This is a genomic window from Alloprevotella sp., assembly GCF_057240785.1.
In genome coordinates this window covers 1-52804 of record NZ_DBHHRH010000011.1, presented here as the reverse complement: position 1 = coordinate 52804, position 52804 = coordinate 1, and the positions used below count along the sequence as shown (strand labels likewise).

Annotated in this window: 34 protein-coding genes and 2 pseudogenes; 24 read left to right on the top strand and 12 right to left on the bottom strand. The window is 45.2% G+C overall.

Annotation, left to right across the window (positions count from 1 at the left end; genetic code table 11):
• The first annotated feature begins 247 nt into the window (after positions 1-247).
• Positions 248-1798, top strand: a complete 1551-nt coding sequence (locus ACO4R2_RS03105; RefSeq protein ID WP_484769122.1) for a peptide MFS transporter — start codon at positions 248-250, stop codon at positions 1796-1798.
• 447 nt (positions 1799-2245) lie between these two features.
• Here the strand turns inward: ACO4R2_RS03105 and ACO4R2_RS03100 are convergent, their stop codons facing one another.
• From ACO4R2_RS03100 to hisS, 5 genes are all read right to left on the bottom strand, one after another.
• The gene (locus tag ACO4R2_RS03100) at positions 2246-2398 is read right to left on the bottom strand and encodes a hypothetical protein (RefSeq protein WP_311490743.1); all 153 of its coding nucleotides are present in this window, start codon (positions 2396-2398) and stop codon (positions 2246-2248) included.
• A gap of 31 nt (positions 2399-2429) precedes the next feature.
• The gene (locus tag ACO4R2_RS03095; RefSeq protein ID WP_484769121.1) at positions 2430-3584 is read right to left on the bottom strand and encodes a hypothetical protein; all 1155 of its coding nucleotides are present in this window, start codon (positions 3582-3584) and stop codon (positions 2430-2432) included.
• Between the two features lie 308 nt (positions 3585-3892).
• Positions 3893-8314 (bottom strand): LamG-like jellyroll fold domain-containing protein, encoded by a 4422-nt coding sequence (locus ACO4R2_RS03090; RefSeq protein WP_484769120.1) that lies wholly within the window; start codon positions 8312-8314, stop codon positions 3893-3895.
• Between the two features lie 536 nt (positions 8315-8850).
• On the bottom strand, positions 8851-12297 hold the full coding sequence (locus ACO4R2_RS03085) for a hypothetical protein (protein ID WP_484769119.1): 3447 nt from the start codon (positions 12295-12297) through the stop codon (positions 8851-8853).
• Positions 12298-12826: 529 nt separating this feature from the next.
• Entirely contained in the window at positions 12827-14179 is a 1353-nt protein-coding gene (gene hisS / locus ACO4R2_RS03080; RefSeq protein ID WP_484769118.1) for a histidine--tRNA ligase, read from the bottom strand.
• Positions 14180-14816: 637 nt separating this feature from the next.
• On the opposite strand from hisS, the gene ACO4R2_RS03075 reads away from it, so the two are divergent.
• Positions 14817-16058: a CobW family GTP-binding protein gene (locus ACO4R2_RS03075; protein WP_484769117.1), complete on the top strand. Its 1242-nt coding sequence runs from the start codon at positions 14817-14819 to the stop codon at positions 16056-16058.
• Between the two features lie 90 nt (positions 16059-16148).
• Here the strand turns inward: ACO4R2_RS03075 and ACO4R2_RS03070 are convergent, their stop codons facing one another.
• The gene (locus ACO4R2_RS03070) at positions 16149-19511 is read right to left on the bottom strand and encodes a discoidin domain-containing protein (RefSeq protein ID WP_484769116.1); all 3363 of its coding nucleotides are present in this window, start codon (positions 19509-19511) and stop codon (positions 16149-16151) included.
• A gap of 244 nt (positions 19512-19755) precedes the next feature.
• Between ACO4R2_RS03070 and sufC the strand changes: the two genes are divergently transcribed.
• From sufC to ACO4R2_RS03035, 7 genes are all read left to right on the top strand, one after another.
• Positions 19756-20511, top strand: a complete 756-nt coding sequence (gene sufC, locus ACO4R2_RS03065) for a Fe-S cluster assembly ATPase SufC (protein ID WP_484769115.1) — start codon at positions 19756-19758, stop codon at positions 20509-20511.
• Entirely contained in the window at positions 20508-21812 is a 1305-nt protein-coding gene (gene sufD, locus ACO4R2_RS03060; protein WP_484769114.1) for a Fe-S cluster assembly protein SufD, read from the top strand. The genes sufC and sufD overlap by 4 nt, the downstream gene beginning before the upstream one ends.
• 210 nt (positions 21813-22022) lie before the next feature.
• Positions 22023-23243, top strand: coding sequence for an aminotransferase class V-fold PLP-dependent enzyme (locus tag ACO4R2_RS03055; protein WP_484769113.1), 1221 nt, complete (start codon positions 22023-22025; stop codon positions 23241-23243).
• 33 nt (positions 23244-23276) lie between these two features.
• Positions 23277-23597 carry a YbjQ family protein gene (locus tag ACO4R2_RS03050; protein ID WP_311490760.1) on the top strand — a complete coding sequence of 107 codons (321 nt, stop codon included), beginning with the start codon at positions 23277-23279 and terminating at the stop codon, positions 23595-23597.
• A 92-nt stretch (positions 23598-23689) separates the two neighbouring features.
• Positions 23690-24289: a ribonuclease HII gene (locus ACO4R2_RS03045; protein ID WP_484769112.1), complete on the top strand. Its 600-nt coding sequence runs from the start codon at positions 23690-23692 to the stop codon at positions 24287-24289.
• A 541-nt stretch (positions 24290-24830) separates the two neighbouring features.
• A complete protein-coding gene (locus ACO4R2_RS03040; RefSeq protein ID WP_484769111.1) occupies positions 24831-25457 on the top strand; it encodes a type IV toxin-antitoxin system AbiEi family antitoxin domain-containing protein in 627 nt (208 codons plus the stop codon).
• The gene (locus ACO4R2_RS03035; protein WP_484769110.1) at positions 25454-26278 is read left to right on the top strand and encodes a nucleotidyl transferase AbiEii/AbiGii toxin family protein; all 825 of its coding nucleotides are present in this window, start codon (positions 25454-25456) and stop codon (positions 26276-26278) included. Before ACO4R2_RS03040 ends, ACO4R2_RS03035 begins: the two co-directional genes overlap by 4 nt.
• A gap of 120 nt (positions 26279-26398) precedes the next feature.
• Here ACO4R2_RS03035 and ACO4R2_RS03030 read toward each other — a convergent pair whose 3' ends face one another.
• From ACO4R2_RS03030 to ACO4R2_RS03010, 5 genes are all read right to left on the bottom strand, one after another.
• Complete coding sequence (locus ACO4R2_RS03030; RefSeq protein ID WP_484769109.1) at positions 26399-27751, bottom strand: TIGR00341 family protein; 1353 nt, start codon at positions 27749-27751, stop codon at positions 26399-26401.
• Between the two features lie 162 nt (positions 27752-27913).
• The gene (speA, locus tag ACO4R2_RS03025) at positions 27914-29806 is read right to left on the bottom strand and encodes a biosynthetic arginine decarboxylase (RefSeq protein ID WP_311490764.1); all 1893 of its coding nucleotides are present in this window, start codon (positions 29804-29806) and stop codon (positions 27914-27916) included.
• A gap of 30 nt (positions 29807-29836) precedes the next feature.
• On the bottom strand, positions 29837-30361 hold the full coding sequence (locus ACO4R2_RS03020) for a shikimate kinase (protein ID WP_347719427.1): 525 nt from the start codon (positions 30359-30361) through the stop codon (positions 29837-29839).
• Positions 30358-32688 (bottom strand): type I DNA topoisomerase, encoded by a 2331-nt coding sequence (gene topA / locus ACO4R2_RS03015; protein WP_484769108.1) that lies wholly within the window; start codon positions 32686-32688, stop codon positions 30358-30360. Before topA ends, ACO4R2_RS03020 begins: the two co-directional genes overlap by 4 nt.
• An 831-nt stretch (positions 32689-33519) precedes the next feature.
• The gene (locus tag ACO4R2_RS03010) at positions 33520-35691 is read right to left on the bottom strand and encodes a M6 family metalloprotease domain-containing protein (RefSeq protein ID WP_484769107.1); all 2172 of its coding nucleotides are present in this window, start codon (positions 35689-35691) and stop codon (positions 33520-33522) included.
• 196 nt (positions 35692-35887) lie between these two features.
• Between ACO4R2_RS03010 and ung the strand changes: the two genes are divergently transcribed.
• The 15 genes and pseudogenes from ung (at position 35888) to ACO4R2_RS02935 (ending at position 51527) form a co-directional block, all read left to right on the top strand.
• Positions 35888-36550 (top strand): uracil-DNA glycosylase, encoded by a 663-nt coding sequence (gene ung / locus ACO4R2_RS03005; RefSeq protein ID WP_311490768.1) that lies wholly within the window; start codon positions 35888-35890, stop codon positions 36548-36550.
• 2 nt (positions 36551-36552) lie between these two features.
• On the top strand, positions 36553-37143 hold the full coding sequence (locus tag ACO4R2_RS03000; protein ID WP_311490769.1) for a DUF3109 family protein: 591 nt from the start codon (positions 36553-36555) through the stop codon (positions 37141-37143).
• A 551-nt stretch (positions 37144-37694) separates the two neighbouring features.
• Positions 37695-38804, top strand: coding sequence for an undecaprenyldiphospho-muramoylpentapeptide beta-N-acetylglucosaminyltransferase (gene murG, locus ACO4R2_RS02995; RefSeq protein WP_484769106.1), 1110 nt, complete (start codon positions 37695-37697; stop codon positions 38802-38804).
• Between the two features lie 42 nt (positions 38805-38846).
• Positions 38847-40226 carry a UDP-N-acetylmuramate--L-alanine ligase gene (murC, locus tag ACO4R2_RS02990; RefSeq protein ID WP_484769105.1) on the top strand — a complete coding sequence of 460 codons (1380 nt, stop codon included), beginning with the start codon at positions 38847-38849 and terminating at the stop codon, positions 40224-40226.
• 97 nt (positions 40227-40323) lie between these two features.
• Complete coding sequence (locus ACO4R2_RS02985) at positions 40324-41064, top strand: cell division protein (RefSeq protein WP_315090584.1); 741 nt, start codon at positions 40324-40326, stop codon at positions 41062-41064.
• Between the two features lie 46 nt (positions 41065-41110).
• A complete protein-coding gene (gene ftsA, locus ACO4R2_RS02980; RefSeq protein ID WP_347719421.1) occupies positions 41111-42544 on the top strand; it encodes a cell division protein FtsA in 1434 nt (477 codons plus the stop codon).
• Positions 42545-42569: 25 nt separating this feature from the next.
• Positions 42570-43892: a cell division protein FtsZ gene (gene ftsZ / locus ACO4R2_RS02975; protein WP_311490773.1), complete on the top strand. Its 1323-nt coding sequence runs from the start codon at positions 42570-42572 to the stop codon at positions 43890-43892.
• Positions 43893-44019: 127 nt separating this feature from the next.
• Positions 44020-45375 carry a cell division protein FtsZ gene (gene ftsZ / locus ACO4R2_RS02970; RefSeq protein ID WP_484769104.1) on the top strand — a complete coding sequence of 452 codons (1356 nt, stop codon included), beginning with the start codon at positions 44020-44022 and terminating at the stop codon, positions 45373-45375.
• Between the two features lie 18 nt (positions 45376-45393).
• Entirely contained in the window at positions 45394-45843 is a 450-nt protein-coding gene (locus ACO4R2_RS02965) for a GatB/YqeY domain-containing protein (protein WP_484769133.1), read from the top strand.
• Positions 45844-46060: 217 nt separating this feature from the next.
• A complete protein-coding gene (locus ACO4R2_RS02960; protein WP_484769103.1) occupies positions 46061-46429 on the top strand; it encodes a hypothetical protein in 369 nt (122 codons plus the stop codon).
• Positions 46430-47142: 713 nt separating this feature from the next.
• Positions 47143-48544: pseudogene (locus tag ACO4R2_RS02955) on the top strand (RHS repeat domain-containing protein); the annotation flags it as partial.
• 6 nt (positions 48545-48550) lie between these two features.
• On the top strand, positions 48551-49093 hold the full coding sequence (locus ACO4R2_RS02950; protein ID WP_004364710.1) for a hypothetical protein: 543 nt from the start codon (positions 48551-48553) through the stop codon (positions 49091-49093).
• A 34-nt stretch (positions 49094-49127) separates the two neighbouring features.
• Positions 49128-50681, top strand: a pseudogene (locus ACO4R2_RS02945) (RHS repeat-associated core domain-containing protein); the annotation flags it as partial.
• Between the two features lie 5 nt (positions 50682-50686).
• A complete protein-coding gene (locus ACO4R2_RS02940) occupies positions 50687-51418 on the top strand; it encodes a hypothetical protein (RefSeq protein ID WP_484769102.1) in 732 nt (243 codons plus the stop codon).
• Entirely contained in the window at positions 51399-51527 is a 129-nt protein-coding gene (locus tag ACO4R2_RS02935) for a hypothetical protein (RefSeq protein ID WP_484769134.1), read from the top strand. Before ACO4R2_RS02940 ends, ACO4R2_RS02935 begins: the two co-directional genes overlap by 20 nt.
• Before the next feature lie 492 nt (positions 51528-52019).
• Here ACO4R2_RS02935 and ACO4R2_RS02930 read toward each other — a convergent pair.
• A partial coding sequence (locus ACO4R2_RS02930; RefSeq protein ID WP_484769101.1) for an IS982 family transposase occupies positions 52020-52804 on the bottom strand: 785 nt, incomplete at its 5' end.

The following is a 52804-nucleotide window of genomic DNA, read 5'->3' as shown; positions in this document are numbered from 1 at the left end:
GAAAATATTTATAATAAAATAAATTCGCTCCATTCGCCTAATTCGTAAAATTCGTATTCCCTTACCATTTCAGCAACTAAAATCAATTCAAAATAAATACGTCACTTTTTACAACTTTAGAAAGAATGAAAATATTTATAATAAAATAAATTCGCTCCATTCGCCTAATTCGTAAAATTCGTGTTCCCTTACCATTTCAGCAACTAAAATCAATTCAAAATAATTTCTAACCACAACAAAACAAAGTATGTTTGAAAATCAACCAAAAGGATTGTATGCGTTGGCTTTGGCCAACACAGGCGAGCGCTTCGGCTATTACACGATGCTTGCCATCTTCGCGCTTTTCATGCAGGCCAAGTTTGGATGGACAGAGTCAGAAGCAGGACAAGTCTACGCCATCTTCCTCGCTGTAGTGTATTTTGCTCCACTCCTCGGAGGTATGCTGGCCGACAAGATTGGTTACGGCAAGTGTGTCACCCTCGGTTTCGCCACTATGTTCCTTGGTTATCTCGGACTGGCTATCCCAACAGGCGCCGATGAAATGGGCAAAATTGCCATGTTTGCAGGTCTCGCTTGCGTATCGCTGGGTACGGGTCTTTTCAAAGGCAATCTGCAAGTACTGGTAGGTAATCTTTACGACAGCCCGCAGTACGCATCCAGCCGCGATTCAGCTTTTAGCCTCTTCTATATGGCTATCAATCTCGGCTCTATGTTTGCCCCCTCAATGGCCAAATGGATTACGAATCTCTATTTAGGTCAGTATGGCTTCGTTTATGATGCAGCGAACCAAGATCCGGCTTATCTCAAGGCTTTATATGGTGCCTACGGTCTTTGCTTCGGTGTGGCTTGTATTTCGCTGATTTTCTCCGCCGTTGTGTACTTTGCCTTCCGCGGCTGGTTCAAACATGCTGACATCACTGCTAAACAGGCTAAGGAATCTAAGCAGGAAATGGAAGAACTCACTCCGAAACAAACCAGAGATCGCATTGTTGCCCTCCTGCTCGTCTTCGGCGTGGTTATCTTCTTCTGGATGGCATTCCACCAGAACGGTTCTGCACTGACTTTCTTTGCTAAGAAATACACCAATCTCTCCGTATCTGGTTCGATGCGTATCTGGTTCAATATCTTCAGCTTGGCCTTGATTGCTCTTTCTGTGTACACAGGTATCGGCACTTTCCAAGCGAAGACGGGAAAGAATAAGGTGCTTTGCAGTGTTGTCACACTTCTGGCATGGGCTGGAGCTATCGCTCTCTTCATGAACATGGAAGATCCCACCATGTCGCAGCCGTCCGACTTCCAACAGTTCAACCCCTTCTTCGTCGTTGCACTGACACCGTTTAGCATGCTCTTCTTCGGCTACTTGGCAAAGAAGGGACATGAGGTGAGCGCTCCCGCACGTATTGCTTTGGGTATGTTCGTAGCAGCAGTGGGCTTTGCTGTCATCACATTGGCATCTACCAACTTGATTTCTCCGATGGACTTGGGCGACAAGACACAAAGCATCCTTTCACCAAGCTGGCTGATCTCCACCTATTTCACCCTCACGCTGGCTGAGTTGCTACTTTCGCCCATGGGTATCTCCTTTGTGAGCAAGGTGGCTCCTCCCAAATACAAGGGGTTGATGATGGGCGGCTGGTTTGTGGCAACAGCCATTGGTAACTACCTAAGCTCTATCCCCTCAATGCTTTGGAACCGCATCCCACTGATGTACAACTGGGGCATTCTGATTGCTCTCTGCCTTGTCAGTGCCCTCGTGATGTTCGCACTCTTGAAGAAACTCAACAAAATGACGGCTTAATGAATCTATTAGAGAATGCTGCCCACAAAGCAGCATCTCTTTCCGTCGTGCTTCTGTCGTGAATCGCACGGAAGCATAAACTTATCTGTCCGCAAAGTCTGAATATAGGCTTTGCGGACATTTTTTATAGAACACTTGACCAAATGGAGCTGTGGTGAAACATACGCTGGAGGGAAACAGAAAGAATACAGAAAGCGGTAAATACCCTTATTGCTTTTGAGAACACAATAAGGGCGTGAGCTGACATCCTTATTGTGTTTTCAAACGCAATAAGGAAAACAATAAGAAGATACGATCCTCACTAGTATTACTCATCCCACTTGATTGCTCGTTCAGGGAGCTACTATCATGCAAAAAGGAGGCGCATCAATGATGCGCCTCCTTTCTTAGAATGTATTTGTAAATACCATCTCTACAAGCTAATGCTGTAGAGGGAGATAGGTATTTTTAGTTTTCTTCTTCGTTCCAGTCTTCGCTGTTCCATGAACCATGCTGACGAGTGAGCTGGGGACCACCTACTTCATTATTCGCAGAGAGCATCAGACTTGTTTCTACGAAAATACTGTATTCAACAGATGCTGGTTTGATATATACCTTCATATTCTTTATAAGATTTAGCTATTTATACTTCTTACTTAACGAGAACCTTCTTACCATTGATGATATAGAGGCCCTTCTGTGCGCTCTGAACGCGGCGACCTTGGAGGTCGTAAACCTGAGAAGCAGCGTTGTTAGCTGTTGCGTTCTGGATGCCTGTAGTAGTATTTCCATTGAAGAGGAAAGCGCGCACACCACTTGCTGCGGGGAGGGCGAGATAAGCCTTATGAGCACCATTGGTGAAAGCAGCACCATCAGCAGCACCATAATAGAAACCTACAGAATTAGCGTCACCAGCCTTGTTCAGAGAGAGCTTATAGTAAACAGCACCACCAGTTGTCAGTGCAGCTTCGTCAGAACCCTTGAGAAGGTTGTCTGCATCTACATCGCCAGCGTTCTGAGAAGCGGCAAAAGTATATTCGCCAGGAGCAGCCTTGAGCACTACGCCTGTAGCAGCAGGAATTGTTTCACCAGCATTGTAAAGATAGCTTTCGTCCAACTTGCCGTTTGTAACTTTATAAGTGTATGCATATACATTTTCAGGAACAACGAGCGCACGATCGCTATAATAGAGAGTTGCATAACCTGTTGCACCGATGTTCACCTTAACATCATGACTCTCTGCTGAAGCAGCTGCATAGTAAACAATCTTTGAGATTTGAACATAGCCATTTTTCTTACTCTTCTTATTAGAAGGTTTCTTGCAATTAAAAACAAGTCGATAGTAAGCATTAGCTCGGGGCGCGGAAATAGCGAATACCAAATCTCCTGCCTTCAGATCTGAAATAGGAGCAGTAATGGTAGTTGGACTACTAAATGCGGTATCATTAGAAATCTGCAACTGAATATTTTTAACTAAATTCGTAGTGATCTTATCAATAGTTACAACAACTTTAGTTAATGCTTTTTCATAGGCAGTACCAGTAGTAATGGTTGCTGTACTTTCTTCCTTGTGTGAACCACATTTAACATATTTCCATACATTACTATAATTACTGAAAGCATTCATTACCCAAGTATCATCACTAAATGTAGCCGTCCACTTTTGATCGTACTGATCACAAGATTCCATTTCTGCCTGCGCAAAATCAAGCGTTTTGTACGCTACCTCCTGCGCATTAACACTCACTCCAACGAGGCTCAAAAGAGCTACGAGGAGCATCATCTTCAAGTTGTAAAACTTCTTCATAATTGGTTTTATTTATTAGGTTTGAATAGTTTCCTTTTATTCCAACTAAACGAGTTATCTGAAAAATATTATAGCATTATCTGAATGCAAAAGTAAGCAATTATTTCAGACAAGCACAACATTTTTTAAGAGTTTACAGTTTATGTCCTTACTTTCATAGCTTTAGGAGAACATTTTGATATTTTCCGCTCACTACACACGCCTTCTTTAGTACTAAAAGGAGGAATAAAAAAGTAGCCACAAACGCTACACTTTCTCAGGTGTAATGTGTTTGTGGCTACAAATAGCCTTAAGGAGTTATTGGGTCTTTACTTTACAAAGACTTTCTTACCGTTCACGATATACAAACCTTGCTGTACTTTCTCCACGCGGCGACCTTGGAGGTCGTAAACAACGGGAGCTTCAGTTTCAGCAGGAGTGATTTCCGGAGTATCAACGCTCGTGTAAGTCCAGTTATCGTTAGAACCCTTACGATTCAGATAGAAGCGATTCACGTTGAACATTGTGTAACCACTCGTGTTGCAGAGCAAACCGAGAGAAACTTCTGTTTCTTCTGGCAAACGGAAGTTGACTTCCATATTGTGCAAACCTGTAGAGGCGATAGCCTTCTGCAACTGCTTAGCATCGGGCAGACTTGCGCCCTTGTTAACAACGAGGTAAGAACCATTAACGCCAGTGAAGTCGTGAGGAATCATACCGAACGTGTAGTAGCCAGCCGGCAGCGTGATGGTTTGATAGAGTTTCAGATTCTTTGCTGAGTCGGCGAAAGCAAGTGCACCTGTCATGAGAGAGAGGAGATCATTCTGCTCACGGTCAACAAAGAAGCTCATCTTAACATCGCCCACAGTAGCAACATTTTCTTGTTGCCAGCCAGAACGCTGCGTACCAATTTCAAGACCTGCAAAGCGTGAGCCGTAAGCCTTATTGATTGTTTCGCTCGTATAGAAGAACGGACGCTTGTAGTTAGTGAGATACTTTTCAGTGATTTCTTGAACGCCGTTCTTAGAGAGGCAGAAAGCACCGATAGAATTGCTCCAAGCATCGCCATCAGGGCCGAAGCCTACGCGCTTACCTGTGTGAGCACCGCTAGCGGCATCTTCCACATCGCCACCACTCTGGTTGAACTGATAGTAGAGCACCAGGTTGTGGTCACGCTCTGCATCAGCCACCTTCTTAATACTCTGATTAGAGAGTGCGTGCAACTGTTCCTTCGTGAGAGCAGAGTTCCAAATACGGAATTCATCGAGAATACCCTTCATAGGAGCTTCTGCGCTACCAAGGCGGAACTTAGCGGGGAGGTTCTGACGGAGATTAACGTTGCCAATCTTGATCTGCTCGATGAGCTGACAGTCGCGATAGAGGTTGCAGTATTCTCCGCTGAAGACAAAGGCATAGTGGTGCCATTCGCCTACACGATAGAAGTTAGCGCAAGAGGTGTAGTGCTTGTCACCGATGGTGAGGAGCACACTACCATTATAGAGTGCGCGCGTGTAGAAATTCTGGTCGCCCACCTGGTTGTTGTAAGTTGAAACAGGTTGTGCGTTAAACCAGTAATCGATAGTGATATCGTTGTTGCCAGTCGTTGGTAACGGATTATCGAAGCTAACATATTCAGAAGCAACCCCCTTGAAGTTGAGACCCGTCTTAGGATCTTCGTTGCTCACTTCCACTGCATTGCGGAGTGTGTAAGTGCCCCAACCGCAATCGTTACCAGCGTCGAGACGGATGTCGTAGCGACCAGGTTCGGTGAAGCGATAGCCGCGGAGCGTTCCTTCATGAACGATCACAGTGTCGGCAGAAGAGATTTCCCAGTGCCATTGCGTTGGATCGTGCTGTGAACGGTCGGTCAGACGCACATAAGTGTTACGACGAACAGCACCCTTCTCTACTTCAAAGTTTACAATCGGATGGAGGTTCAGAACATTGATTCTATGAACACATTCCGTAGAACCTGCACCATTCGTAACGGTCAGTTTCACGTCATAAACGCCAGGAGTCTTATAAGTAGTGGAGAAGTGCTGAGAGGTTGACGCATTCTTGTCAGCTCCCTCTGTTGTCCACGCATACTTAACGCCTTCGAGAGGAGAAGACTGGTTGACAAAAGTCACAGGCGTATTGATGTAAACCTCCTCAGGACCGAAGAAGTTAGCTTTCGGAAGATTCTGAGAAACAACGGTTACATTCTTAGTGAGAGAGTCGGCTTTACCTGTAGCGTCCTCAACGCGGAGAGAAACCGTCTTCTCACCAGCAGTTTGGAAGATTACTGAAGGCTCGGGAGTATTGTAGTTAGTGGTCTTACTACCGTCTTTCACTGTCCAGTTGAATTTCACAGCGTTACCTGCTGATTCATTGACGAGCTGTACAGCAGCATTGCTATATACAGTGCCTTGAGGGAAGGAGAAATCGGCTTTGAGTGTACGCTTATCTTTGCAATTGGTATTGAGCAAACGTAATGGTGTCTTGCCAATCAGCTCAATCACGTGGTTGTTTGCCTTATCGGTGAGCGCTTGATCAGCTGGTTCGTCCATTGTTACTTCAGCCAAGAGTCCTGGTTCGGTTGCGGGGTTCGCTATCTGCGTGTACATATACTGCTGAATCTGTGTTTGTGAACGAGCGGTGCTCCAAACGCGAACTTCATTGAGCTCACCGCGGATACCTTCATTACCATCACGACCTACAACAAAGTCGCCGAATCCTCCAAGACCTTCTTTAGGTCCTGCCACCTCGCCTTGCTTAACGCCATTGATATAAGCTGTAGCCTTCTTGCCGTCGATAACAATGGCGATGTGCTTCCAACCATTGGGCAGAAGCGTGCTACGACGCGTTGTTGCCTTGTTGTTATTGTCCCAACCAAAGACTACTTGACCCTGAGCATTGCCACAGATGAGGAAGTCGCCCCATCCTGGACCCACTTGCTGACCATTTTCTACACAGTCGATAGGTCTGAGCCAGTATTCAATAGTTGCTTGTTTGTATGTCTTCTTGAAGAGATCTTTGATGCGGATGCCACCTCCGAAGAACTTACGCGTGAAGTCGGCAGTAGCCGTAGTGCCATGGAAGTCAGTAGGCGTAGCATCCACGCGAGCGGAAGCCATTGCCACACCTTCGTTGTCATAGATAGCTTCTACAGCATAGTTGCCACTTGCTGCTGCTGAAGCTGTGTGAACATCCTTGCCCACTGTTGACATCAGCACGCCATCTTTGTAAATCTTATAGCCTGTGAGCGCATAAGTACATGTTTCGGGGTCGTCCCAAGTGAGTTGGTTGTTAGCGTAAACCACATTGCGCGGTTTAGCTATAAACTCGCCAGGCACAGAGAAAGAGATGATAGTGCGTTCGCCCTGTGTTTTGATATCCACGCCGTTGCCGAGGGGGAATGGGATTTCGATACCGGGTTCGCCATGGGTATAATCCATCAGTGAAACGGCTTCTACTTTACCCACACCATTAGCCGTGCTCTTGGAATCGATAACAAAGAAGTATTTAGCGGGTTTAGAGGGGTCGAGCACACCGGAGAGGTCTGTTATGTCATAGCCAAACTCCATTGCTTCTTTGTGGACACCATCTGCCCAACGGCCCAACATCGGAGTTTCTGCATCTACTCCGTCGCCATCGCCATCACCAGCATAGTTGAAATGCTCCATCTGGATTTCCTGTTCAGGCACAGTGGCTGAGGTGTCGGCTGCGATACCGGCTTTCAAGCTCAACTCACTACGCTTGGAGTAAGCCATACGGATTTTGAGAGTCTTGAGCGGGCGATAGTTCTTACGAACGTAATAAATCTCGGGCTTATAGTAGCCTCCGCTTGTCCCAACAGGAACAGCGTGCTTATAAGGGCAGTAGATGAAACCGTTGTTAGCCCACCAAGGACTCCAACTGTTGACGATAATCCATGCGCCAACTTCGTCCTTGTCCTTTTCGCCCGCTATACCGTTGCCGTCGAGGTCGAACTCAATGCGGTCGTCGTAGCCCACAATGGTAAGAGCGTGGTCCACTTGCTTACCCCAACTCTTGACAAACTGCTTACCAGCAACACCGATACTTTTGTTTTTTTCTGTGTACGGAATAGGTTTCCAGTCGCCACCGCTGGCCACACCGATACCGCAGATACCACCACGTCCCTCAAAGTCGGGGTCGCCATTGTGGTTCCAGAGCCAGTTTTTCACAGCCTCACGACCTTCTTCTGTTTCAACAGAGAGAGGGAAATTGGCTGAGCGGCTAATGCGGTTGTGCATGGCTTCAAACCATTTGTCGTAGCCTTGCATCCAACCGAAATCATTGCTTTCGCAAACTTGATTACCAAAAAGGCGAGAATAGGTATTACCACCATAAGTCACAGAATTGGGGATACCATTGGCGCGTGCCATTCCTTCCTTACCGGAATTGGAATTGGTAAGCAGCCAAGTGAAGTGGGTGGGATACTGGTTCTCGGGCTTTTTGCCGTCTGCATTCCTATAAGCGTTGATCTCATAGGTGAACATGTAATAAATACGAGAGGCCGAACCACATGAACCGCCGTCCTGATTGACAACGGGAGGGAAACAACGAGATTCCCCGTTATTCACATGATCGGGTCGCTGAGTAGGTCCTCTACGCGCGCGCAAAGTAGGGTCAGCTTTCGTTACGGCAGTGTAGTCTGGATACTTCGTATAGTCCACATCTTGTGCAACTGCCGAAAGTGAAAGACTTGCTCCTGCCAGCACTAATAAGTGCTTGGAGATTTGTTTCATAGGTAATTATTTGTGTAGTATTGCTTTCTCGGGGTGCTAAAATACAGATTATAGGCAGAAAAAACAAGCAATAATAAGCTTTTTCGAATATATACAAAGAGTTAGCCCCTTAACTTCTAAAAAAAATAAAATGTTCATAAAAGCAGTGAGGGCTTCGCAACGGCTTCCAAGTGGCTGCAAGCCATAATTATAGTTATGTAGAAGCAAACTAAAAATACAATAAGGATATCAGCTGACAGCCTTATTCTGTCAGCCGACGCCCTTATTGTATTCTCAAACGCAATAAGGATATTTACGATGGTGCATATTGTAGTACTGCGCCTCTGTTAGATCTTTTTTTTCAGAAACTCCAAGGAAAGATTCTTTGTAAGGTTGTTCTTTGATTTTAACAGACGACTGTGCTCGAGCATTAACAAACGCTCGAGTGGGAGAAAATGTGCTAAACATTTTCCGAGAGAGGAGGCTTCACAGAAAGGAAACAAAAAAGGCCGCCCACATTGGGGCGACCTTCTGAAAAGTTATAGAGATGTCTCGAATTACTTAACGAGAACCTTCTTGCCGTTGATGATGTAGAGACCCTTCTGAGCCTTCTGAACTTCACGACCCTGGAGATCATAGATCTTACCAGACTTCACAACGTTGAGCACTGCGCTATTGATACCAGTTACGAGATCTGGGTCAATGTTTACAGAGTAGTCACCGTTTCCAGTGAACTCACCGAGGTTAGTGAAGTAACCATCGTTAGCGCGGCTAGTTGCGTCCTTCTCAGCCTTGAGGAAGGTAGTACCCTGTGCGTTGAGAACAACAGCCGTTGCAGGAAGAGCAACAGGAGCCAAAGTACCAGCGAATGCAGCACCAGTCGTAGCATTCGTATAAGTAACCGGAGTCAGCGTGTAGTTGATAGCCTCGAGAGAAGCAGCAGAGAGAGAAATCTCAACGCCTTCTTCACCTGCGTTAGGAACAACTAAGAGCGGAGTTCCAGCAGGAACAGAAGCAGAAACTTCAGCAAATTCCATTGTACCCTTTGTCTTGTTCAGACCGAGAGGCAAGTAGATCTTACCACCTTCAGGAGCGTCGAGAACGTCGAACGGAAGAGTAACGATAGCAGGAGAGGTCATATCCAGGTAGTATGCGCGGTTCCAGTCAGTAGCCTCTTCGAAGAAGAAAGCAGAGTTGTCTGTACCAGAAGCAGAGTTCCAAGTAACAACAGTCTTAGTACCTGGTTTAGCATTAGCAAATACATTGTCAGCCTGAACGAAGTTGAACAAACCACCAACCTTAGCAGAACGCAGGTTCATAGCAGATGAATCTGCATCGAGGCGCATGAACATACCCATGTTGTTAGTTGGCTGAGTTGCCATATAAGTACCTGTTGCAGCATTCATGAAGCTATATGAGCTAGGACCATTCTTAACAGCCTTCCAGATGAAGTTCAGACGAGCACCATCAGAGAGGTGAGCATCCTTACCCTTAGAAGCATCGAAACCACCCCAGCGGATCTGAGCCTTGCCATTATCAGTAGTGTAAACGTAGTTGTTAGCAGCTTCACCAGAAGTAGCACACTTGATGTAGTAGTACTTACCATTTTCAGGCATGTGCAACTTAGCGTTGAAAGCAGCAACAGCAGTATTGAGTTGTTCAGTGAGAGACTGGATCTGAGCAGCAGTCATCACGTCGTCAGATACCTGGTTAGCAACAGCTTCTGCAGCAGCAGTGAGTTGTGCACCAGCACCTACTTCGAAGAAACCGAGACCTTCGCCTTCAGCAGCAGCAGCAGCCTGAGCCTTTGCTTCAGCAATAGCGCTGGTCAACTTAGACTTGTTAGGAACAGCAGCAACATAAGCATCGTAAGCAGCCTTGAGGGCATCATACTGAGCCTGAGTAACAGCAGTGCCTGCATTGATGAGAGCCAAAGCAGCAGTCATCTGATTGTTCAGATTGTTCTTAGCAGTAGCGTCGAGAACACTATTGATTGACTTAGCAGCATCTACAGTTGCGCCGTCATAGATACGGAGCTCACCGATATGGAAGAAGTCATAACCATTCAAAGACTGAGAACCAGTGGACTCAAGACAAACGATGCGGAAGAACTTGTAAGCAGCAGAGAGGTTTGCACCTACGAGTGCTACAGCGTTCTTTACAGTATCGTTACCTACTACACCTGTACGGTTGTAGTTAACACCGAATACGCCAGCATCAGTCCAACCTGCAGTAGTATCGTTAGAAACTTCGAGACGGAAGCTTCTCAAGTGGTTGTAGCTAGCATTGGTACGCTTAGCGAACTGGAAGAGCGGATTCTGGATTGCAGAAGGCAACTCAACCTGCAAGTAGTGAGGTTCAGCAATAGTACCCTTCCAAGCTGTGTGGAAGTACCAGTTGTTATTGCCCTGGCTAGAAGTAGCTGTAGCAATACCGTCGATGAGACCTTCAAAAGTACCTTCGCTTGCTTCCTTAGCATTAGAAGAGAACTGAGAAGCATCTGTTGCGCTACCTGGGTCGTCGAACATGATAGTAGAACCATCAGCAGAGAGGTTCTGACCAGAAGTGAGCTTGTAGAAGTTGTTGTCAGTGTAAGCAGCAGCTGCATTGTTGTAAAGCTTCTTGAAGTTAATGTTCAGCTGAGCCTGAGCAACGCTGTCGTTATAAGCCTTAACTTGAGATTCGAGAGCTGTGATGACAGCATCAGCAACGGGGATGATTGTCCAAGCAGAAGGTTCGGAAGCAGCTTCCCAACCTACGATACGACCCTTACCAGAACCGCCCTCTTCGTGGAGGAAACCATAATTACCAGTCTTAACAGGACCGATAGCAAACTTAGAAGCGTCGAGCGCGCTAGAAACGAACTTGTAAGCAGGTGCGTTTTCAGCAACAGTTTGAACCAATGTAGAAGTTTGTACATTAGAAGCATAGTTCTTTGACAAGAAGTTCTGAACACGATAAGTGTCTTTGTCTTCAGCAGCAGAAACCTTCCAGATGTAAGCAGCATCAGCAATGGTATACGTTGTAGGAACTTCCCAGTTCATCCAGTAGAGAGCCTTGTCCTTTTCGTAGATACCAGCAGAAGCACCACGGCCTGTGCTAGTGAATACGTAGTAACCAGCCTTCATCGGAATACGAGCAGCGATATAAGCTTCGTAAGCGGTCTTGAGTTCAGCAGCTTTCTGCTCGCAAGCAGTAGCATCGGTTGCACCGTTGTTGAGCTGGTTAACAGCAGCATCGTAAGCAGCCTTCATAGCATTCTGCTGTGCTTCAGAAACACAACCTACATTTTCACCCGTAGGATAGAGCTCGCTAGTACCACTTGGGAAGAGGTCAGTGATTACAGCCTCGAGGAGAGCACTACCAGCCTTAGCCGTTACAGTGTAAACGTACCAAGTGTTAGTATCCTGGTAACCCCAGAATGCAGCAGTCTTAGCATCTGACCACCAAGGAGAGAAGTAAACCTTATTATCAGCATTGATAGGCTTGTTAGCGTAGTCAACGTTGGTGAAGATGTAAGCACCTTCAGGCTTTACTTTGTTGTAGTGAGCTGAGTCATAAACAGCTGTAGTTGTTACATCAGCGTCAGAAGGAACTGTCTCGCCTTTGTAATAGAAGTTCTCGGGATGCTTAGCATAGAAGCGGAAAGCTTTGGCAGTAGAAGAAACATACTCAACGCCACTAGCGTACTGAGGATCTTCCAGATACTTGCCTGTGTTAACCTGCTTCAGGTAGTAAGTCATCACGCCTTTAGAGTCAGCACCTGCCTCTTCGAATGCGTAAACAGCATTCTCGCCAGCAGTTGCAGACTTCACCGAACCACTGAGGTAGTTAGGTGTACCCGCACTAGCAGTATGAAGCACTACTTGCTGTCCCGGAGTGATTTCGGTCACGAACTCGCGGTTCTCAAAACCTGGGACGTCGTAATACTTCTGCGCCTGTGCGCTCACGGCACCAACAGCAAACAGCACTGCAGATGCCAGAAAAGTATAGACTTTTCTCATAAGTTTGTAATTAAAGTTAGATTAGATATGAATAGTAAATAATGTCCTTTTTAGTTGTCATGCTTTACACTTTTCGCGACAAAAATAAATAATAAGATTAGTAAAAACAAACTTTTTCTTTATTATTTGCAAAGTCGACACAACAATGCTCAGCTTACGTTTAACAATTATTGAAATAGAAATGTGGCTCAAAACCATAGATTCTCGCACAACGGCGCTCCACCAGAGCCTTACTGACCTTATTTTCTGCGCTTTTCAGAAATCAATCACTTTGAAGTGGGTATGCCTTTCAATATTTTAGACAAACAGAGGTGTAGGATATACAACTACTTCATTATATATATAAGGAATAGCTATAGGGGCTGTTGATAGGAAACAGGAAGAAATCCACGAGAAGCTCTATTCTGCTCTCGGATGTGTCCTCACAATAAACATTCCCCATACGCGAGTGCGGCGACACAACGTAGGGGGAATGAAATATGTGTATGAGATGGCGGACTCAACAGAGCCTTGCGCCATCGAGTGGAACTTATCGGATTTTCTCGATGAGCTCTTCAACGGTGAGCGAAGTCTGTTCGCCCGTGAGCATATTCTTCAGCGCCACTTTCTTCTCCTGCATTTCCGTTTCGCCACAAAGGGCCACAAACGGGATTTGCTGGGCGTTGGCGTAGCTCATCTGCTTCTTCATTTTCACACTGTCGGGGTAAACTTCCGTAGAAATACCGGCAGCGCGCGTTTGACGGGCAAGACTCATGCAATATGCCGCTTCCTTTTCGCCAAAATTGATAAACAAGAGTTGCGCTCCTTGTGCCGTATCCTCGGGATAGAGTTCGAGCTGATTGAGTACGTCATAGATGCGGTCGGCACCAAAGCTGATGCCCACGCCACTAAGGCCAGGCATACCGAAGATACCCGTGAGGTTGTCGTAGCGACCTCCGCCTGTGATTGAACCTATTTCCACGTCGAGCGCCTTCACTTCGAAGATGCAGCCGGTGTAGTAGTTCAAACCGCGCGCCAAAGTGAGGTCGAGGTCAATCTGATTGACCAGTTCGCCCAGATTATTGAGCACAAACTCCACTTCTGCAACACCTTTGAGTCCGACCTCTGAACTTGCCAACACCTCACGCATCGTTGCTATTTTCTCCGCATTTGTTCCGCTGAGACTGATGATGGGTTGCAGTTTCTCAACGGCCTCTTGTGTCAGACCATTGGCGAGCAATTCGGCATTCACATTGTCGAGACCAATCTTATCGAGCTTGTCGATGGCCACGGTGATATCCACAATTTTCTCGGCTTCGCCAATCACTTCGGCTATACCGGAAAGAATCTTGCGGTTATTGATTTTAATGGCCACACGTATGCCAAAGCGGTGGAACACCTCGTCTATGATCTGCATCAGCTCCACTTCGTTGAGCAGGCTGTCGGAGCCAACCACGTCGGCATCACACTGATAGAACTCTCTGTATCTACCTTTCTGCGGACGGTCGGCACGCCACACGGGCTGAATCTGATAGCGCTTAAAAGGCATCTGCAATTCCTCGCGGTGCTGCACCACAAAGCGAGCAAAAGGTACTGTCAGATCGTAGCGAAGTCCTTTCTCGCAGAACTTAGCAGCCAGGTGTCCAACGTTGTGTTCCTCCAATTCAGCCGGAGTCGTTTTGCTCATGAAATCGCCCGAATTGAGAATTTTGAAGAGAAGTTTGTCCCCCTCTTCACCATATTTGCCCATCAGCGTGGAAAGGTTCTCCATGGCTGGCGTCTCAATCTGACGGAAGCCATACAGCGCATACACATCGCGAATCGTATTAAAGATATAGTTGCGCTTGGCCATCTCAATGGGAGAGAAGTCGCGCGTACCTTTAGGAATGCTTGGTTTTGCCATAAATCTAAGTTGTTTTATGGTGCAAAAATAGTGTAAAATCAGAGAATTAGAACTACGACAGATAGAAAAAGCATTCCCCCACTCATTTGGTCTGCACGAATACTTCTCCAAACACTGATTTATTCACAAGAAAAGATTTGTCAACAAAAGTCTTATTTTTCAATAGCGAGAATCGCACGAAATCGAGAAAGAACACGTACGATTGCCGCAAAGACTTTTAGAAAACATGGTTTTTATAGGGCTGTTCGTGGATAGAATAAGGCTATCGGCTGACTTCCTTATCCTGTCAGCTGACACAATAAGGATATTCTCCAGCACAATAAGGAAACCTACGGGCAAATCCCAACTTGTGGAGCAAAAAACAGTGGTTTTCTTCCCCAAAAAAGCGTTTTCACTCTATTTTTTCTGAAAAATCGTCAGGTTTTTCCCTCCCATTTTTCGGCAACTATGGATTTCCGAGAATTTTCGACTGTATCGACCATTTTTCCGCTCAAAGAGTGTTGTCAACAAAAGGACACTTTTTCGCTTACGTTTCCACACCTCTTCATTCATAAAGTTTGCATTGATTTTAGGCACACTTTATGCTTTTAGCCGTTTTCTGCATAACTTTGCAGAAAGAACAAACAAGACTAAAAACATGATAGAACAAACTCCCGTTCTGCTGCTGACAGGCTACCTGGGCAGCGGAAAAACCACACTCGTCAACCGCATTCTGACGAACAGCAACGGCATCAAATTTGCCGTAATAGTAAACGATATCGGCGAAGTAAACATCGATGCCAGCCTCATTGAGAAAGGCGGCATCGTGGGCAAGAAGGACGACAGCCTTGTGGCTCTTCAGAATGGTTGCATCTGCTGCACGCTGAAGACGGACCTGATGGAACAAGTTCACGACATTACGAGCCTGAAGAAATTCGACTACATAGTGATTGAGGCCAGCGGCGTTTGTGAGCCGGCTCCTATCGCGCAAACACTTTGCAGTATTCCCACCATGTATCCAGCCATGGTCAAAGACGGTATTGCTCGTCTGGATTGCATTGCTACCGTTGTGGATGCGCTTCGCCTGCGCGATGAGTTCAACAGCGGAGAGGACTTGCAGCGCAAAAACATCGATGAGGAAGATATCACCAATCTCGTGATTCAGCAAGTGGAATTCTGCAATATAATTCTTCTCAACAAAGCCTCGGAAGTGAAGCCGGAGGAATTGGCAAAAATCAAGGAGATTCTGCGTGCATTACAACCGAAAGCAGAAATCATTGAGTGCGACTACGGCAATGTTGACCTCAACAAACTGCTCAATACTCAGCTCTTCAACTTCAAAACAGTGGCTTCATCTGCCACTTGGTTGGCCGAACTGGAGAAGCCGCAAGAGGAGCACCACGAGGGAGAAGAGGAGCACGAACACCATCACCACGAAGAGGAGCACCATCATGAGGAGCACGAACACCATCATGATCATTGCCACCACCATCATCACCACCACGACCACGAAGGTGGTGAAACGGAAGAATACGGCATTGGCACATACGTCTACTATCGTCGTCAGCCGTTCGAGTTGTCGCTCTTCGACGACTTTGTGGCGCGCCATTGGCCCAAGGGTATCATCCGCGCCAAGGGTATTTGCTGGTTCCGCGACGAACGCAATATTTGCTATGTGTTTGAACAAGCGGGCAAGCAAGTAGGGTTGAGCAGCATCGGACAATGGTATGCCACGATGCCCGAGGACGAGTTGCGCGACATGATGGATCGCGAGCCGGGTCTGCGCCGCGACTGGGACGAGAAGTATGGCGACCGTATGCAAAAAATTGTCTTTATCGGTCAACACCTCGACCGCGAGGAAATTGACCGCTTATTGGATAAATGCCTCGTGAAGGAATAAACACACGGACGAGTATAGAAATATCCCCGAAAGTTGAGCAGTTGCCAACTTTCGGGGATATATTTATAAGTAGGATGATTCTATCTTAAACTACTTCACCACAACTTTCTTGCCATTGATGATGTAGAGACCCTTCTGTGCCTTCAGCACGCGACGGCCTTGGAGATCATAGATGGCAGCATTCTGCTGAGGAACAACAGTCTGCGTAATGCCTGTAACGGTGAAGCCCTCAACTGGAACAGAATACTCAGCCTTGGCAGTCAGCATAGGAACTGTGAAGTCCAGATAAGCGGAATTAGCACCCAGAACGTCTTCGCTCGTTGCAACAATAATCTTGCCTTTGCTAAACAGGCCATATCCAGCCTTCATCGGCGTTCTGTCGAGCGTACCACAAAGACCATTCACGGAATGACCTTCATAGCTATAGTTGAAGTCCTTGAGAGAAGTAGCCGTTGGGAAGAAGTTGGCACCATACAAGTTTTCGTTGATCACTACGATAAACGGAGTGCCCGCTGGGATTCTATCCGTAGCAGCATACGCCGTAAGCTCGAGCGTTGTTGTCTCACCTTCTTTGAAGAGACCTGCCACCTTGTAGAGCGTACCTTCATCGCCGATAGAAGCTTCAACCTCATAAGGTAATGTGCAAGGCGTTGGGCGTTGTGCCGTAAAGCCTAAGAAAGAACTTTCACCCCATGCAGTGGCTTTTTCGATAGTGAAATAAGAGTCAGCACTTGAACCGTTGTCTGAGAAAACTATATCGCCACGAGTGTAGAAGCGGAGATATGTTCCAACACCTAAGTTCATCTGGAAGCTGGAAGCCTTTGGCGCACCTTCCAACAAGAGGTTGATAGGAGTTTCTGAACCAGGGGCAGCCAAACGAAGGTCGTTTTCTTTAGAAGAAGCCTTGGTGGTGCGACCTGCCATATAGAGACCTGTACCGATGTTCTTGAAAGAATAAGAGCCGTCAGCATTAGCTGTTACCAGCCACATATAGTTGAGACGATTGTTCAGGTTGGCATCTTCGCCATCTTCAGCAGAGTAGCCGCCCCAACGCAATGTTGACTGCGTACTGTTGCTTCCTGCATAAACAAACTGCTTGTTGACAGAAGCCGTAGTAGAGTTGGCGCGGAAGAATACAATATCGCCCGTTGCTGGTTTGTGGAGCGCTGCATCAAAAGCCTTAGCGGCCTCAGCAAGTTGAGACTTAGCATTCTCGAGGAGTGCCATTGTTTTATAGTCGTCAACGTGGTTTGCAACAGCATCTAAAGCAGCTTGGAAAGTATCCTTAGCTCCAGCAGTGTATTCACCAAAGTTGTCGCCTTCTACAGCTGCATTAGCAAGAGTCTTCAACTTAGCAATCTCTGCCTTCAATGCTGCGGGATCTGGATAAACGGCCTTATAGGCTTCAAAAGCAGCCTTGAGAGCATCAACACCTGCCTGTGTTGCTGTGCCAGAAGCTATAGCTGTGGCAGCAGCAGTGAGCTGGTCTACAAAATTCTTACGAACAGTTTGATCTACATTTTCAGCCAATGAGTGGTCTTTATCATACGCAGCTTCATAGATACGAAGTTCACCGAGATAGAAATAGAGATTGCCTTTTGCACGAGCACTACCGAGATTACTCTCCACCTGCAAACGAACATAGCGATACTTCTCTCCATCTTTAAAGGCTACGGATGTACGGCCAATATAGTTGGCAATTTTTGTATTATCAATAGTGGCAGAATCTGTAAAGGAGAAAGAAACCAAAGATTGTTCTACCCAATTGATCGAATCGTTAGAAGCGAAAACACGAACCTTTAAGGGCAAACCGCCTGGATTGGCATTGTAACGCTTAGCATACTTCAGTGTGATTGCACCAACAGCTTTTTCGAGATCAGCTGTCAGACAGGCGTATTTAACATCGGGTAGCGCAACGCTCCAAGCCGTATGGAAGAATGTTTTTAAGTCGCCATCAACGAGACCTGCAATAGGACCTTCGCTCGGCTCTTGCGCGTTAGTAGATAGTTGAGCAGCCTTTGTCACTAAACCATCCACCGTGGTAGGATAATCACCAACAGTGGCGGCGGAGCTATAAGTTAAACCTTTCTGATAGTATCCAGAAGCTTGTTCGTAGAGTTCTGTCAGATGCTTCTTAGCTTGTTCTTGCTCGAGAGCTGCCTGAAGGGCATCAACGTCTTCTTGAGAGATACGGAAAAGCTGCCAAGCTGAATTCTTATGAGAAGAATCCCAGAATACAACAGTATTGGCACCACTCGTATTTGCATGAATTAGCATTTCAGAGCCTTGTGCCTGAAGTGCGAAGTAGCCCTTTTGACCTGGGAAATTAAAGATCTCATAGATTTGTTTTTTCTCAGTGACCGTCGGAATAACGGTTGAAAAAGCATTGATAAAACCTGTATAATTACCTGTCAGGTAATTCTGGAGATAGAAATTATTGGGAGTACTATTAGCTGGAACAAGCTTCCATATATAGGCCATATCATTTGCTGTAGGATGCTCGGGACGTGTCCAAGATGCCTTATTAAAGTGCATCTCATTATTAGTTTCAAACATACCAGCAGCATCTCCGCTATTGTTCACAATGAAATAGTAGCCTTCAGTAAATGGGATAATGCTTGCGCGGGCTGCCTTGTAAGCTTTTTCTATGTCAACACAAGCTTTGTTACAAGCTTCCACGTTGGTGCTTGACTCGTTGATGAGTTGTTGTGCACGTTCGAAAACTTCCTGCAAAGCGTCAAACTTATCTTGCGGGATATTACCGGGTTCAGAACCTGCCACAAACTCATCGTTAGTACCAGCAGGAAAGTATTGGTTAAAGACAGCTGAAAGTTTATCAAGTCCCTTCACCTCTTCAACAGCATAGGCATACCAGCAATTGGATTGACTCTGATTGGTGAAGCCAGTAGCTTTCCCAGGAGCGGCAAACATCTGATAGTGGACAGATTTCGTTGGAGCCCCCCAATCAGAGAACGTAAAAATAAGAGCACCTGGATAAGAATCAAAAGTAACTGCTCCCCAATCTGCATCGGCAGGAACTGCGGCAGCATTAGCATAGTTTTCAGAAGTTCTCACATAGAAGGCTTCCGCATTACGCTGTGAAGCTTTCATAGTGAAGAATGCGTAACCATCTTCATTCGTGCCGAGACCTAAATACTTGCCACTGGCAGGATTGAAGAGATAGTACTGGTTTGTAGCCTCATTGGCAACTTGAAATTCCCACACACCATTATCGGTAATTGCAGTCTTCAAATTCTCCGTAAGGGCTGTATCCAGCACGCAAGTAGATGAAGCACGGGCCGCCTGCAAGCAGACCTTCTGACCAGGGGTTATCGTCTTGAGATAATTACCCTCGCCAAACCCTACAGCCGAATAAACGGTCTGAGCACTAGCTACAATGCAGGCAAAAAACATTGCCAGCAGCATTGCAGTCCTCGAATAGAAATGTTTCATAGGGATAAGTGTTAGATATTGTTAGTAGTGTTTTGTTAGAGACTCTCTATTCTTAAATAGTCCCGTGGCAAATATAAAGATAGTTTTTTCATTATGCAACTATTCTTCACATTCTTCGCATTTTTTTATTTGTTTTCTTTGCCATATTACTTTCTAATTACAGCAGAGCCTTTTGGCGCGTATTTTGTCGTACAGTTTTTTATCTCTATTTTTGCATATAATATACATCTATATAAAATAAGTCATGCTCGAAATAAAAAATCTCCATGCAGAAGTGGAGGGAAAAGCTATTCTTAAAGGAGTAAACTTAACCATCAATGATGGTGAAGTCCACGTCCTTATGGGCCCGAATGGTTCTGGCAAGTCTACCTTGTCGAACGTACTGGTGGGCAACCCTAAATACGAAGTCACAGAAGGCAGCATCAGCTTCAATGGTAAGGACCTTTTAGCTATGAAGCCAGAAGACCGCGCCCATGAGGGTATATTTATGTCGTTCCAAGCTCCCACAGAGATTCCGGGAGTTTCTATGACCAACTTCATGCGTGCCGCCGTCAATGCAAAACGTACCTATTTCGGTCAAGATCCTATGAGCGCGAGCGATTTTCTTAAACTCTTGCGTGAGAAACGCAAACTCGTTGGACTCGATGCTCACTTCATGGGGCGTGGTGTGAACGAGGGCTTCAGTGGCGGTGAGCGCAAGCGCAACGAGATATTCCAAATGGCAGTACTCGAGCCCACTTTCAGTATTCTCGACGAGACTGATTCTGGACTCGATGTGGATGCATTGCGCATCGTGGCGGAGGGTTTTAATCAACTCCGCACGGAGAAGACGAGCGCCATGGTCATCACCCACTACCAGCGTATGCTCGACTATCTCAAGCCCGATTTCGTTCACGTCCTCGTCAACGGACGAGTTGTGCGTAGCGGCAGTGCCCAACTGGGTTACGACATCGAGGAGAAAGGTTTCGAATGGATTATTGAAGAAGCAGAAAAACAATGAGTGCCATCCAACAATATCTGGACTTATTCGCTTCGCAGCGTACTGTGATTGAGGAAGGTTCCTGCCCGGTAATGAATGCAGAACGACAAACTGCTTTCGACAACTTGCAGCAGCACGGACTTCCTACACAGAAAGTGGAGCGTTATAAATACACCGACTTAGAAAAGGTTTTAGCACCCGACTATGGCTTGAATCTCAAACGGATTCCGCTAAGTGTTGATCCCTACGAAGTTTATCGTTGCAGCATTCCTAAGATGAGTGCCGATGTGGCTTACGTGGTCAACGACACTGTGGTTCCTGCAAAACTTTCTTTCCATGAGAATGCTGAGTTCATCAAACCCTACTACAATCGCTTGGCCACCCAGCAACGCGACGCTGTATCGGAGCTAAACACGATGCTGGCACAAGATGGGATTTTGATTCATATCCCTGCTGGTAAGAAACTGGAACGCCCGCTGCAAATTGTCAATGTCAGTGCGGCCACTATTGATTTCATGTCGAATCGCCGTGTTCTCATCGTGGCAGAAGAGGGAGCAGAAGGTACGATACTCTTCTGCGACGAAAGCCCCACAGAGCAACGCAGCCTCACAACACAAGTCGTTGAAATCTTTGCAGGGAAAAATTCAAAACTGCATCTCTATTCGTTAGAAGAAACGGCAGACACACATACGCACCTCAGCAATATGTACATAGAGCAGCAGGAGCGGAGCGAAGTAACTTTCAACGGCATGACTCTCCATAACGGCACAACGCGCAACTTAATGGACGTTCACCTCGTTGGACGCCACGCTGCCATCAATGCTTATGGCGCAGTCGTTGCAAACGCACAAGAACACGTGGACAATAATATCCTCATCGATCACAACGCCGAAGAATGCACCAGCGACTTACTCTACAAATACGTGCTCGATGACAAAAGCGTAGGTGCTTTTGCAGGAAAAGTTCTCGTTCAAGCAGGCGCACAAAAAACGGCTTCTCAGGAAACAAACTCCAACCTTTGTGTCAGTCCGGACGCCCGTGCTTACGCTCAACCCATGCTCGAAATCTATGCAGATGATGTGAAGTGCAATCACGGATCTACGGTTGGAAAGCTCGATGAAAACGCACTTTTCTATATGCGTCAGCGAGGTATTCCCGAACAGGAAGCCCGCCTATTGCTCCAGCACGCTTTCATTAACGATGTTCTCCAACACGTCACGCTCGAACCTTTGCGGGAACGCCTATCCCATTTGGTTGAACTCCGTTTTCGCGGAGAGTTGCGTCATTGCGACGGCTGCAAGATGCAAGACATCTGTAATTAAACTTTTATGTTTTAATGCTAATATAATGTGCTAATGTGCTAATGAGAAAATGTGCTAATGACCCTACGGGCTACAGCATTAGCACATTAGCACATTCCCATATTTGCACATTCCTCACATTAGCACATTTCCACTTTTCTCACATTAGCACATTCCTCACATTAGCACATTAGCACATTTCCACATTCCCCACATTAGCACATTAAAGAAATGAATACATATCTTGATTCGAAAGTTCGGGCCGACTTTCCTATTCTCTCCCGAATGGTCTATAATCGCCCACTTATTTATCTGGACAATGCGGCCACTACGCAAAAGCCTCAGTGTGTCATTGATGCTATTTCAGAGGAATATCAGAGCGTGAACGCCAATGTTCACCGCGGCGTACACTACCTTTCCCAGAAAGCAACCGAACTTCACGAAAACGCTCGTGAGCGCGTTCGTCAATTCATCAACGCCCGCTCCACGTCAGAAATCCTCTTCACGCGCGGCACAACTGAAAGCCTCAACCTCATGGCCAGTTCCTACGGCGAGGCATTTTTGAAAGAAGGTGACGAAATCCTCATCAGCGAAATGGAACACCACTCCAATATCGTGCCGTGGCAAATGCTGTGTGAGCGTAAAGGCTGTCGAATCAAAGTTATCCCTTTCAACGAGAAAGGCGAGATTGAGATGGAGAACTATGAAAAACTCTTCACCGAAGACACGCGCCTCGTTTGCGTGGCTCATGTTAGCAACACGCTCGGAACGGTCAATCCTGTTAAAGAGATGGGGCGCATCGCTCATGCACACGGGGCACATATCCTCGTAGATGGCGCACAGAGTGTTCCCCATTTCAATGTAGATGTTCAAGATCTCGATTGCGATTTCCTCGCCTTCAGTGGTCACAAAGTTTACGGCCCTACCGGCATTGGCGTTCTCTACGGTCGCGAATCGCTATTGGAGCAGATGCCGCCCTATCAAGGCGGTGGAGAAATGATTAGCCGCGTAACGTTCGAACACACCACTTACGAGAAACTCCCTTACAAATTTGAAGCGGGTACGCCCGACTATGTAGGCTCGCACGCCTTGGCTGTTGCGCTCGACTATGTCGACTCTATCGGCATGGACAAGATTCATGCCCACGAACAAGCTCTCACGCGCTATGCTATGCAGCAAATGAGCCAGATTGACGGTATTCGCCTCTACGGCACCAGCGAGGGGAAAGATGCCGTTGTGGCGTTCAACGTGGGCGACATTCACCCGCTCGACATCGGTACCCTACTCGACCGCCTCGGCATCGCTATCCGCACAGGGCATCACTGTGCACAACCCGTTATGGAGCATTATGGCGTGGAAGGAATGTGCCGCGCCAGTTTCGCCCTCTATAGCACACAGTCCGAAGTGGATACACTCATAGCGGGCATCGAAAGAGTAAGAAAAATGTTTTAACCGCAGCACTGCTGCACAATACCTCATACAATCATGTTACTCACTACAACTCCAACAATTGAGGGACACACTATCCAGCAATATTTAGGCATCGTGACCTCAGAAACCATTATCGGCGCAAATGTTGTGCGCGATTTCTTCGCTGGTTTACGCGATTTCTTCGGTGGCCGCGCAGGTTCTTATGAAGAGGTACTCAAAGAGGGCAAAGAAACAGCCCTACAAGAAATCCGCGAACGCGCTGCCGCAATGGGAGCTAATGCCGTTGTAGGCATCGACCTCGACTACGAAACCGTAGGAGCTAAAGGTTCTATGCTGATGGTGGTATGCTCTGGCACTGCCGTACGCGTAGAATAATTTTCATTTCTTATCCACAGATCTTCCGCGACCAATAGGTACAATTCTTTCGTACCCTATTGGTTCGCGGTTTCTTTTGAAAAACAAAATTCATGCTTGCTTCTCATTTCAGCACATATTCTCTCGAGGCAGGTTGCGACGAAGCTGGTCGCGGCTGTCTGGCGGGTAGTGTTTATGCTGCGGCAGTGATTCTCCCCGAGGACTATCACAATGAAGGACTCAACGATTCTAAGCAGCTCTCCGCCCACAAGCGCTACCGATTGCGTGAAGAAATAGAGCGCGACGCAATAGCTTGGGCCATTGGCATTGTCACACCGCAGGAAATCGACCGTATCAACATCCTCCAGGCCTCTATTCTGGCTATGCACCGCGCCTTGAATCAACTAAAGGTACGTCCCGAATTTATCATCGTCGACGGCAACAAATTTTTCCCCTACGGCACTACGCCACACCAAACCATCGTCAAAGGCGATGGGAAATACGAGTCGATAGCAGCCGCCTCTATCTTGGCCAAAACTTATCGCGACGACTACATGCAGAAACTCCACGAAGAGTATCCCTTCTATGGTTGGGACCACAATGCCGGCTACCCCACAGCTCAGCATCGCGAGGGAATTCGCCGCCATGGCTGCTCTCCCTACCACCGCCGAAGCTACAAACTACTACCCGAAGACGAACCCACGCTCTTCTAACTTCTGCATGCACGAAACCAATACTTCTATTTCACCCCCTATAAAAAACGTTATTTCATTGTCACGTTGTCACAGATACCGGAAACTACCTGACAACTAAACACTTAAAGGCGTGACAACAACTTTTCTTTCTCATTTTTATTGTCACACTGTTATCACATATATAATGCAAATATTTTCAACACTTTAACCATCGAGTGTGACAACGTGACGACGTGACAACACAAAATCAAACTACAGGAGAAGTACACCTCCACACCATTTCCTCCTTCCTTCCGCCTACCTGCAAATACAATAAGGCTGTCGACTGACAGAATAAGGCTGTCAGCTGGTTTCCTTATTGCGTCAGCTGACACCCTTATTGTATTTACGCTGCCACTAATCTTGCTCTTCTGAACTCCTTTCTCCCTACTTTTTCATACTCTCCCACTGATTGAAACATCCATCATCGTGCATAGCTTCTCAAAGAAAACAGTCAAATTTAGAACAGAAAAACAACAAACAATTAGTTTACTGTTCAAAATTTGACTACTTTTGCACTATGATTACGAACATAGAACAAATTGGCAATATCCCTGTAAGCACTGCCACGATCGCTTCAATGTTTTCAGAGGTGAAGGCAGGAAATCAGAAAGTACGCAATCTTGAGTTAGGAGGTAAAATCATCCGACTCAAGAAAGGGCTCTATGTTGTTGCCCCAGCCGAATCGCGGGTGGCACTTTCAACAGAATTGATTGCTAATCATCTCTATTCGCCATCTTATGTTTCGATGTCTTCCGCATTAAGATATTATGGGTTGATACCAGAGGAAGTTTACACGACACAGTCAATGACTATCAAGCACTCTCGAACATTCGACACTCCGATTGGGCGTTTTGATTACTTCGCGATGAGTCGTGACGCTTTCCACATTGGAGTAACCTCCATCAATAAGCAAAACTATGCTTTCAAAATGGCCACTCCCGAAAAGGCTCTCTGCGACCTGATCGCACATTCGCCACTGGTAAATCTGAGATACTTCAAGGATGTTGAAACATACATAGAAGAAGACATACGAATGGATATGGAAGATTTCCGCAATATGGACAGAAGCATTTTTGAAAGATATGTAGAAGTCGGGAAAAAGGCCAAGTCAGTCCAAACACTTATAAATTACTTGAAGCGATGAACGATATTTACAATCAGATGCTAACGGCTTACGACCAGTCGACAGAACAGCAAAAGCGCAATGCCGTGTTTGAAGTGAATCAACAAATCATTCTCGCAGGTTTATACCACGGAGGATTCTTTGATGTGGCAGCTTTCTATGGCGGCACCTGTCTCCGCATTTTCCACGGCTTACAGCGTTTTTCGGAAGATATGGACTTCTCCCTCCTTGCTCCAAAAGCCGATTTCAATTTCTTACAATACTTCCAACCTATCATTGACGAATTTGCAATGGTGGGCAGAGATGTTGAAATAAAGAAGAAAGATAAAAAGCACTTTGGAAAGGTAGAGTCTGCTTTTTTAAAAGATAATACGGACGTTTACGACATCACTTTTCAGACAGAAAAGTCGGTCAAGATAAAAATTGAAGTAGACATTCAACCGCCTTTGAAGTTTCGCACAGAACAAAAACTGCTCCTTCTGCCTGAATCTTTTTTGGCGCGTTGCTTTACTCTTCCAGACTTGTTTGCGGGGAAGATGCACGCCTTGGTTTATCGCGTTTGGAAGAACCGCGTTAAAGGGCGTGACTGGTACGACTTCGAATGGTATGTTCGCCACAATGTTCCTCTTAATTTCACACATTTGCAAGAACGTGTACTTCAGTTTAATCAGAAAGCAATCAGTAGAGAATCCTTTCTTGAACAGCTAAAAGAACGCCTATCTACAGCCGATATAAACCAAGTCAAAAGCGATGTTCTACCTTTTGTTCGTCAACCGAGTGAGCTAAATATCTGGTCAAATGATTATTTTCTTCAGTTGAGCAATATGATTATTTTTGAGTAGATTATCAGTATAAAGCAAGTTCTTTTGCCCTCTTAGCAGGAGTCACGAACATACCAAAAGAAAGAGCTTCCCTCGTTCATTCACAGAGGGAAGCTCTTTTAGGATTTAGCAACGCAAAAACTAAAAAGAGGTTACGATGACGCGCAAACTATCCGATTTTGTTCGCGCTTTTAGCCATTCTTGCAATCGCTGGCGATCTGGATTGCTGAGAGCACGAGAACAATTTACTACGGCCATAACATATTCTTGACTGGCAGCGGTATCGGTCTTCGCTTCCGTTACACGAGAAATGCTGATACTCTTTGCCGAGGGGCACATAGCTTTGAGTTCGGTGCGAACCTCTTTGGTGAGTGTAGCATATTGTTGGTAGGCGTTGAGTTGTTGCTCTAGCTCTCCAAGTTGTGCAACTTGCTCTATGAGTTTTTGCTGACTGGCTTGCGTATTACCTGAAGAATAACTATATTGCTGATTTGCAAGAAGCAAACTATCTGATTGCAAACCTTGAATGATATGCAGCTTATAGTCTTCGAGATTATAGGATTCCAGCATCTTTTCTGCTTTAGCTATTTCCTCTTTTGAAATAATTTTACCTACCGCAACAATGTTTAGTGTCTTGTGTTTAGTATCAAACTGTTGAGAGATAATCTGTGTACCTTTGAAAGCGAGTTCGTTGCGAACAAAACGGTTACTATTGTTTTCCAACACGCTTTGTCGGATAATCTGTACAGTCATATAAGTTGCGGGAAGCATTGTGATCACCACGATTCCGATGATGTAGCGCTTCACGGTAGCCAGACGTGCTACATCAATGAATTGTTTTTGCTTGAAACGCAACATACGCACGCCAACAAAAGTGGCTAAGGTGATGAAAACAGTGTTGATAAAGAAGAGATAGAACGCCCCGAAGAAGAAACTCGGTTCGCCCATAGCAAGTCCGTAACCTGCTGTGCAGAGAGGTGGCATAAGGGCTGTTGCAATTGCCACGCCTGGAATGACATTTCCGCTGCCGCGCGTTGAGAGCGCTAAGATACCTGCTGCACCACCACAAAGAGCTATCAGTACATCATAGAGCGTTGGCGATGTGCGCGCCAAGAGTTCCGACTGCGCTTCGGTGAGTGGTGTTATAAGAAAATAGAGTGTGGCGGTCAATACGCTAATGCCCGTTGCCACAAGATAATTCTTGATTGACCGCTTCAGCAGAGCCAAATCACTAATACCGATTCCTAATCCCATTCCAACAATGGGACCCATCAGGGGAGAGATAAGCATCGCACCAATGATTACTGCGGTGGAGTTCACATTCAGTCCTAAAGAAGCTATGAAGACGGCAAAGACCAATACCCAAAGATTGGCGCCATGAAAGGTAACTCCACTACTGATTTGCTCTATCGTTTTGGCTTCTTCCGCCTTATCGGGCAGTGCGTTAAAGTATCCTTTCACTACCTGCCACAATGTTTTTTCATTATTTCCCATTTTTGTTGCGTATTATGTGTTTGCAAAAGAGAATGGGCGCAAAGATAATATATTTATCAATAATGAAATTAAAGTGTGATTCCTTTGTTAGAACAAAGAAAAGCGGCGAACAGAATTCTTTGCTTACTCTGTTCGCCGATATGAGTATAAAGATGAAAGAAATTATTCCAAATAGGTGTAGCCATAGAGGCCTGCACGATAGTTGGAGATAAACTCTTTGCCTTCTTCCGTAGTGATTTTTTCTTCAGCAACAGCCTTGCTCACCCAGCTCTCCAAGCGGCGAACGAGACGCTTGGGGTCGTATTGTACATACTCCAGCACATCGGCCACTGTTTCTCCGTCAATGGTTTTATCAATGGTATAACTGTCATCATTAACACTGATATGGACGGCATTGGTGTCTCCGAAGAGATTGTGCATATTACCCAAAATCTCCTGATAAGCTCCCACAAGGAAAACGCCTATATAATAGTGCTCACCATTGCGGATAGCGTGGAGCGGCAGATAGGTCTTCTGATGGCCGTTGTTAACGTAAGTGCCCACTTTTCCGTCTGAGTCGCAGGTGATGTCCTGAAGGGTGGCGTTGCGCGAGGGACGCTCATCGAGGCGATCAATGGGCATAATGGGGAAGATTTGATCCAGCGCCCAACTGTCGGGCATCGATTGGAAGAGAGAGAAGTTGCAGAAATATTTGTCTGCAATGCGCTTATCAATATCGCGAAGCTCATCGGGAACATGCTTCTGATGGTGGACGAGTTCGGCCACCTCATTGGTGATACTCCAATAGATGCTCTCAATCTGCGCGCGTGTCTTGAGATCTATCATACCCATTCGGAAGAGGTCAAGAGCTTCTTCGCGGATGTCCTCCGCATCGTGCCAGTCTTCCAGCATGGAGCGAGGCGACAGCTTTTCCCAAATCTCATTTAAATCCTTAACGAGCTGATGATCCGATTCAGAAATTTCAAAATCATCAGACATCATCGTTGGGTGTACGCTTTCGAGCACATCGAGAATGAGCACACTGTGGTGCGCCGTCAAGCTGCGTCCACCTTCTGTAATAAGATTGGGATGAGGGATATTATTCTTATTGGCAGCATCCACAAAGGTGTAGACGCAGTCATTAACATATTCTTGAATGGAATAGTTCACCGAACTCTCAGAGTTGGACGAGCGCGTCCCGTCATAGTCGACACCGAGACCGCCACCGCAATCCACAAACTGGATATCGAACCCCAAATTGCGCAACTGTACGTAGAATTGAGAAGCTTCACGCAAAGCTGTAGAGATGCGGCGTATCTTCGTAATCTGACTACCGATGTGGAAATGGATAAGTTTCAAGCAGTCGCGCATCTCCATCTTATCGAGCAATTCGAGTGCTTCGAGCAATTCAGCAGAGGAGAGGCCGAACTTAGAAGCATCGCCCCCACTTTCTTCCCACTTACCCGCACCGCTGGAAGCCAACTTGATGCGGATACCGATATTGGGGCGAACGCCCAACTTCTGGGCTGTTTTAGCGATAATTTCCAATTCGGGCAACTTCTCAATAACGAGAAATATACGCTTCCCCATCTTTTGAGCCAACAGAGCCAGCTCAATATAGTTTTGATCCTTATGGCCGTTGCAAATAATGAGGCTGTCGGAATCCATATTAGTGGCTACTACAGCGTGAAGTTCTGGCTTTGAACCTGCCTCCAATCCGAGGTTGTACTTCTTGCCGTGGCTGATAATCTCCTCCACAACAGGGCGCATCTGATTCACCTTAATGGGGAAAATGATAAAGTGTTCAGCTTGGAAGTTGTATTCCTTTGCAGCGATATTAAAGCATTCGGACGTTTTCTCAATACGATTATCCAAAATGTCAGGAAAACGCAAGAGAACAGGAGCTGTAATATCGCGCTCATTCAAATCGTCGACCACTTCCTTTAAGTCGATTTTCACATCGTTCTTACGTGGTGAAACATAGGCGTGACCTTTATCGTTGATTCCGAAGTAACTCACTCCCCAGCCTTTGATGCCGTAGAGCTCTTCCGAGTCTTCAATTCTCCATTTCTTCATTCTTTCGGTAGAGTATAGTATGTTTTGTTCTTATTTGATTTCTGTTTCTATGAGTTCCACCAAGCGGTTGATCTTTTCGGCCGAGTCGAGCACATCTACATCAACCACGTGGCGAGCACGGAGGTAGAAATCCTCACGTGCCTGTATTTGATCTGTCACAAACGTTTGCAGCTCCTCGGGACTCATTCCTTCCAGTAAGGGTCGCTTCCCTTTGCTGATTTTTAGATGGGAAAGGATGGTTTCGGGAGAGGCTTTGAGATAGATCACCTCTGCTGCTTGGTTCATGTAGTCGATGTTATCGAAGAAACAAGGTGTTCCGCCTCCACAACTCACTACGACGTTCTCAAATTCGGCCACTTCGTGGAGCATATTGCGCTCTTTCTTGCGGAACGCTTCCTCACCCTCTTCAGCGAAAATCTGGGGAACACGTTTGCGGAAGCGTTCTTCGATATACCAATCAAGGTCGTAGAACATCTGCCCACGGCGTTTGGCTAATTCTTTGCCTATTGTGGTCTTCCCGACACACATATAGCCAATGAGAATGATGGCTTTCATCGACGCGTACGGCGAGAGGTGGTTTTTGCAGGCTTGCTGCTTTCGGCTTCGATGATTTTCTTACAATCTTCCAGCGTTAGTTTAGCAGCTGTTTCGTGTTGCGCCTTGGGGATTTTATAGTTCTTACCCTCATACTTGATAAAAGGACCGAACCGCCCGTTCAAGACCTCGATGCCTTCTGCTTCAAACGTCAAGATGTGGCGTTTTGCTTCGTCTGCGCGCTTCTCTTGTATGATTTCGATGGCGCGCTCCAGGGTGACATTGAGAGGATCTTCTCCCGCGGGAATGGAAGAGAATTTTTTATTATGAAGCACATAAGGTCCGAAGCGACCCGTATTCACAACGACGGGACTATCCTCAAACTCGCCCAAAGTGCGCGGAAGCTTGAAGAGGTCCAGTGCCTCTTCGAGCGTAATTGTCTCTATGCTTTGATCGGCATGGAGAGAAGCAAAGAGAGGCTTCTCGCTTTCGTCTGCTGTGCCCAACTGAACCATCGGGCCGAAACGACCAATTTTCACGCTGATTGTTTTTCCCGTTGTGGGATCAATGCCGAGTTCTCGTTCGCCCACTTTATGCTCTGTTTTCTCATTGAGAATCTTCTCCACTTGCGGTTCAAAGCTGGCGTAGAAGTTGCGCATCAGTTCATGCCAGTTCTCCTTTCCTTCAGCCACATGGTCGAAATCTTTTTCCACTTTGGCTGTAAAGTTATAATCCATAATTTCGGGGAAGAACTCTGTAAGAAAATCGTTCACAACAAGACCCATATCTGTTGGAATGAGCTTCTTCTTTTCAGAGCCGAACGTTTCTTGCGGATTCGATTCGCTGATGCGATTATCTTTCAGCTTGAGCACATTCACTTTTCGCTTTTCGCCTGCCTTATCGCCTCTGGCAACATATTCGCGTTGCTGTATGGTGGAAATCGTCGGAGCATAGGTAGAGGGACGTCCAATACCCAGTTCTTCGAGTTTGTGTACGAGGGATGCTTCATTATAGCGAAGCGGAGCAGAAGTGAAACGCTCTTGCGCAACAATTTCTTGGCGTTTCAGCACGTCACCTTCACTCATTTTCGGGAGCAGATGTCCCTCTTCTTCATTATTTTCTTCGTCGTGGCTCTCACGATAAACGCGGAGGAAACCATCAAACTTCACAACCTCTCCTGTCGAAACAAAACGTTCGTCAGCATTGGTGCTGATACTGATTTCAACCGTTGTTTTCTCCAGTTCGGCATCGGCCATTTGGCACGCAATAGTACGTTTCCAAATAAGGCTATAGAGACGCTTCTCTTGAGCAGTACCCGTGATTTCCTCGTTGTCCATGTGTGTAGGACGAATTGCCTCATGGGCTTCCTGCGCTCCCTTAGCACTGGTATGATAAGTGCGGCGTTTGTGGTACTCTTTCCCCGCCATCTTCTCAATCACTGGACCGCAAGTATTCAAACACAAGTCGCTCAGATTCATAGAGTCGGTACGCATATAGGTGATAAGACCGCGTTCGTAGAGACCTTGTGCCACGCGCATCGTTTGCGCAACGGGGAACCCAAGTTTGCGCGCTGCCTCCTGTTGCAACGTTGAAGTAGTGAAAGGAGGAGCCGGTGTGCGCTTTGTGGGGCGGGTGGTGACGCTGTCAATATGGAATTCGGCTGTTTTGCAGCTCTCCAAGAAAGCGCGCGCCTCTTCTTTTGTCGTGAAATGACTGCGAAGCGTTGCTTTCAGTGCTGCTCCATTGGGCAGCTCAAACAAAGCACTAACAGCATAACTGGCGTGACTCTCAAAATTTTGTATCTCACGCTCGCGCTCCACAATTAGGCGAACGGCCACACTCTGCACACGACCTGCAGAAAGATTCGGACGCACTTTTCGCCAAAGGACGGGAGAAAGTTTGAAACCTACCAAGCGGTCGAGCACGCGGCGCGCTTGCTGAGCATCAACAAGGTTGAGATCAACGTGGCGCGGATGTTCGAGAGCATTGAGTATGGCAGACTTGGTGATTTCGTGGAATACAATTCGATTTGCACTCTTAGGGTCAAGTTTCAGAATCTCTGCCAAGTGCCAACTGATGGCCTCTCCTTCGCGGTCCTCATCGGATGCAAGCCAGATGGTTTCGGCTTTTTTAGCTTGGGAGCGAAGCTCTTTAACAACGTTTTTCTTATCAGCAGGGATTTCGTATTGTGGCTCGAAACTTTTTAAGTCAACTCCGAAATTTTTCTTCTTCAAATCGCGAATGTGTCCAAAGCTGGACATCACCTTAAAGTCCTTGCCGAGAAAGCGTTCTATGGTCTTTGCTTTTGCGGGGGACTCAACGATAACTAAGTTTTTGGGGTCTGACATGTTGCGCTATTTATTTTTTTCGGGCGCAAAATTAGTGCTATTTTTCTGAACCACACCTTAAATATAGCAAAAAGTAGAAGAACACCCCGATGCTCAACAGGTTTAGCGACTTGAGGCATGAACGAACAAGAACCTACATTTCGGTAACGAATTATTACAAAACAAGAAAGTAAAATAGAAAATTATCTGCCCAGTTTTTCAACCCTAAAAATCGACAATTCCAACCTCTTCGAAACAAGAGAGAAAGAAACAATACTAAAGAATATGCTGGAAGAAGTGTTACACTACAAGCCGTGAGAGTCCCCCCCTCCTCTCTCCTACCAGAGAAAAACTCGTTTTTTGTCGTCACGTTGTCACACCGAGGAAAGCACACTGGTAAACAAACACTTATGTGCGTGACAACAAAACCCATCTCATTTTTTGTTATCACACTGTTGTCACGCACACAACACATACTTTTTCAATTAGTTACCTCACAATTGTGGCAACGTGACGACGTGACAACAAAAAATAAAACACAGGAAGAAGAGCGTACCCTCATTATTTTAGTTCCCTTATCGTGAGTCCAGCTACAATAAGGCTGCTGGCTGACAACCTTATTCTGTCAGCCGATAGGCTTATTGTAGCTGAAAACACAATAAGGATATTTATGAAGAAGCACACCTTACGCGTTTTTCCCAATAGAGAAAAGTTTCAAAGAATCTTGCCAGGAGTTGCGTACTAAAACAACAGATCGGTTGGAGACAAAGAAAAGGCTACCGCACTCTGTTGAAGAGTTGGCGGCAGCCCTTGTAAGCAAATTTTCTCTGTTACGGAATAACCCGTTAAAACTTAGAAGAGAACTTTCTTGCCATTCACGATATAGAGGCCCTTAGTGGGGTTCAGAACGCGACGACCTTGAAGATCGTACACAGCAGGTGCAGAGCTTGACACATTTGGAACAGCTTGGATGCTTGTAGGCGTAGTGTTCTTTCCTGTAAGCAAGAGGTTCTTGATGTTCCATGTGGGAGCAGCCTGATCGGTACTGCTGTATTTGAAACCGAGTTGTACGGTTTTGCCGTCGTACTCAGCCAGAGAAACACCCAGCGGAGCGGCATCGATAAAACTCCAATCTGAGGTGGGATAAGTAATATCGGTCACTTGCTTCCAAGTGTCGCTTTCGTTTTCACGCACCCAAAGCGTGATTTGGTCATTGCTTCCGCCGAAGAGCTTTGTAGAGTGTTTGAAGAAGAGTTTTGCGTTTTGGCAATACTTCAAGTCGATCACTGGAGAAAGAAGCCAGCTCTCAGCCGCATAGTTCTTACTACCCACATGCGCCGAACCCTTTGCACCATAGTAGGATTGGAATCGCCACACCTTAGTGACACCTTCCGACAAACTTACATCTTGAACCGTGAATTTGCCCAGGTCTTTAGCGAAAGGTTCAGAGTAGATAGTATCCAAATCAGCCATAAAGCTAAACTTGATCTGTTTTCCCACTTTCGTAATACTGGTAACAGGTTTTGTTCCCAGTTTGGAACCATCGAAGAGCGGGAACGACTTAATCTCGTTCACACCATTTCCGTAGAGGTTAGCTTGATTAGCATTATAGTAAAGTTTCTCACCGTTAGCCGTCACCACCATTGCGCGCTTTTTGGTCTGCACATTGTTGGGAATATTCCAGTTCCACTCTTGTGCATTATAAGCAATGCGCGTTAGCAACAAACCGCTACCTTGATTAGCAGGATACCACGTTCCAGGCTGACGGTTCTCCAAGATGAAATATTCTTTGCTACTATTGCGAATCAGCACGGCCTGCTGTCCGTTCTCAGTGTCATAGGAGTCAAGGGTAACATCCTGCGGATCGGTCAGTTCTTTGATTTTGAGCCAACCCATAACGCTACGTTCGTAAGCCGTGTAGCCTTCAGGAGCACGTCCGCCATTAACGAAAGCACCACCGTCCATGATAGACCACGCACCGAAAGCGTCGTCGTGACTATAGCTTCCGTTGGTTGCATAGAAGTCGGGCAAACCCAGTGCATGACCAAACTCGTGGCAGAACACACCCATACCCATCAAGGTGCGATTGTGGTCAAGCTCATTACCCACGAAATAAGAATTGAAATGGAAACCGCTCATGTTCTTATTGATATCGAATTCTTGCGGCCAAATATAGTCGGCACCATTACCGCCTTCTGTAGCCTCACCTGGACCTGCATAAAGAACGCTCACAAGGGGTACAGACCCATTTACCATATATTTAGAGAAGTCAACGCCTGCTGCTTTAGCAGCTGCCACAGCATCTGCTACAAACTGAGGTACGTTCTGATCGCCACCTCGTGCAGAGTTGCTCCCATAGAATTTATAGCTTTGGGGAACGGTCACAATGGCTACAACCTCAAATGTTGGGTCGAACATGCCGTTGCTCTGGCTCAGGAAGTAGTCACGAGCAGAGCCCATACACTGTGCTTCTTCCTTATATCCCTTTTCATTGAAGTAGCGAGTCATCTTCTCGATGGTCGTTGTAGGCTGGAATTTCAAGTCGGGATACTGCGCCATGATAACAGGAATGGTATATTTACCAATACTATTCACACCGCCAGTGCCGCTCTGCCCAAATTTGCCCAGACCATCACTGGTAGAAACACCAATTATCCTGCGTGGTTCATTCTCATGATGCCTCACGGGAGTTGTTGCCTCAGCAGCTTCAGCCAGAGTAAGAGGGTGAGCAGCGATAAACTGCTTCTCGGCTTCCGTGCGAGCTCCTTCTTCGTGAGCAATCATAGAAGACGCCACGAGTTTGCCATCCAAGAGAACAGCATAACAGAGATCACCAGAAGCATTGGGCACAAGCACCAAATCGTCCAAAGAAGTGGAGAAGGCATAAAAACCATCACCATGCTTATAAGCCATCAAGCTAGTGCCATCACTTTGCGCGTAAGGAAACGCCATGTGGCGCGGGCGGATAGCTTGAGAAGAAAATGTCAGCATCATAGCCAACGATAAGAGTAATAACTTCTTCATAAATGTTTTGTATATATTTTTTTGAAATTTCTATTGACTTTCAAAAGTGCAGCTGCAAAGGTAGTATTTTCCGTAAAGAAGACAATAGATTATCACCTTAAGTGAGCAAAAAGGCCTCTCAACCAACAAAACAAAACATACCAGCTGTTACAGCAAATATAGAAACAAAATTGTACCTTCGCCAATAAAAGAGTGTATGCAAGTAAAGATAGCCCCCTCTTGGGGAGAAAAACTCCAAAGTGAATTTGATGCGCCTTATTTTAGTCAGCTCACCCAGTTTGTTCGCAAAGAGTACGCCACAGGGCCGTGCTACCCTCCTGGTAATCAGATATTCAACGCCTTCAATCTTTGCCCTTTCGACAAGGTGAAGGTCGTTATTCTCGGCCAAGACCCTTATCATGAAGAAGGACAGGCTGAAGGACTGTGTTTCAGTGTGGCCGATGGCGTACAGTGGCCGCCTTCGCTGCAAAATATCTTCAAAGAAATCGAAGGCGACCTGCATCGCCCAGCTCCCGCCACGGGAAGTCTGCGCCGCTGGGCCGAACAAGGCGTTTTGCTCCTCAACTCCACACTGACAGTGCGTGCTCACCAAGCAGCCAGTCATGCTGGGCAAGGTTGGGAAACTTTTACAGATGCCGTTGTGCGTCTGCTTTCCGATGAACGCGAGAACTTGGTGTTCCTCTTGTGGGGTAGTTACGCTCAACACAAAGGGGCAATTGTCGATCGCCAGCGCCATCTGGTTCTAACGAGTGCGCATCCTTCGCCTCTCTCGGCGTATCGTGGTTTCTTCGGCAACCACCATTTTTCGCTCTGCAACGACTATCTCATCCAACACAATATAACTCCCATAAATTGGTAAAAATGCTTCACATTATCCAAGTAGGAAACGTTGTTCTTTCTCCCGATATTATCACCGAATATTTTTGTTGCGATCTCGATGCTTGTAAGGGTATCTGCTGTGTAGAAGGCGACTCTGGTGCGCCGCTCACAGAAGAGGAAGTGGGCGAACTGGAAAATGTATTACCAGAGGTGGAAAACGAACTAACGGATAAGGCACGCGAAGTGATTCGCGAACAAGGCGTAGCGTATGTTGATCAAGATGGAGATTTGGTCACTTCCATCGTCAATGGCAAGGATTGCGTTTTCACCTGCCACGAAAACGGTTGCTGCTTCTGCACGACGGATCGTGCTTTCCGCCAAGGGCGCACACAATGGAGCAAACCCATTTCGTGCTATTTATATCCCATTCGCGAAAAATATTTAGGCGCGAACACCATCGGACTGAACTACCACCGCTGGAACGTTTGTGAACCCGCACGCCGTAAGGGGCGAGAGTTAAGACTTCGTGTTTACGAATTCTTGAAAGAACCGCTCATTCTTCGCTTCGGCAAGGAGTGGTACGAAGAATTGCTCCAGACAGTTACAGAACTGAAGAAACACCGAATGATATAACAGCTCCAACCCACCTCTTTGAGTTAACTTTCAATACGCTGCAAACAAACATTTACTTTCCAAAACCATAAGCCGACAGCCTTAGCACCACCGTTGCTCGCATAAGGATGTCAGCTGGCACAATAAGGCTATCAACTGACGCAATAAGGATGTCAGCCGATAGCCTTATTGTATTTCCCAGTACCTTTATTCCGCCTTAAAACAGCTAAAAGATAAAGAGTCAAAGGTACACACTTACATCTTTCCTCCATAAGCAAAACACACTACACCTCTAAAAAAACGATCAACAGAAAAAGGCTTTTCGAGTATATAAAAGTCAGATTTAGCACAAGAACTAACAGACTTATTTATTTACATACACTCAATCATTTCTTTTCTCTTTTTAGACAACAAAACAGTTTCTTTATCCCTGCGTTGTAAAACAACGCTCTCACGCCAGTTGTAAATACCATCTTACAACTGCCACATACACATTAATAAAAAAGCAGCATTTGTTTTGTTTTTCGCCTCTCATACCTTACATTTGCAAGATAATATATAGAATGCTTAAAATGGATGAATTAAGAGTTATTATCAGCGGTGGCGGCACGGGAGGACACATCTTTCCCGCAGTCTCTATTGCCAACGCCATCCGAGAGAAGCGCCCCGATGCCAAAATCCTTTTTGTAGGTGCAGAAGGACGAATGGAGATGCAACGTGTTCCAGCTGCTGGCTACGAGATAAAAGGATTGCCCATCGCAGGTTTCGACCGCAAACACCTGTTGAAAAACATCAGTGTACTACTAAAAATCATGAAGAGTCAGCGCATGGCGAAGCAAATCATCAAGGACTTTCAGCCGCAAGTGGCTGTAGGTGTGGGTGGATATGCTAGCGGACCTACACTCAACATGGCTGCAAAAGCAGGCATCCCCACCCTCTTGCAGGAGCAAAACTCTTACGCGGGAGTAACCAATAAGCTCTTGGCGAAAAAAGCCAAAAAGATTTGTGTGGCTTACGATGGTATGGAGCGATTCTTCCCTGCTGACAAAATCATGTTTACAGGGAATCCTGTGCGCCAGAACTTGCTCGACAAAAGCATGTCTAAGGAAGACGCATTGCAGCAGTTTGGATTGGAAGCTGGGAAGAAGACGATTCTGATCGTAGGCGGTTCGCTCGGTGCTCGCACCGTAAACGAGAGCATTCTGACAAACTTAAACCTCATCCGTCGCCAAACTGGCATCCAGTTTATTTGGCAAACTGGAAAATACTACAGCGAAAGTATTCACGCAGAATTAGAGAAAGCGGGATGTCCAGACAACTTGAAAGTGATGGACTTTATTTCCGACATGAAATCAGCTTATGCCGCTGCCGATTTGGTAATCAGTCGTGCCGGCGCAGGAAGTATCTCAGAATTCTGCCTTTTGGGTAAGCCCGTGATCCTCGTACCTTCGCCCAATGTTTCTGAAGACCATCAGACGAAAAATGCACTCGCTCTTGTGCAAAAAGATGCGGCAATCTATGTCAAGGACGATGAGGCGCAGCGCACCTTGCTACCACTGGCAATTAACACTGTGAGCGACAATGAACGCTTGATAACGCTGAGTAAAAACATTCTGCTCCTGGCGCGCCCCAATGCAGCCTCCGACATTGCCGACGAGGTTCTGAAATTAGCACAACAATAAGTTTCTCGCGAAATTCCCGCTCGAGAATCATCACATATCATCATGCAAGAAATCAAATCAGTATATTTCGTCGGTGCAGGCGGCATCGGCATGAGCGCCTTGGAGCGCTATTTTCTTCACAATGGAATTTTCGTTGGTGGTTACGACAAAACGCCCGCCGAACTAACAGAACGGCTCCGCGAAGAGGGCGCACAAATCCACTACGAGGAGAATATTGATCTCATTCCTGCCGAATGTCGCGACCCGAAAACAACACTGGTGGTTTACACACCTGCCATTCCTGCCGAACACAAAGAGCTTGTGTGGTTTCGCGAGAATGGATTTGAGATACATAAGCGCGCCCAAGTGCTCGGCACTCTGACGAAGCAGATGAAAGGGCTCTGCGTGGCTGGAACGCATGGAAAAACCACCACAACAGCCATGACAGCTCACCTGCTCTATGAGAGCCATGTGGGATGTAACGCTTTTCTCGGTGGTATCACTAAGAACTACGGCACTAACTACTTGATCAACCCGAAGAGTCCCTTTGTGGTGATTGAAGCAGATGAGTTCGATCGTTCTTTCCACCATTTGCGTCCCTTTGCGAGTGTGATTACATCAACAGATGCTGACCACCTCGACATTTACGGTACAGAAGAAGCCTACCTCGAAAGCTTCCGCCACTACACGGAGCTTATCCAACCCGAAGGCGCACTCATCGTGCACACGGATTTAAAGATGAAAGCCAACCCTCAAAAGGGCGTGCGCGTTTACAGCTATAGCCGTACAGAGGGCGATTTCCATGCAGAGAATTTACGCATCGGTAACGGCCGTATCATCTTCGACTTTGTATCGCCGTTTGGAAATATCAAGGATGTGGAACTGGGCGTTCCCGTCAGCATCAACATTGACAACGGCATTGCCGCCATGGCGCTGGCACAGATTGCCGGAGCTACGGCGGAAGAAATACGCCGCGGAATGCTGACATTCAGCGGAGTGGATCGCCGCTTCGACTTCAAGTTGAAGAACGACCGCATCGTATTCTTGAGCGATTATGCACACCACCCCGCAGAAATCAAACAAAGCATACTGAGTTTGCGCGAAGTATTCAGCGGACGCAAGTTGAGTGCGATATTCCAACCGCATTTGTTCACTCGCACACGCGACTTCTACAAAGATTTTGCAGCAAGTCTGTCGTTGCTCGATGAGGTTGTGCTCACTGAGATTTATCCTGCTCGCGAACAACCTATTCCTGGTGTAACAAGTCAGCTCATCTTCGAAAACCTTCGCCCAGATATGGAGAAGCACATGCTTTGCAAAGAAGATTTGCCCAACTATGTTCGTGAACACGACTTCGATGTCCTTGTGGTGTTAGGTGCTGGCAATGTGGACAATTATGTTCCCGAACTCACAGAGATTCTGAAAAAGAAATACAACTGCTAAAAAGAGCAACAGAAGAAGAGACGCGGCAAGCTTAAGTTCTCTGCTCGCCCGGCAACCTCTCCCAACAACAACTCAGACAATCCCTCTCTGAAACACAATGAAAACGGTATTCAAAATACTCTTCATATTGGCACTTGCCGCCTACCTAATCTTCGCTTTCGCCAAGTTCACCAGTAGCGGAAACCGCGCAAAGTGTGAGGGCATCACTGTAGTAATCACCGACAGTGCTCATGCTGGTTTCATCACGGCTAGCGAGGCAGAAGGGATACTGCAAAAGGCGCGCATACATCCCGTTGGAGAGCAGATGGATAAAATCAGCACTAAGAAAATTGAGGATGTGCTGAAAAAGAATCCTTTTATCAAGGATGCTGTCTGCTACAAAACTCCCGATCGCCATGTGAACCTTATTATCAACCAGCGTCTGCCGTTGCTCCGCATCATGGCGGATAATGGAGAGGACTATTATATTGATGAATACGGCTACTCTATGGCTCCAATGGGATACGTGGCCGATTTAGCTGTAGCAACAGGAAATATCGACAAAAACTTCGCAAAGAAGAACCTCGTAAAGCTGGGAAAATTTCTGCGCGACAATAATTTTTGGAACAACCAAGTGGAACAAATCAACGTTATGGAAGATCACAGCGTTGAACTAGTGCCACGTGTGGGCAATCAGATGATTGATTTAGGGAGTTGTGATAGTTTGGAAGTCAAATTTCGCAACCTCAAAGCTTTCTATGAGAATGTGATGCCACAAGTCGGTTGGAACAAATACTCTCGATTAAATCTCGAACACACCAATCAAGTCATCGGAACAAAGCGCGAAAACAATAAATAAAGCCGCCCCGCTTTAGCCTCAACAGAAAACAATAAAACAATAAAATATGCCAACAGACAACAACTTCATCGTAGCGATAGAGCTGGGTTCTTCAAAAGTGACCGGCATCGCAGGCAAGAAGCAACCCGACGGAGGTATCCAAATCCTAGCCGTAACGCAGGAACCATCGGCAGCATTCATCCGCAAAGGCCGCATCAACAACGTCATGAAAATGAAGACCTGCATTGCCAATATCAAAAAGAAACTTGAAGAAACGCTGAAGAAATCGATCAATCAGACGTATGTCGGTGTCGGCGGTATGGGCATGCACACCGTTCCCAACAAGATTACAAAGAATTTCTCTGACAAGACGATGATCACAGAGGATATCATCGACTCTATCCACGACGAAAATCTCCAGATGCAGTCATCAGAACGCGACATCTTGGAAGCCGTTACACAAGAGTATAAGCTGGGCGCACAAACAACCCTAGAACCTGTTGGCATCCAGACTGAAAGCATCGAAGGACACTTCCTCAATGTTGTTACGAAGAAAGAAGTGTGTGATAATATTAAGACGTGCTTCCACGAAGCAGGACTCGATGTTGTCGACATCCCCATCACTTTCTTGGCATTGGCTGAAAATATGCTGACAGAACAACAACGACTCTCGGGATGTGCCTTCGTTGATATGGGTTCAGAAACCACGTCCGTAGCTGTCTATAAGAACGGCATTCTGCGCCATTTGGCAGTCATTCCTCTAGGTGGAGAAAACATCACCCGCGATATTGCTTCTCTGCAAATCGAACTTTCCGAGGCTGAACAACTGAAATTCAATTTCGGATCTGCACTTACGCTCGAAAATGGAGAGACACACACGCCCATCAAGCTCCAGCGCGGTGACGCCGTTAGCTATGAAGAGTTTGCAGGCTTGGTAGAGGCACGCCAAGAAGAAATTATAGAAAACGTAGCTGAACAAATCAAACTCTCTAAACTTGATAAGACGCAGCTCATTGGTGGCATCATCGTGACTGGTGGAGCTTCCAACATGAAGAATATCGACAAGGCATTTGCAAAATACACAGGCTTCGACAATATCACATTTGTGAAGAGTATCAACATCCCGCTCCGATTATCGGACGCACAAAAGAACTTCAACAAAGACGGAGCAGCAAACAGTGCTATTGCTTTGATTGAGAAAGGCGATGAAAACTGCTGTGGCGGAGAACTTGGAGAAGGTCAGAACGAACTCTTCCCCACCAAAGAAAAGATGGAACGTCTGAAAGCTCAGGAAGAAGCGCGCAAACTCGACGAGGCAAAGAAAAAAGCCGAAGAAGAAGCGCTTCAAGAACAAATCAGACTCAAAGAAGAGGAAGAGGCACGCCTAGAAGCAGCACGCCAGGCTGAAGCCGAACGAGCTGCAAAGCGTGAGAAACGCAAAGCAATCTTCAATCGCTTCAAGCATTGGATGGACAATCTTGTTAGTGATAAAGAAAACTAATGTTACTCCCTAAAACCAGACTACAATGACTGAAGATATTCAAAACAAGGAAAATAATCTGATTGATATGGGACTGCCCAGCACCTCTCCTGCGATAATAAAAGTTATCGGCGTTGGAGGCGGTGGCGGCAATGCAGTGAACCACATGTACCGCGAAGGCATTCACGACGTCAACTTTGTGCTCTGCAACACTGACAGTAAGGCGCTCTGCGACTCTCCCGTCCCCATGCGCTTGCAGTTGGGCAAGGAAGGACTCGGAGCAGGCAACCGTCCAGAACGTGCTCGTGCAGCTGCTGAAGAGAGCGTGGAAGACATACGCCGAATGCTCGACGATGGCACCAAGATGGTCTTTATCACCGCTGGTATGGGTGGCGGCACAGGTACGGGTGCTGCACCTGTCATTGCTCGTGAGGCAAAAGACATGGGAATACTCACCGTGGGTATTGTCACTATTCCATTCCGCTTTGAAGGTAACAAGAAAATAGACCAAGCCCTCGACGGCGTTGATGAGATCAGTAAGCACGTGGACGCCTTACTCGTTATCAACAACGAACGTCTCCGCGAAATCTATCCCGACCTCAACGTTCTGAGTGCCTTTGAGCGTGCCGACAACACCCTCTCGGTAGCAGCTCGCTCGATAGCCGAAATCATCACCATGCACGGCATCATCAATCTCGACTTCCGAGATGTCTGCACCGTACTCAAAGATGGGGGCGTCGCCATTATGTCTACTGGGTTCGGCGAAGGAGAAAACCGCGTGACGAAAGCCATTGAGAACGCACTCAACTCTCCACTGCTCAACAACACCGATATTTTCCACTCAAAGAAAGTGCTCTTATCCATCTCTTTCTGTGCCGAAAAGGAAGGCGACACGCTCATGATGGAAGAAATGAACGAGGTACACGAGTTTATGTCCAAATTCCACGACGATGTAGAAACGAAGTGGGGACTTTCCACCAACGACACCCTCGGCAAACAAGTCAAGATCACCATTCTGGCTACAGGCTTTGGTATGCGCGATATTCCAGGTATGCAGGAGAAGATAGACGCCGAAGAAGAGCAACGCCGTATCAACGAAGCTGAAAAGGCGGAGGAATACGAAGACCGTCGCAACAAGTACTACGGTACGGACGAAAAGAAGTCTGGGCAACGTCGTAAACCACGCATCTACCTCTTCAATCTCGAAGACCTCGACAACGAAGAAATCATCTCAATGGTAGAACTCACGCCTACTTTCAAACGCTCCAAAGAAACTCTCAAGGAGATCAACACCAAGGCTTTGGGCGTGACGGCCATTGAGCCTGAATCGGCTAATTTGGACCCAGGCGCATCTATTAGCTTCGTATAGAGCATTTCGACAAAACAAGAACAATCCTCATAGGGAGAAGCCTCGTCTTCTCTCTCTCTGACATTTTGTGCCGGGCTTCATGCCCGGCCCTTTCCTACTGCCCCACTCATTCATAAATATCCGATACATGGCTGATACAGCAAACAATAACATAGAAAAATTGCAAAACAATGAGTCCTTCCTCGGTGAATTAACGCTCGAACAGCCGAAAGACGGACTTATCGTAAACCTGAAAAACGCCAACGACCCTTCTATCATCAAGGTCATTGGCGTAGGTGGAGGTGGAGGCAATGCCGTTGCCAATATGTACCGTGAAGGAATCCATGATGTCAACTTCCTTGTTTGTAACACAGATCGCAAAGCGTTGGAATCCTCACCGGTTCCCGAACGCCTACAATTAGGTCCTGGACTCGGTGCGGGCGGAAAACCCGAAAAAGGGCGTGAACTGGCAGAAGCAAGCCTTGAAGATATCAAGAAAACTTTAGATGATAACACACGCATGGTGTTTATCACAGCTGGCATGGGCGGAGGAACAGGTACAGGAGCTTCGCCCATCATTGCACGCGAAGCGCGATCACGCGGCATCCTTACTGTCGGTATCGTCACCATTCCTTTTCTCTTCGAGATGCAGCGCCAAATTGATAAAGCCTTAGATGGTGTCGATGCGCTGGCTAATGAAGTCGATGCACTGTTAGTAGTCAATAATGAGCGGCTCAAAGATATCTATTCCGATCTCTCTGTTATCAATGGGTTTAAGAAGGCCGACGAAACCCTCTCTACGGCCGTCCGCTCTATTGTTGAAATGATATCCATGCACGGCATTGAGAACATCGACTTTAGAGATGTCGAGATGGTGCTGCGCGATGGTGGAGTGGCTATCATGTCTAATGGATACGGCCGCGGCCAGAACCGCCTAACCAAAGCTATTGATGAAGCACTCCATTCGCCTCTTCTCAACAACAACGACATCTTCAAAGCTACGCGCTTCTTAATGTGCATCAGCTTCAACCCCGACGAAACAAAGGGGCTACAGATGGAAGAACTCAACGAAGTAACGGAATTTATGAACAAATTCCGTTCGGATGTGGAAACAAAATGGGGACTTGAAACCAATCCCGAACTCGACGACAAAGTAAAAGTCACCATCGTCGCATCTGGCTTTGGCTTCGACAACAACCAACCAGAAATCATTGAAAACGGTGTTCTCACCGAAATGGATGAACGCAAAAAGGAACGCCGTGAACGCATCTACGGCACGACCAAAGGGCAGAAGAAACAAATCATACCACACAACTATATATTCTCAACCGACGACCTCGACAACGAAGACCTGGTGATGGAACTTGATGCCATACCCGCCTATAAGCGCACACGCGAACAACTCAAGCAGATTGAGAGTCATGTCATCCCCGAAACGGCCACCACCATCGATCTCAGTGAGCCCTACCGCCCTGAACATACCATTGACTTCACAGATCTATAAACACTACAATACTTATATATTATGTTATTCGACCAAATAAGCAAAGACATCATGACAGCCATGAAGTCGCGCGACAAAGTACGCACCGAGGCGCTGCGCATGATCAAAAAGAACTTCATCGAAGCTAAAACGGCTCCGGGCTCTAATGGAGAGCTCACCGATGAACAGGCAATCAAGATTATCGCCAAAATGGCAAAATCTGGTCACGAACAAGCCAAATTCTTCACAGATAATAACCGCCCCGACTTGGCTGAAGCGGAGGAACAGCAGGCTAAAATCTATGATGAATACCTGCCGCAGCAACTCTCGCCCGAAGAACTGGAAAAAGAAGTGCGCGCTATCATCGCCGAAGTGGGTGCTACAAGTATGAAAGAAATGGGTAAAGTGATGGGCACTGCCACAAAACGCCTTGCTGGAAAAGCCGACGGCGGCGCCATCTCAGCCCTCGTACGCCAACTGCTGGGATAAACTGAAGAAAAGAGGAAACGATTTCTCCTTTTTCCTTTATCTAACAAAGAGTGGGTTACAACAATAGGTCTTATAACCCACTTTTTATGTAATTACGCATTTTGCCTATTTCAGAATAAAACAGAAACAAGCAAAAAGGATACTTTATGCGGAAGGTATTTACGGGTTTAGAGATGGTGGATACAAAACGGATTATGAAGGTAATGCCGAATACAGTATGGAGGCTGTAATAAATGCCTTAACTAATGGTAAGGATTACTCTAATGGCGCAATTAGGTGGGATGGCTTTGATCTTGCTGCGAGAGGTTTTAATCATCCTAAGCCTAAAACTGCTGGCGTAGAAATTAGCCCTGCAGATTTTATGCATTTTAAGGCTGCGTGGCCAGCAAAGCTCATTAAGGCCTATAGTGCTGGAAAGTATACGAGTTTCTCTTCTAATTTCCATTCAGGAAGTCATCCTGCAACATATGGTTCGAATAAAGGATATGTACTATATTCATCTTCGGCTGCTTATGGTAGGACTATGTTTTGGAAGGCCAATTTAAATGCGACAAGAAAAGTCGCTGGAAAAATAGAGACATACTAACATACATACTAAGTTTATCAATATGAATAGTAAGTTTTTTGTAATAGTGTTTCTTCTTAGCTTGTTCTTTGCAGAAACGTTTGCACAAGATAATATACCCAATAATATATTATTGGATAAAACATGTAATGTAAAATATAATAAGCGGAATGATTCTACCTTAGTAATGACCGTGTCAATTAACGGTCATGCGTATAAAGACTCATTCTTATTTGTGGAAGGTGTTCCATTTTCAAATTATTTACCAAAATACTTTGGCCGATATAAAAAGAGCTTAATATTTATTAATGGAGAATCAGTTAATTATCGGCGTCTAACGGTTTATGAGTTGAATGGTTGTAAAATTAGAAAAGGTGTGTACGAAATGGAATTATGTTCAAATAGAAACAGCTCCGTAGAGTACTATTTGTTCTTTTACAATAATCAGCCAATAAAGATAATTTCATCCTTGGATAAGACTCTATACAAACCTTTAAGTCTTAGTGTAAAAATCGAATCAGACAAAATATCTACTATAGAATCTTGTAAAGGAAAATTTAAGATAAGGATGGTAAAGGGGAAATGCTACTCTTTAAAATAAAATAGAACTAAAATCATAAACCGAACTTGATAGTGGCGGTTTACCTCCACTATCATTTTTTGAGCTATGTGCAATATAATCATTAACAGTACGTTATAAGTATATGCAGGACTATCTTTGCTCATACATCTGTATCGGTAATGGATCGTTCAACAATGTCTATGGCAGAAACGGCAGCTATGTAACAGCTGGTGAAAAGGACTATGCCGAGTGCATGAACGAGATAGAGAGGCAGAAGGAGGATTACTATAAGCAACTCGGTGTTGCTCTGGGGGGTACCGACAATGAAGGGTGCTTATGGTGATCCAGAGAACACTGGCGTGGGCTATAATACTATCATCAAGGAGTTGGGTGATCATAGCGTGCCTGATGGCTGGATACAGACACCGAAGCACAACGATGAGCAGGGCAGTAATCCAGGCGCACCGATCTCTTGGAACGACCCAATAAACCCCGATGACCCGCAGGCTGGCTACGGTTACATTGCCAACGATACAACGAAAGAGGAGATCTTCTTCTATCACAGTGACCACCTCGGCAGCACGTCTTACATCACAGATGATAAAGCCAACATCACCCAATATGATGCTTACCTACCGTACGGCGAACTGTTAGTTGACGAGCATAATAGCAGTGAAGAACTGCCATATAAGTTCAATGGTAAACAGTTCGATGAAGAGACAGGCTTGTATTATTATGGTGCAAGGTACTTGAACCCTGTTACCTGTCTGTGGTATGGGGTGGATCCGCTGGCAGAGAAGTATAAAGAAATAGGTTCTTATGTTTATTATGCAGACAATCCAATAAATTTATTTGATCCTGATGGTCAGAAGTTTATATACAATGCTCAAGGAAAATTCTTAAGGAAAGAAGGAAAAGATAATCTTGTATATATTGAACGAGATGGTAAATTGACTCAGTTAATTGATCATGGAAATGGTATGACAGATGAACAGTTTAATATTGCTGCTCATATTGTAGATGTAGAATCGAGTGATGCCCCAAATGAAAGCTTGTGGATTGCACATGCAGCTAATAATGCAGTTGATGATAAAGATGTGAATTACGCACATGTAAGAGTAAAAGGAGGGCCTAGAGTAAAGAACCATTCTTTATATGAACAACTGAATGATCAAAATTATTCGACTACTCCTGCATCAGCAAGAGTTGCTTATGATAAAGATTATCTTACAAGTTCTACAAGAACTACTGCAAGAGCAGGTATAATAGATGCATTACAATCAGATATTGATCCAACTCATGGTGCAACGTTGTGGGACGGAACAGATTTTGCAACTAAAGGGCTTAGCCATCCAAAATTTAGACAGTATAATAAAATAACAATACCAGATAATATCAGAAAAGATTATGTTTATCGAAATGAAAGCTATTTACAGAGGATAAAATCAAAGATGCGGGTGTCAACCGTTTTTGAGAGGAATGGAATTTTTATTCATGATGGCAAAAGTACAGCAAAATTCTCTCTAATAGCGACAGGTACATTTGGTAGAACTATATTTTGGCATAAAAAATAATTTTATATGAAAAAGTTTATTCTTATTTTATTCATTATTATTTTTTCAGCTCCTAGTATAAATGGGAAAGCTCAAAGAAAATGGCAAGGATATTTAATTCCACAAGAGTATGTTATTGTTGATAGCCTTACCTTAAATGGACAGAATACCCAAATAGCTATATTTAGCCCTTATAGTATGACAGCTGACGGTTGTGAAAAATACGTTGATAAAGGGGAAAATAGGATTCTTTTGATTAAGCGTGATTCTCACTTTTATAGATTTGATAATGTTATATCTAATGACGTTTATGGTTATATTGATGGGAACGAAAGTCTTAAAGAAAATGGAAATGGATTTGAATTGTGGTTTGAAAAAGGGCAGAGTTGTACTTTTGAGTATCACATCTATATTGGATTTTTTAATTCAAAAATTAAAATAACGCACATTACATTAATTACTTTATGTAATGATAAAAAGAAGGTAAAAAATATAAGATATAAAAACTTTTTACTTAAGAATTTTCATCGGAATTTAATCGATAAATTAAAAAATAAATATAGCATGTAATCTATTAGAAAGATATTTATCTTATGATCATATGCTATACTGGGATGAGGAGAACCGCCTAATGGTACTCTCTGACAACGGTAAGACGAGTCGTTATACTTACAACGCCGCCGGTGAACGTATCATGAAGAGTTACGGTACGATGGAGGGTGTGTATATCAATGGTGCATCACAGGGTATTACTTTCCATGAGACGGACAACTTCACGCTCTACCCTGTTTCGATAATCAGCATCAACAAGAATCGCTTCACAAAACATTACTTCCTTGGTGACAAACGAGTTGCTTCAAGGATAGGAACGGGTCTGTTCAATAACGTCTATGGGCGTAACGGCTCATATGTAACCGCTGGTCAGCAGGACTATGCTGAACGCATGAATCAGATTCAGAAGCAGAAAGAGGCATACTATAAGCAGCAGGGCATTGCTCCTGGTGTACCTACAATGAAGGGCGCGTATGGTGATCCAGAGAACACTGGTGTAGGGTATAATGCCGTCCTCACCGAACTCGGCAACCATGACGTGCCACAGGGTTGGATTCAGACTCCGAAGCCGAACACCACACCGAATACCAACCCTGGTCCACCTGTAAGCTGGAACGACCCGAGCAACCCTGATGCCCCACAGGCTGGTTATGGCTATATCCCAAACGACACAACGAAAGAAGAAACCTTCTTCTATCACAGTGACCACCTCGGCAGCACGAGCTATATCACCGATGACAAGGGTAACATCACCCAATATGATGCTTACCTGCCGTATGGTGAGCTACTTGTCGATGAGCATAGTAGTAGCGAGGACATGCCGTATAAGTTCAATGGCAAGGAACTTGACGAAGAAACGGGGCTGTACTATTACGGAGCCAGGTACATGGACCCCAAAATCTCCATGTGGTTGGGGATAGACCCATTAATGGAAAAGTATACAAATGTGAGTGGATATGTTTATTGTCATAGTAATCCAATAGTTAGAATTGATCGTGATGGATGTGCAGATTATTTTAGCATTAGTGGCAAGTTCATTAGATCGGATAAATCAAAAGATAAAAATATCTACATAAGAACTTCTTCTGGTAACGTTTTATTATCTAAATATAATTTCAAGAGAAATTTACATACTATGATGCGTATTACGTATCATTATGCTAAGGAAGTTGGGTTAGAAGGTAAGGCTAAATCTATTGGTGTAAAATCAATGAAATCGAATCCTGAGGGAGAATTAGCGATAACGACATATGATAATAGGATAAGAGTCTCTACTGTTAATGGGCATTTTAAAAAATCAATGGACCAAATATATAATTTCAGAAGTACATTAGCACATGAAGGCTTTCATATAGATACTCCAAATGGAGTAGATGAAGAAGTTCTTGTAATCATGAAAGAGATGAGTAGGAAAGAATTTGGAAAAACAACACGGTCTTTTAAAGATAATACAGCTGGATATCTTCAAAAAGAATTGGAAAAGTTGTATGCTGTATCAGGTCGTAATTTTTATAAGGTGATAGGTAAGGCACAAAAAATGTTAAATAAATATGGGGCTAAAAGTAGTTATGAATTTATAGAAGGAGGAAATAAGATTCATTTTTGACAATAATGAAACATATACATATAATAAAATTATTGCTAATATCCTCATTATTAGTATCATGCCGAAATAATAATGTTAAAGAGATTCTAACCGGGGATAGATATAGATATTGGTATAATGAAAGTGATGCAATACTTAATCTTCCTTTATACCTTATTTTTAACAAAGATGGACAATTGCAAGTAAAAAGTCAAGACGAAAGGGGGAGATTACAGGACTTTGTTTTCTCCCATGATGTAGAATGGGATCATCGTTGGAGTATAAAAAATGACACATTACTATATATGGGATTGTATGATAATTATTTCGTTATATCAAGGTATAATGATTCTATAGTCATCCTTACACAGAATAACCAGAATATAGTATTACATGCGATTAGAGATCCTCGTATGTTTATACAAAACATTCACGCTAAGAGAAAAAATATTATCGATAGTATTCAATGTTTAAATTATGACATACGAATTGATAGAATATGCCCTAATGGCAACAATTATATTCTAAAAGATATTTCTTCCTCTGTTGAGATAAGCAAAGCAGATATGAATATCATAGCTCCCCAAAGAGGAGACCGTTTAGTCAAAGAAAAGAATTATGTATTGTTGAATAGAATAACTAATGATTCAATTTATCTATATCGATATACAGTTTCAGGAGAGCATCCTGTTTTATCGATTCTCCAAAGTGGAGAAAAAAAGAATTTCATACAAAGAAATGGGATTTATCAGAGATAAGTGCATTGCTTCTAAAATCGGCACGGGGCAGTTTAATAATGTTTATGGCATCAATGGCAACATTGTAACGGCAGGGCAGCGCGATTATGAGTTTGGATGCAGAACATAGAATTTCTCTATTATACCTCAAATCCGCAACTAAGCCCTTGAACGTCCTTATTGCGTTTACACGTCCTCTCATTACTGAATTTGCAGATAATTTGAACTTGAAGCACCCACTTCTGCCTACAATATCCCCTTACCCCACAATGTGACTTGAGGCAATACACAATATCATTCCCATAAGTTGTAGGCACTATCCAAAATCAGTCTGGAAAACATCTGCGTAAGCATTATTACAGGTATAAATATTCAGCACATACCGCCTTGATGTCCTGATCCACTTGGCTGGTACAGAGATAAACCTGAAGATAGGACTTTAGCTTATGGTGCAAAACAGACTGGTTCTTGGTTCTGGAGAAGCTATTATTTCCTTCAGATAGATAATGGTGCAAAAGTAGGCGTGCCAGGAGACAAGAAGAATGGCGGCAACTATACAAAGGTTGATTGGTGGAATCCTTGGTTAATGGTTTGGGATTAATTTAACGTGAGTTCGACGAATTCAGAACAATGCAAGCTGTGTATCAATAGTCCTTTGTACATTGATACACGGCTTCTTTGGAAACAGACAATAGGCAGCAATTGCCCCTAATAAGTTGACGATGAAATTGTCAAAGCATCTATGTCTGGAGTGCTCCACTTGTGCAATGTTCTTAAGTTCATCATTTACCGTTTCTATAATGGCTCTTTTTCTGAGTAAAAGTCTGTCTGAAACGCTCATTAAAGCTCCTTTCATGTTACTTTTCAATTTGGTAATAAGTTGTATTCCGTCAACGAAAAGCCTTTGAAAGAGGTTCTTACTGATGTACCCCTTGTCACCGACCAGCTTACCATGTATAAACTCTACAAAAGCTTGATACTCCAAAGGTTTACGGTCATCAATATCTCCCGGCGTTATCATAAAGTTGAGAAGCTCTCCTTTCTCATTACAAATCAAATGCAATTTGAAACCGAAGAACCACCCCATAGAGCATTTTCCTCTTTGGGCTATGCCTTTGAAAACTTTGTGAATATGTATTCTTTGGTTCTTACAGACACGCAGTGGTGTGCTGTCAACGAAGCTTATGCCCGTGCATTTGCCCAAGAGGACCTTCTTGATAAACAAGGTTAAGGGTATGACTACATCCCTTTCCAATTCTACCAAGCGGTTATAAGAAACAACATTGGGAAACAGATGGCGAAGATGCTTGCATACTTTTTCAAGATAGAAATGTTTAAAGCAACGATAACCAGAAGTGTGGAAAAGAATCATTATCAGCATGACTTCTGCCTTTGACATTGTAGAAC

Excerpts from the sequence above, each read along its gene's own strand:
- ACO4R2_RS03105 (WP_484769122.1), top strand. The coding sequence starts at position 248 with ATGTTTGAAAATCAACCAAAAGGATTGTATGCGTTGGCTTTGGCCAAC.
- ACO4R2_RS03100 (WP_311490743.1), bottom strand. The coding sequence starts at position 2,398 with ATGAAGGTATATATCAAACCAGCATCTGTTGAATACAGTATTTTCGTA.
- ACO4R2_RS03095 (WP_484769121.1), bottom strand. The coding sequence starts at position 3,584 with ATGAAGAAGTTTTACAACTTGAAGATGATGCTCCTCGTAGCTCTTTTG.
- ACO4R2_RS03090 (WP_484769120.1), bottom strand. The coding sequence starts at position 8,314 with ATGAAACAAATCTCCAAGCACTTATTAGTGCTGGCAGGAGCAAGTCTT.
- ACO4R2_RS03085 (WP_484769119.1), bottom strand. The coding sequence starts at position 12,297 with ATGAGAAAAGTCTATACTTTTCTGGCATCTGCAGTGCTGTTTGCTGTT.
- hisS (WP_484769118.1), bottom strand. The coding sequence starts at position 14,179 with ATGGCAAAACCAAGCATTCCTAAAGGTACGCGCGACTTCTCTCCCATT.
- ACO4R2_RS03075 (WP_484769117.1), top strand. The coding sequence starts at position 14,817 with ATGATAGAACAAACTCCCGTTCTGCTGCTGACAGGCTACCTGGGCAGC.
- ACO4R2_RS03070 (WP_484769116.1), bottom strand. The coding sequence starts at position 19,511 with ATGAAACATTTCTATTCGAGGACTGCAATGCTGCTGGCAATGTTTTTT.
- sufC (WP_484769115.1), top strand. The coding sequence starts at position 19,756 with ATGCTCGAAATAAAAAATCTCCATGCAGAAGTGGAGGGAAAAGCTATT.
- sufD (WP_484769114.1), top strand. The coding sequence starts at position 20,508 with ATGAGTGCCATCCAACAATATCTGGACTTATTCGCTTCGCAGCGTACT.
- ACO4R2_RS03055 (WP_484769113.1), top strand. The coding sequence starts at position 22,023 with ATGAATACATATCTTGATTCGAAAGTTCGGGCCGACTTTCCTATTCTC.
- ACO4R2_RS03050 (WP_311490760.1), top strand. The coding sequence starts at position 23,277 with ATGTTACTCACTACAACTCCAACAATTGAGGGACACACTATCCAGCAA.
- ACO4R2_RS03045 (WP_484769112.1), top strand. The coding sequence starts at position 23,690 with ATGCTTGCTTCTCATTTCAGCACATATTCTCTCGAGGCAGGTTGCGAC.
- ACO4R2_RS03040 (WP_484769111.1), top strand. The coding sequence starts at position 24,831 with ATGATTACGAACATAGAACAAATTGGCAATATCCCTGTAAGCACTGCC.
- ACO4R2_RS03035 (WP_484769110.1), top strand. The coding sequence starts at position 25,454 with ATGAACGATATTTACAATCAGATGCTAACGGCTTACGACCAGTCGACA.
- ACO4R2_RS03030 (WP_484769109.1), bottom strand. The coding sequence starts at position 27,751 with ATGGGAAATAATGAAAAAACATTGTGGCAGGTAGTGAAAGGATACTTT.
- speA (WP_311490764.1), bottom strand. The coding sequence starts at position 29,806 with ATGAAGAAATGGAGAATTGAAGACTCGGAAGAGCTCTACGGCATCAAA.
- ACO4R2_RS03020 (WP_347719427.1), bottom strand. The coding sequence starts at position 30,361 with ATGAAAGCCATCATTCTCATTGGCTATATGTGTGTCGGGAAGACCACA.
- topA (WP_484769108.1), bottom strand. The coding sequence starts at position 32,688 with ATGTCAGACCCCAAAAACTTAGTTATCGTTGAGTCCCCCGCAAAAGCA.
- ACO4R2_RS03010 (WP_484769107.1), bottom strand. The coding sequence starts at position 35,691 with ATGAAGAAGTTATTACTCTTATCGTTGGCTATGATGCTGACATTTTCT.
- ung (WP_311490768.1), top strand. The coding sequence starts at position 35,888 with ATGCAAGTAAAGATAGCCCCCTCTTGGGGAGAAAAACTCCAAAGTGAA.
- ACO4R2_RS03000 (WP_311490769.1), top strand. The coding sequence starts at position 36,553 with ATGCTTCACATTATCCAAGTAGGAAACGTTGTTCTTTCTCCCGATATT.
- murG (WP_484769106.1), top strand. The coding sequence starts at position 37,695 with ATGGATGAATTAAGAGTTATTATCAGCGGTGGCGGCACGGGAGGACAC.
- murC (WP_484769105.1), top strand. The coding sequence starts at position 38,847 with ATGCAAGAAATCAAATCAGTATATTTCGTCGGTGCAGGCGGCATCGGC.
- ACO4R2_RS02985 (WP_315090584.1), top strand. The coding sequence starts at position 40,324 with ATGAAAACGGTATTCAAAATACTCTTCATATTGGCACTTGCCGCCTAC.
- ftsA (WP_347719421.1), top strand. The coding sequence starts at position 41,111 with ATGCCAACAGACAACAACTTCATCGTAGCGATAGAGCTGGGTTCTTCA.
- ftsZ (WP_311490773.1), top strand. The coding sequence starts at position 42,570 with ATGACTGAAGATATTCAAAACAAGGAAAATAATCTGATTGATATGGGA.
- ftsZ (WP_484769104.1), top strand. The coding sequence starts at position 44,020 with ATGGCTGATACAGCAAACAATAACATAGAAAAATTGCAAAACAATGAG.
- ACO4R2_RS02960 (WP_484769103.1), top strand. The coding sequence starts at position 46,061 with ATGGAGGCTGTAATAAATGCCTTAACTAATGGTAAGGATTACTCTAAT.
- ACO4R2_RS02950 (WP_004364710.1), top strand. The coding sequence starts at position 48,551 with ATGAAAAAGTTTATTCTTATTTTATTCATTATTATTTTTTCAGCTCCT.
- ACO4R2_RS02940 (WP_484769102.1), top strand. The coding sequence starts at position 50,687 with ATGAAACATATACATATAATAAAATTATTGCTAATATCCTCATTATTA.
- ACO4R2_RS02935 (WP_484769134.1), top strand. The coding sequence starts at position 51,399 with ATGGGATTTATCAGAGATAAGTGCATTGCTTCTAAAATCGGCACGGGG.